At 71.9% G+C, this 56,332-nt stretch carries 55 protein-coding genes (2 of these 55 running past the window's edge); 33 read left to right on the top strand and 22 right to left on the bottom strand.

Features of this window, described 5'->3' with window-relative positions; all coding sequences use genetic code 11:
- The 7 genes in view from A4R25_RS17085 to A4R25_RS17055 are tightly spaced (at most 27 nt apart) and all read left to right on the top strand, a layout consistent with a single transcriptional unit that may run on beyond the window.
- Nucleotides 1-5,561, top strand: partial view of an SDR family NAD(P)-dependent oxidoreductase gene (locus tag A4R25_RS17085; protein WP_064447375.1) — the 3' portion only. The gene continues 211 nt to the left of window position 1, outside the view; 5,561 of the gene's 5,772 nt are visible here — the last part of the coding sequence; the start codon falls outside the window, past its left edge; it ends in the stop codon at nt 5,559-5,561.
- A 1-nt stretch (nt 5,562) separates the two neighbouring features.
- Nucleotides 5,563-6,012: a thioesterase family protein gene (locus A4R25_RS17080; RefSeq protein WP_030503316.1), complete on the top strand. Its 450-nt coding sequence runs from the start codon at nt 5,563-5,565 to the stop codon at nt 6,010-6,012.
- Nucleotides 6,005-6,568, top strand: a complete 564-nt coding sequence (locus A4R25_RS17075) for a flavin reductase family protein (RefSeq protein WP_231915558.1) — start codon at nt 6,005-6,007, stop codon at nt 6,566-6,568. Before A4R25_RS17080 ends, A4R25_RS17075 begins: the two co-directional genes overlap by 8 nt.
- Entirely contained in the window at nt 6,565-7,128 is a 564-nt protein-coding gene (locus tag A4R25_RS17070) for a hypothetical protein (RefSeq protein WP_051611104.1), read from the top strand. The genes A4R25_RS17075 and A4R25_RS17070 overlap by 4 nt, the downstream gene beginning before the upstream one ends.
- Nucleotides 7,125-7,820, top strand: a complete 696-nt coding sequence (locus A4R25_RS17065; RefSeq protein ID WP_064447373.1) for a copper resistance CopC family protein — start codon at nt 7,125-7,127, stop codon at nt 7,818-7,820. Before A4R25_RS17070 ends, A4R25_RS17065 begins: the two co-directional genes overlap by 4 nt.
- A 26-nt stretch (nt 7,821-7,846) precedes the next feature.
- On the top strand, nt 7,847-8,707 hold the full coding sequence (locus A4R25_RS17060; RefSeq protein WP_064447372.1) for a class I SAM-dependent methyltransferase: 861 nt from the start codon (nt 7,847-7,849) through the stop codon (nt 8,705-8,707).
- 27 nt (nt 8,708-8,734) lie between these two features.
- A complete protein-coding gene (locus A4R25_RS17055) occupies nt 8,735-9,277 on the top strand; it encodes an EF-hand domain-containing protein (RefSeq protein WP_030503321.1) in 543 nt (180 codons plus the stop codon).
- A gap of 55 nt (nt 9,278-9,332) precedes the next feature.
- On the opposite strand, the gene A4R25_RS17050 is transcribed toward A4R25_RS17055, so the two are convergent.
- The 3 genes from A4R25_RS17050 to A4R25_RS17040 form a co-directional block, all read right to left on the bottom strand.
- Nucleotides 9,333-10,676, bottom strand: coding sequence for a cytochrome P450 (locus tag A4R25_RS17050; protein WP_043325274.1), 1,344 nt, complete (start codon nt 10,674-10,676; stop codon nt 9,333-9,335).
- A gap of 86 nt (nt 10,677-10,762) precedes the next feature.
- Nucleotides 10,763-11,308, bottom strand: a complete 546-nt coding sequence (locus A4R25_RS17045; RefSeq protein WP_064447371.1) for a pyridoxamine 5'-phosphate oxidase family protein — start codon at nt 11,306-11,308, stop codon at nt 10,763-10,765.
- 73 nt (nt 11,309-11,381) lie between these two features.
- Nucleotides 11,382-12,491, bottom strand: a complete 1,110-nt coding sequence (locus tag A4R25_RS17040) for a DegT/DnrJ/EryC1/StrS aminotransferase family protein (RefSeq protein WP_064447370.1) — start codon at nt 12,489-12,491, stop codon at nt 11,382-11,384.
- A gap of 470 nt (nt 12,492-12,961) precedes the next feature.
- Here A4R25_RS17040 and A4R25_RS17035 point away from each other — a divergent pair, with 470 nt between their 5' ends.
- The gene (locus A4R25_RS17035; protein ID WP_197494921.1) at nt 12,962-14,716 is read left to right on the top strand and encodes a hypothetical protein; all 1,755 of its coding nucleotides are present in this window, start codon (nt 12,962-12,964) and stop codon (nt 14,714-14,716) included.
- Between the two features lie 43 nt (nt 14,717-14,759).
- Here the strand turns inward: A4R25_RS17035 and A4R25_RS17030 are convergent, their stop codons facing one another.
- The 5 genes from A4R25_RS17030 to A4R25_RS17010 all read right to left on the bottom strand — a co-directional run bounded on the left by A4R25_RS17030 (nt 14,760) and on the right by A4R25_RS17010 (nt 19,792).
- Entirely contained in the window at nt 14,760-15,875 is a 1,116-nt protein-coding gene (locus A4R25_RS17030) for a nucleotide disphospho-sugar-binding domain-containing protein (protein ID WP_064447369.1), read from the bottom strand.
- Nucleotides 15,876-15,970: 95 nt separating this feature from the next.
- Complete coding sequence (locus A4R25_RS17025) at nt 15,971-16,954, bottom strand: NAD(P)-dependent oxidoreductase (protein ID WP_064447368.1); 984 nt, start codon at nt 16,952-16,954, stop codon at nt 15,971-15,973.
- Nucleotides 16,951-17,703 (bottom strand): trans-aconitate 2-methyltransferase, encoded by a 753-nt coding sequence (locus A4R25_RS17020; protein ID WP_231915557.1) that lies wholly within the window; start codon nt 17,701-17,703, stop codon nt 16,951-16,953. Before A4R25_RS17020 ends, A4R25_RS17025 begins: the two co-directional genes overlap by 4 nt.
- Nucleotides 17,700-18,932, bottom strand: a complete 1,233-nt coding sequence (locus A4R25_RS17015; RefSeq protein ID WP_064447367.1) for a class I SAM-dependent methyltransferase — start codon at nt 18,930-18,932, stop codon at nt 17,700-17,702. Before A4R25_RS17015 ends, A4R25_RS17020 begins: the two co-directional genes overlap by 4 nt.
- A 35-nt stretch (nt 18,933-18,967) precedes the next feature.
- Complete coding sequence (locus A4R25_RS17010) at nt 18,968-19,792, bottom strand: cyclopropane-fatty-acyl-phospholipid synthase family protein (protein WP_064447366.1); 825 nt, start codon at nt 19,790-19,792, stop codon at nt 18,968-18,970.
- Nucleotides 19,793-19,956: 164 nt separating this feature from the next.
- Here A4R25_RS17010 and A4R25_RS17005 point away from each other — a divergent pair, with 164 nt between their 5' ends.
- The 3 genes from A4R25_RS17005 (at nt 19,957) to A4R25_RS16995 (ending at nt 22,315) form a co-directional block, all read left to right on the top strand.
- Entirely contained in the window at nt 19,957-20,961 is a 1,005-nt protein-coding gene (locus tag A4R25_RS17005; protein ID WP_064447365.1) for an ATP-binding cassette domain-containing protein, read from the top strand.
- A 5-nt stretch (nt 20,962-20,966) separates the two neighbouring features.
- Entirely contained in the window at nt 20,967-21,782 is an 816-nt protein-coding gene (locus A4R25_RS17000; protein ID WP_205798118.1) for an ABC transporter permease, read from the top strand.
- A gap of 101 nt (nt 21,783-21,883) precedes the next feature.
- Nucleotides 21,884-22,315, top strand: coding sequence for an SRPBCC family protein (locus A4R25_RS16995; RefSeq protein ID WP_176722772.1), 432 nt, complete (start codon nt 21,884-21,886; stop codon nt 22,313-22,315).
- A 44-nt stretch (nt 22,316-22,359) separates the two neighbouring features.
- Here A4R25_RS16995 and A4R25_RS16990 read toward each other — a convergent pair whose 3' ends face one another.
- Nucleotides 22,360-23,763 carry an NDP-hexose 2,3-dehydratase family protein gene (locus A4R25_RS16990; RefSeq protein ID WP_064447364.1) on the bottom strand — a complete coding sequence of 468 codons (1,404 nt, stop codon included), beginning with the start codon at nt 23,761-23,763 and terminating at the stop codon, nt 22,360-22,362.
- A 94-nt stretch (nt 23,764-23,857) separates the two neighbouring features.
- Here A4R25_RS16990 and A4R25_RS16985 point away from each other — a divergent pair, with 94 nt between their 5' ends.
- The gene (locus tag A4R25_RS16985; protein ID WP_064447363.1) at nt 23,858-24,583 is read left to right on the top strand and encodes a DUF899 family protein; all 726 of its coding nucleotides are present in this window, start codon (nt 23,858-23,860) and stop codon (nt 24,581-24,583) included.
- A 17-nt stretch (nt 24,584-24,600) separates the two neighbouring features.
- Nucleotides 24,601-26,409 carry a hypothetical protein gene (locus tag A4R25_RS16980; protein WP_064447362.1) on the top strand — a complete coding sequence of 603 codons (1,809 nt, stop codon included), beginning with the start codon at nt 24,601-24,603 and terminating at the stop codon, nt 26,407-26,409.
- Between the two features lie 12 nt (nt 26,410-26,421).
- Here the strand turns inward: A4R25_RS16980 and A4R25_RS16975 are convergent, their stop codons facing one another.
- Nucleotides 26,422-27,012: a hypothetical protein gene (locus tag A4R25_RS16975; RefSeq protein WP_223201166.1), complete on the bottom strand. Its 591-nt coding sequence runs from the start codon at nt 27,010-27,012 to the stop codon at nt 26,422-26,424.
- Between the two features lie 171 nt (nt 27,013-27,183).
- Between A4R25_RS16975 and A4R25_RS16970 the strand changes: the two genes are divergently transcribed.
- Together A4R25_RS16970 and A4R25_RS16965 are read left to right on the top strand one after the other, a co-directional pair.
- Nucleotides 27,184-27,522 (top strand): hypothetical protein, encoded by a 339-nt coding sequence (locus A4R25_RS16970; protein ID WP_064447361.1) that lies wholly within the window; start codon nt 27,184-27,186, stop codon nt 27,520-27,522.
- A 98-nt stretch (nt 27,523-27,620) separates the two neighbouring features.
- A complete protein-coding gene (locus A4R25_RS16965; RefSeq protein ID WP_064447360.1) occupies nt 27,621-28,025 on the top strand; it encodes a DoxX family protein in 405 nt (134 codons plus the stop codon).
- Nucleotides 28,026-28,061: 36 nt separating this feature from the next.
- Here the strand turns inward: A4R25_RS16965 and A4R25_RS16960 are convergent, their stop codons facing one another.
- Nucleotides 28,062-29,186 (bottom strand): glycosyl hydrolase 53 family protein, encoded by a 1,125-nt coding sequence (locus A4R25_RS16960; RefSeq protein ID WP_064447359.1) that lies wholly within the window; start codon nt 29,184-29,186, stop codon nt 28,062-28,064.
- Nucleotides 29,187-29,197: 11 nt separating this feature from the next.
- Entirely contained in the window at nt 29,198-30,373 is a 1,176-nt protein-coding gene (locus tag A4R25_RS16955) for a cellulose binding domain-containing protein (protein ID WP_064447358.1), read from the bottom strand.
- A gap of 203 nt (nt 30,374-30,576) precedes the next feature.
- Here A4R25_RS16955 and A4R25_RS16950 point away from each other — a divergent pair, with 203 nt between their 5' ends.
- From A4R25_RS16950 to A4R25_RS16935, 4 genes are all read left to right on the top strand, one after another.
- The gene (locus A4R25_RS16950) at nt 30,577-30,855 is read left to right on the top strand and encodes a zinc ribbon domain-containing protein (RefSeq protein WP_043325298.1); all 279 of its coding nucleotides are present in this window, start codon (nt 30,577-30,579) and stop codon (nt 30,853-30,855) included.
- 21 nt (nt 30,856-30,876) lie between these two features.
- Nucleotides 30,877-32,130 (top strand): formamidase, encoded by a 1,254-nt coding sequence (gene fmdA, locus A4R25_RS16945; protein ID WP_064447357.1) that lies wholly within the window; start codon nt 30,877-30,879, stop codon nt 32,128-32,130.
- 13 nt (nt 32,131-32,143) lie between these two features.
- A complete protein-coding gene (locus A4R25_RS16940) occupies nt 32,144-32,473 on the top strand; it encodes a cupin domain-containing protein (RefSeq protein ID WP_064447525.1) in 330 nt (109 codons plus the stop codon).
- Between the two features lie 75 nt (nt 32,474-32,548).
- Nucleotides 32,549-32,962, top strand: a complete 414-nt coding sequence (locus tag A4R25_RS16935; protein WP_064447356.1) for a nuclear transport factor 2 family protein — start codon at nt 32,549-32,551, stop codon at nt 32,960-32,962.
- Nucleotides 32,963-32,970: 8 nt separating this feature from the next.
- Here A4R25_RS16935 and A4R25_RS16930 read toward each other — a convergent pair whose 3' ends face one another.
- Complete coding sequence (locus A4R25_RS16930) at nt 32,971-33,948, bottom strand: phosphotransferase family protein (protein ID WP_064447355.1); 978 nt, start codon at nt 33,946-33,948, stop codon at nt 32,971-32,973.
- Here A4R25_RS16930 and A4R25_RS31495 point away from each other — a divergent pair.
- The 3 genes from A4R25_RS31495 to A4R25_RS31170 all read left to right on the top strand — a co-directional run bounded on the left by A4R25_RS31495 (nt 33,947) and on the right by A4R25_RS31170 (nt 36,908).
- Nucleotides 33,947-34,177, top strand: a complete 231-nt coding sequence (locus tag A4R25_RS31495) for a hypothetical protein (protein ID WP_197494920.1) — start codon at nt 33,947-33,949, stop codon at nt 34,175-34,177. The two genes, A4R25_RS16930 and A4R25_RS31495, sit on opposite strands and share 2 nt — an antisense overlap.
- 143 nt (nt 34,178-34,320) lie before the next feature.
- On the top strand, nt 34,321-35,409 hold the full coding sequence (locus tag A4R25_RS16925) for an epoxide hydrolase family protein (protein ID WP_064447354.1): 1,089 nt from the start codon (nt 34,321-34,323) through the stop codon (nt 35,407-35,409).
- Between the two features lie 551 nt (nt 35,410-35,960).
- Nucleotides 35,961-36,908: a matrixin family metalloprotease gene (locus tag A4R25_RS31170; RefSeq protein WP_157539110.1), complete on the top strand. Its 948-nt coding sequence runs from the start codon at nt 35,961-35,963 to the stop codon at nt 36,906-36,908.
- A gap of 167 nt (nt 36,909-37,075) precedes the next feature.
- Here A4R25_RS31170 and A4R25_RS16915 read toward each other — a convergent pair whose 3' ends face one another.
- The gene (locus tag A4R25_RS16915; RefSeq protein ID WP_064447352.1) at nt 37,076-37,972 is read right to left on the bottom strand and encodes a hypothetical protein; all 897 of its coding nucleotides are present in this window, start codon (nt 37,970-37,972) and stop codon (nt 37,076-37,078) included.
- Nucleotides 37,969-38,352, bottom strand: a complete 384-nt coding sequence (locus A4R25_RS16910; RefSeq protein WP_043325311.1) for a PadR family transcriptional regulator — start codon at nt 38,350-38,352, stop codon at nt 37,969-37,971. The genes A4R25_RS16915 and A4R25_RS16910 overlap by 4 nt, the downstream gene beginning before the upstream one ends.
- A 91-nt stretch (nt 38,353-38,443) precedes the next feature.
- Between A4R25_RS16910 and A4R25_RS16905 the strand changes: the two genes are divergently transcribed.
- Nucleotides 38,444-39,691 carry an NAD(P)/FAD-dependent oxidoreductase gene (locus tag A4R25_RS16905; protein WP_064447351.1) on the top strand — a complete coding sequence of 416 codons (1,248 nt, stop codon included), beginning with the start codon at nt 38,444-38,446 and terminating at the stop codon, nt 39,689-39,691.
- Nucleotides 39,692-39,699: 8 nt separating this feature from the next.
- Nucleotides 39,700-40,176: a MarR family transcriptional regulator gene (locus A4R25_RS16900; RefSeq protein WP_231915556.1), complete on the top strand. Its 477-nt coding sequence runs from the start codon at nt 39,700-39,702 to the stop codon at nt 40,174-40,176.
- 78 nt (nt 40,177-40,254) lie between these two features.
- On the opposite strand, the gene A4R25_RS16895 is transcribed toward A4R25_RS16900, so the two are convergent.
- The 7 genes from A4R25_RS16895 to A4R25_RS16865 form a co-directional block, all read right to left on the bottom strand.
- Complete coding sequence (locus tag A4R25_RS16895) at nt 40,255-40,533, bottom strand: phosphopantetheine-binding protein (protein ID WP_158559989.1); 279 nt, start codon at nt 40,531-40,533, stop codon at nt 40,255-40,257.
- 49 nt (nt 40,534-40,582) lie between these two features.
- Nucleotides 40,583-41,317 carry an SDR family NAD(P)-dependent oxidoreductase gene (locus A4R25_RS16890; protein WP_064447349.1) on the bottom strand — a complete coding sequence of 245 codons (735 nt, stop codon included), beginning with the start codon at nt 41,315-41,317 and terminating at the stop codon, nt 40,583-40,585.
- Nucleotides 41,314-42,651: an AMP-binding protein gene (locus tag A4R25_RS16885; protein ID WP_082931051.1), complete on the bottom strand. Its 1,338-nt coding sequence runs from the start codon at nt 42,649-42,651 to the stop codon at nt 41,314-41,316. The genes A4R25_RS16890 and A4R25_RS16885 overlap by 4 nt, the downstream gene beginning before the upstream one ends.
- A complete protein-coding gene (locus A4R25_RS16880) occupies nt 42,648-43,532 on the bottom strand; it encodes a hypothetical protein (protein WP_104114715.1) in 885 nt (294 codons plus the stop codon). Before A4R25_RS16880 ends, A4R25_RS16885 begins: the two co-directional genes overlap by 4 nt.
- 112 nt (nt 43,533-43,644) lie before the next feature.
- The gene (locus tag A4R25_RS16875; RefSeq protein ID WP_064447346.1) at nt 43,645-44,448 is read right to left on the bottom strand and encodes an ABC transporter permease; all 804 of its coding nucleotides are present in this window, start codon (nt 44,446-44,448) and stop codon (nt 43,645-43,647) included.
- Nucleotides 44,438-45,280, bottom strand: a complete 843-nt coding sequence (locus A4R25_RS16870; RefSeq protein WP_082931050.1) for an ABC-2 family transporter protein — start codon at nt 45,278-45,280, stop codon at nt 44,438-44,440. The genes A4R25_RS16875 and A4R25_RS16870 overlap by 11 nt, the downstream gene beginning before the upstream one ends.
- Nucleotides 45,277-46,365, bottom strand: a complete 1,089-nt coding sequence (locus tag A4R25_RS16865; protein ID WP_231915555.1) for an ATP-binding cassette domain-containing protein — start codon at nt 46,363-46,365, stop codon at nt 45,277-45,279. The genes A4R25_RS16870 and A4R25_RS16865 overlap by 4 nt, the downstream gene beginning before the upstream one ends.
- A gap of 75 nt (nt 46,366-46,440) precedes the next feature.
- Here A4R25_RS16865 and A4R25_RS16860 point away from each other — a divergent pair, with 75 nt between their 5' ends.
- The 9 genes from A4R25_RS16860 to A4R25_RS16825 all read left to right on the top strand — a co-directional run.
- Nucleotides 46,441-48,093, top strand: a complete 1,653-nt coding sequence (locus A4R25_RS16860; protein WP_157539108.1) for a condensation domain-containing protein — start codon at nt 46,441-46,443, stop codon at nt 48,091-48,093.
- A 525-nt stretch (nt 48,094-48,618) separates the two neighbouring features.
- Nucleotides 48,619-49,590, top strand: coding sequence for a ParB/RepB/Spo0J family partition protein (locus A4R25_RS16855; RefSeq protein WP_082931048.1), 972 nt, complete (start codon nt 48,619-48,621; stop codon nt 49,588-49,590).
- A gap of 215 nt (nt 49,591-49,805) precedes the next feature.
- Nucleotides 49,806-49,976: a hypothetical protein gene (locus A4R25_RS31165; RefSeq protein ID WP_157539106.1), complete on the top strand. Its 171-nt coding sequence runs from the start codon at nt 49,806-49,808 to the stop codon at nt 49,974-49,976.
- A 155-nt stretch (nt 49,977-50,131) separates the two neighbouring features.
- The gene (locus A4R25_RS16850) at nt 50,132-51,286 is read left to right on the top strand and encodes a nitroreductase family protein (RefSeq protein WP_124778785.1); all 1,155 of its coding nucleotides are present in this window, start codon (nt 50,132-50,134) and stop codon (nt 51,284-51,286) included.
- Nucleotides 51,286-52,215 (top strand): nitroreductase family protein, encoded by a 930-nt coding sequence (locus A4R25_RS16845; protein ID WP_064447342.1) that lies wholly within the window; start codon nt 51,286-51,288, stop codon nt 52,213-52,215. The genes A4R25_RS16850 and A4R25_RS16845 overlap by 1 nt, the downstream gene beginning before the upstream one ends.
- Before the next feature lie 10 nt (nt 52,216-52,225).
- The gene (locus tag A4R25_RS16840; RefSeq protein WP_064447341.1) at nt 52,226-53,404 is read left to right on the top strand and encodes a YcaO-like family protein; all 1,179 of its coding nucleotides are present in this window, start codon (nt 52,226-52,228) and stop codon (nt 53,402-53,404) included.
- The gene (locus A4R25_RS16835; RefSeq protein ID WP_157539104.1) at nt 53,385-54,215 is read left to right on the top strand and encodes a hypothetical protein; all 831 of its coding nucleotides are present in this window, start codon (nt 53,385-53,387) and stop codon (nt 54,213-54,215) included. The genes A4R25_RS16840 and A4R25_RS16835 overlap by 20 nt, the downstream gene beginning before the upstream one ends.
- A 37-nt stretch (nt 54,216-54,252) precedes the next feature.
- Entirely contained in the window at nt 54,253-55,137 is an 885-nt protein-coding gene (locus A4R25_RS16830) for a hypothetical protein (RefSeq protein WP_157539098.1), read from the top strand.
- Nucleotides 55,134-56,332, top strand: the 5' portion of a protein-coding gene (locus A4R25_RS16825; RefSeq protein ID WP_064447338.1) for a class I adenylate-forming enzyme family protein. Its footprint extends 373 nt past the window's final position; only the first 1,199 of its 1,572 coding nucleotides appear in the window; its start codon is at nt 55,134-55,136; the stop codon falls past the right edge of the window. Before A4R25_RS16830 ends, A4R25_RS16825 begins: the two co-directional genes overlap by 4 nt.

Below are 56,332 nucleotides of genomic sequence, written 5' to 3'. Positions count from 1 at the left end.
ACCGGATCCGGCACCGGATCGCCGGCAGCACCTACCGCTCCACCGACCTCACCCACTGGCTGGCGCTGGACGTGGCCGGCGAGGCGCTCGCCGACGCCGGCTGGCCGGACGGCGCCGGGCTGCCCCGGGACCGTACCGCCGTGGTGGTCGGCAACACCCTCACCGGCGAGTTCTCCCGCGCCAACGTGCTGCGGCTGCGCTGGCCGTACGTGCGCCGGGTGCTGGCCGCCGGGCTGCAGGAGCAGGGGTGGCCCGACCGGCGGATCGCGGAGTTCCTGGCGGTGACCGAGGAGCGGTACAAGAGCCCGTTCCCGCCGATCGACGAGGACACGCTCGCCGGTGGTCTCTCCAACACCATCGCCGGGCGGATCTGCAACCACTTCGACCTCGGTGGCGGCGGCTGGACGGTGGACGCCGCCTGCGCCTCCAGCCTGCTGTCCGTGGTCACCGCCGCGCGCGCCCTGGCCGACGGCGAGGTCGACGTGGCGGTGGCGGGCGGGGTGGACCTGTCCATCGACCCGTTCGAGATGGTCGGCTTCGCCAAGGCCGGCGCGCTGGCCCGCGACGAGATGCGGGTGTACGACGAGCGGTCGCAGGGCTTCTGGCCGGGCGAGGGCTGCGGCATGGTCGTGCTGATGCGTCACGACGACGCGGTGGCGCAGGGGCGCGTCGTGCACGCGACGATCGCCGGCTGGGGTGTCTCCTCCGACGGGCGCGGCGGGATGACCCGGCCCGAGGCGCACGGCTACCGGCTGGCGCTGGACCGGGCGTACCAGCGGGCCGGCTTCGGCATCGGCACGGTCCCGCTCTTCGAGGGGCACGGCACCGGCACCGCCGTCGGCGACGCCACCGAGCTGCGTGCCCTCTCCGCCGCCCGGCGCGACGCCGGGGCCACCGATCCGGCCGCCATCGGCTCCATCAAGGCGCTCATCGGGCACACCAAGGCCGCCGCCGGGGTGGCCGGGCTGATCAAGGCGACCATGGCGTTGCGGCACGCCATCGTCCCGCCCACCGCCGGGTGCGCCCGTCCCCGCGCGGAGCTGACCGCCGCGGACCGTACGCTGCGCGCCGCGCCGGTGGCCGAGCCGTGGCCGGACGGGGCGCCGCTGCGCGCCGGGGTCACCGCGATGGGCTTCGGCGGGATCAACACCCACCTGGTGCTGGAGGCCGGCCCGTCCGCCGTGCCGGAACGTGTCCGGCGGCAGCAGCTGCGGCTGGCCCGGCACACCCAGGACGCCGAGCTGCTGCTGCTCGACGCGGCCGACCCGGTGGCGCTGCGGGAACGGGTGGCCGCGCTGCTGGATCCGCTGGCCCGGCTGTCGTACGGCGAGCTGACCGACCTGGCCGGCGCTCTGGCCGGCGAGGTACGCGGCCGGCCGATGCGGCTGGCGGTGGTCGCCGCCTCCCCCGCCGAGGCGGTGGACCGGTTCGAGCGTGTCCTGGCGGCGCTCGACCGGGGCGAGGAGGAGCTGTTCGCCGACGGGCTGGCGTTGCGGCGCACGCTGCGCCCGGCCCGGCTCGGGTTCCTCTTCCCCGGCCAGGGCTCCGGCCGCGGCGTCGACGGAGGCGCGCTGGCCCGGCGTTTCCCGGCCGCCGGCGAGGTGCACCGCCTGGCGGCGCTGCCGGCCGACGCGGACCCGGTGGCCACCGAGGTGGCCCAGCCGCGTATCGCCGCGGGTTCCCTGGCCGGCCTGCGGGTGCTCACCGAACTGGGCGTCGAGGCGCGGGTGGCGGTCGGGCACAGCCTCGGCGAGATCACCGCGCTGCACTGGGCCGGCACCGTCGACGCGGAGGCGCTGCTGCGGATCGCCGCGGCGCGCGGCGCGGTCATGGCCGGCTGCCGGGAACCGGGCACGATGGCCGGCATCGCCGCCGACGACACCGTCACCGCCCGGCTGATCGGCGCCGAACCGGTGGTGGTGGCCGGCTACAACGGGCCGCGGCAGACGGTGGTCGCCGGCCCGTCCGACGCGGTCCGGCGGGTGTGCGAGCGGGCCACCGACGCCGGTGTGCACTGGGCGGACCTGGCCGTCTCGCACGCGTTCCACTCCCCGCTGATGGCGTCGGCCGCCCGCGAGTTCGGCGACTGGCTGGAAGGGGTCCGCCTGACCCCGCCGCGCCGGCCGGTGGTCTCCACAGTCACCGGCGCGGAGCTGACCTCCGGCACCGACCTGGCGGCGCTGCTGCGCCGGCAGATCACCGAGCCGGTGCGCTTCGCCGCGGCGGTCACCGAGGCCGGCCGGCGGGTGGACGCGCTGGTCGAGGTCGGTCCCGGCCAGGTGCTCGCGCGGATGGCCCGGGAGCTGGTCGACGTGCCGGTGTTCGCCACCGGCACGGACGCGCCGACGCTCGCCGGGTTCCTCGGCACTGTCGGCGCGCTCTGGACGCTGGGCGCGCCCGTGGACCACGCCGCGCTGGTCAGCGACCGTCCGATCCGTCCGCTCGACCTGGCCGCGCGGCGGCGCTTCTTCGCCAACCCGTGCGAGGCCGCGCCCGCCGTGGCCGTGGCGGCGGCGTCCCCGACCGGGGCCACCCCGCAGGCCGCGGGCGGGCCGGTGACCGTCGACGAGACGGCCCCGGCCGGAGGCGGACCGGCGGCCGACCCGCTGGCGGTGCTGCGCCGGCTGGCCGCGTCCCGCGCGGAGCTGCCGCCCGAGAGCGTCGGCGCGGACACCCGGCTCCTCGACGGTCTGCACCTCAGCTCGATCGCCGTGGGACAGCTGGTGAACGAGGCCGCCCGGGAACTGGGCCTGCCCGCGGTGCAGGCGCCGACGAACTTCGCCACCGCCACGCTGCGGGAGATCGCCGACGCGCTGCGGGAACTGGACCCGGCCGCCCCGCCCGCCGACCGGCGGGTGGACGGCGTCGCCCCGTGGGTGCGCGGTTTCACAGTCGAGCTGGTCGAGGAACCGGTGGAGCCGGCCGGCGCCGGCCCCGGCGGCCCGGGTGCCTGGCAGTGGTACGCGCCGGCCGGGCACCCGTACGCGGAGGCGCTGCGCGACGCGCTCGCCGGTGCGGGCGTCGGCGGCGGCGTGCTGCTCTGCCCGGGCGAGGAGGTGGACCTGGACCTCGCGTTGCGCGCCGTCCAGGCGGCGGTGGCCCAGCCTCCGGGTGCCCGCCTGGTGGTCGTCCAGCACGGCCGGGGCGTCGCCGGGCTGGCCCGTACCGCCCGGCTGGAGGGCTCGGGTCTGCACGTGACGCTGGTCGAGGCGGCCCCGGCCGACGACCTGGTGGGCCGGGTGGTGCGCGAGGTGGCGGCCACCGACGGGTACGCCGAGTCGCACCTCGGCCCGGACGGCCGGCGGCGGGTCCCCCTGCTGCGGCCGCTGCCGCCGCCCGGCCCGGCACGCCCGGGTCCGGCCGGTCCGCCGCTGCGGCCGGACGACGTCCTGCTGGTGACCGGCGGCGGGAAGGGCATCACCGCCGAGTGCGCGCTCGCCCTGGCCCGGGACACCGGGGCGCGGCTGGCCCTGCTCGGCCGGGCCGACCCGGCCGCGGACCCGGAGCTGGCCGCGAACCTGACCCGGATGCGGGAGGCGGGGGTGCGCCTGCGGTACGTGCGCGCCGACGTCACCGACCCGGAGGCGGTACGCGCCGCGGTGGCGCAGGTACGCGCGCACCTGGGCCCGGTCGCCGGGGTCCTGCACGGCGCCGGGGTCAACCGGCCGGCCGCCCTCGGCGCGCTGGACCCGGACACCCTGCGCGCCACGCTGGCGCCGAAGGTGGACGGCCTGGCGCATGTCCTCACCGCGGTCGAGCCGGACGAGCTGCGGCTGCTGGTGACGTTCGGCAGCGTGATCGGGCGCGGCGGCCTGCCCGGGGAGGCGCACTACGCGCTGGCCAACGACTGGCTGGCCCGGCTGACCGCCGAGGCCGGCCGGCGCTTCACCGGATGCCGCGCGGTCTGTCTGGAATGGTCGGTCTGGTCCGGCGTCGGCATGGGTGAACGGCTCTCCGCCGTCGAGTCGCTGCTGCGCGCCGGCATCACCCCCATCCCGCCGGACGAGGGTGTCCGGCTGCTGCGCCAGGTGCTGGCGCTGCCCCGGCTGCCCGCCTCGGTGGTGGTCACCGGCCGCACCGACGGGCTGGACACGCTGCGCCACGAGCGGCGGGAGCTGCCGCTGCTGCGCTTCCTGGAACGTCCGCTGGTGCAGTACGACGGCGTGGAGCTGGTGGTCGAGGCGGACCTGTCGGCCGAGAGCGACCCGTACCTCGCCGAGCACGACCTGGACGGCAACCTCCTGCTGCCCGCGGTGCTCGGCATGGAGGCGATGGCGCAGGTGGCCACCGCGCTCGCCGGCGCCACCGGCGTGCCCGTGCTGACCGGCGTCAGCTTCCCCCGGCCCGTGGTGGTGGCCCGCGGCGGGCGCGTCACCGTCCGGATCGCCGCGGTGCAGGCCGAGGCGGGCGTGGTGGAGGTGGCGATCCGCAGCGACGAGACGGGCTTCGCGGCCGACCACTTCCGGGGCACCGTCCGCTTCGAGCCGGACGAGGGCGACCGGGAGGCGCCGGGCGTGACCGGCGGGCTGCCGCCGGTGCCGCTGGAGCCGGGCCGGGACCTCTACGGTGACCTGCTCTTCCAGGGCGACCGGTTCCGCCGGCTGGTGCGCTACCACCGGGTCGCGTCCCGGCGGGCCGAAGCGGACGTCGCCACCACCGAGGACATGCGCTGGTTCCACGCGTTCCTGCCGCAGCGGCTGCTGCTCGGCGACGCGGGCGCGCGGGACGCCTTCCTGCACGGCATCCAGGTCTGCGTGCCGGACGCGACGCTGCTGCCGATCGCCGTGGACCGGGTGGAGCCGGCCGGGCCGAAGCTCGCCGCCACCGAGCAGGTCCGCTTCGTGGCGGTGGAGCGGGAGCACCGCGACGACACCTACCGGTACGACGTGACGGTCCTCGGCGCGGCCGGGACGGTGGTGGAACGCTGGCTCGGTCTGCGCCTGCGCGCGGTGCGCCACCGCCCGGCCGCCCTGCCGTGGCCGCCGGCGCTGCTCGGACCGGCGCTGGAGCGGCGGCTGGGCCGGCTGCTCGACGCCGACCTGGCGGTGGTGGTGGAACCGCGTCCGGACCGGACCGGCGGAGCACGACGGGAGGTCACCGCCGTCGCCGTCGGACGGGCCGTGGGACGGCCGGTGCGGCTGCGGTACCGGCCGGACGGGCGGCCCGAGGAGGTCAACGGCCGGCACGTCTCCGCCGCCCACAGCGAGGTCGCCAGCCTGCTGGTGGCCGGCGCCGGGCCGCTTGCCTGCGACCTGGAGGTGGTCCGGCCCCGGCCCGCCGAGGTGTGGGCCGACCTGCTCGGCCGGCACGCCGGGCTGGCCGGGCAGATCGCCGCCGACCTCGGCGAGGACGCCGACGTCGCCACCACCCGGGTCTGGTGCGCCAAGGAGTGCCTGGTCAAGGCGGGGTTGCCGGTGGACGCCCCGCTGACGGTGGCCGGCGGCGACGGCGAGTGGGTGCTGGTGCGCAGCGGCCGGGTCACGGTGGCCACCGGCCCGGTCCGTCTGACCGGCGAGCCACAGCCGGTGGTCGTCGCCGTCCTCACCGCGACGGGGGTGTGACATGTCCGCCTGGTACGAGTACCGCCACGTGGTCGGGTTCGAGGAGACGAACCTCGTCGGCAACGTCTACTACGTCAACTACCTGCGCTGGCAGGGCCGCTGCCGGGAGATGTTCCTGCGCGAGCACGCCCCGGCGGTGGTCGACGACCTGCGCGCCGGGCTGAAGCTGTTCACGCTGCGGGTGGACTGCGAGTACCTCGCCGAGCTCGACGCGTTCGACGAGCTGCGCATCCGGATGAGCCTGACCGAGCTGACCCAGACGCAGCTCGGCCTGGCCTTCGACTACCTGCGCGACGGCCCGGGCGGGCTGGTCCCGGTGGCCCGGGGGCACCAGCGGATCGCCTGCATGCGGGAGGTCGCCGGGCAGGTGGTGCCGACCCGCGTGCCGACGCCGCTGGTGCGGGCGCTGGCGCCGTACCGGGCGGCCGAGGGGGTGGCCGGCCGTGCCTGAGCGCGCCGTGGACGCGCCGCCGGCCACCGCCGCGCTGCGTACGGTGCTCGGCGAGTTCGTCACCGGCGTGACGGTGCTGACGGTCGGTGGTCCGCTGCCGCACGGGATGACGGCGAACTCGTTCACCTCGGTCTCGCTGGACCCGCCGCTGGTGCTGCTCTGCGTGAGCCGGGACAGCCTGATGTCCGCCTGTCTGTCCGACGCGGACGGGTTCGGCATCTCCGTCCTGGCCGGGGGGCAGGAGCGCCTGGCCCGGCACTTCGCCGACCGGCGCCGGCGGCCCGGGCGCGCGCAGTTCGCCGCTGTCGGCTGGTCGCCGGGCGAGCGGACCGGCGCGCCGCTGCTGCACGGGGCGCTGGCCTGGCTGGAGTGCCGGCCGTGGCGCTGCCACGACGGCGGCGACCACGTGATCGTGGTGGGCCGGCTGGTGGCCGCGCGCACGGCTGCCGACAGCGACGCCCTGATCTTCCGGCGAGGCCGGTTCGACAGGTACGGGAACTCCCACCCGGCCGCCGGCCGCCGGCACGTCCAACCGCTCCTGAAGGAGGCGCAGTGACCCTGTCGGACAAGCGCGACGCCGGCGCTTCGGGGCTCGATCTGAACGGCAGCCGGCACCGGGCGGCCCTGCAGATCTTCCTCGTCGTCGTCATCGCCCACTGGGCCGAGCACCTGGTGCAGGCCGCGCAGATCTGGGTGTTCGGCTGGTCCCGGCCGGAGGCCCGGGGCGTACTCGGCATGCCGTTCCCGTGGCTGGTGGAGAGCGAGTGGCTGCACTACGGGTACGCGCTGGTCATGCTCGCCGGTTTCTGGCTGCTGCGCGGCGGCTTCGTCGGCCGCGCCCGGACCTGGTGGATGGCGGCGCTGCTGATCCAGGTGTGGCACCACCTGGAGCACCTGCTGCTGCTGGTGCAGTCGCTGACCGGCAGCAACCTGGCCGGGCAGCCGGTGCCGACGAGCCTGCTGCAACTGGTGGCGCCCCGGGTGGAGCTGCACCTGTTCTACAACGCGGTGGTGTTCCTGCCGATGGTGGTGGCGATGTACCTGCACCGCACGCCGCTCGCCGACGAACTGGCCCGGATGCGGTGCAGTTGCCGCCGGGTGGCCGAAGTCCGGTGAGGCGCGGGCCGGGGCTGAGGTGGCTGGCGGCGGGTCTGCTCACGCTGCTCGCGCTCGGCCTGGCCGGGCTGACCCTGGCGGCGCAGCTGCGGCCGGCGCGGTTGGTGACCACCGACCCGCCGGCCGGCGCCCGGCTGACCACGGCGCCGGCGGCGGTGACGCTCACCTTCAACGGCCCGCTCGACGCCGAGCGGACCCATGTCTGGTTGATCGGCCCGGGCGGCGCGTTCGGCGCGACGGGCGCGCCGCGCTACCGCGACAACGGCGTCGAGGTGCCGGTGACGGTCGTGGGTGACGGGCGCTACCGGGTCGGTTACCACGCCCAGCTCGCCACCGGGCAGACCGCCACCGGCGTGGTCCCGTTCACCGTCGCCGCCGGGCTCGGCGCGCCGCCGCGGGCCGCTCCGGCCGCGTCCCCGCCGGCCACCGCGCCGCCGGACGGGTCCGCCGGGGGCGGCCACCACGGGGGTACGGGCGGAGCGGCCGGCCTGGCCCTGCTGCTGGCGCCGGTGGTCACCGGAGCGGTCCTGCTCGTGCTCATGGCGCGGGGACGGCGTGACCGGCCCGCCGGCGGCACGCCCTCGTCGGCCGGTCCGGGGCCGGGCGGGCGACGGCGGGCCTGGGTGCTGCGGGAGCCGGAGGACGCCGGCGACCGGCCTGCCGACCGCGAACCGGCCCGGCCGGGCGGGTGACCTGACGGACCACAGGAGGGAAAGCGATGTCCGTATCGACAGATGCCGCCGCGGTGAAGGCCGAACAGCGGCGGACCTGGGACGCCGTCAGCGACGGCTGGACCCGCGAGTGGGAGACCTTCGAGCGGGGCGGCGCGGCGCTCACCGCGCGGCTGCTGGCCCTGGGTGGCGTACGGCCGGGGCACCGCGTCCTGGACGTCGCGACCGGTCCGGGGGAGCCGGCGCTCAGCGCCGCCGACATCGTCGGCCCGGCCGGCACGGTCACCGGCGTCGACCTCTCCCCCGCCATGCTCGCCGTGGCCCGCCGCCGGGCCGAGGGCCGGCGCAACGTCAACTTCCTCGTCGCCGACCTGGAGACGGTGGAGCTGCCGCCGCACGCGTTCGACGTGGTGCTCAGCCGGCTCGGCCTGATGTTCGCCGTCGACCCCGGCGCCGCGTTCGGCCGGATCGCCCGGCTGCTCGTCCCGGGCGGCGTGCTCGCCGCGGCGGTGTGGGCGCCACCGCCGCGGGTGCCGCTGATGTCGCTCGGGTACGGCGTGCTCGCGCGCCGGCTGGACCTGCCGTCCGGGCCACCGGACGCCCCCGGCCCGTACCGCCTGTGCGATCCGGAGGCGCTGGCGGCCGGGCTGACCGACGCCGGCCTGCGGGACGTGACAGTCGAGGAGTACCCGGTCCCGTTCCGGTTCCACGACCCGGCCGAGTACGCGCGGTTCACCCGGGCGGTGGCGCCGCCACCGGTACGCCGCCGGGTCGAGGCGCTCGATCCGGCCGGGCGGGACGCGCTCTGGGCCGAGGTGGCCGCCGCCGCCGAGGGACGCGCCGGCCCGGACGGACTGGTCGACCTGACCTCGACCGCGCTCACCGTCCGCGCGGTCGCCCCGCACTGACAGATTCCACGCGAAGAAGGGACCGAGATGACCACCGAACTGCAACGCCGCAAGCTGGAGAAGGTCTTCGCCTCGTACGACGCCGACGGGGACGGCGTCATCGACGGGCTGGACATCACCGCGATGGCCCAGATCTGGTGCGACACGTACGGCGTGGCGCCGTACTCGCCGGGCTGGCGGCGGATCCACGGCGCGGCGGCCCGGATGTGGCGCGGGATGCGCGGCAGCGACGGGCCCGACGGCGAGAAGCGGGTGACGGTCGCCGAGTGGGTGGCGTGGGCCGACAAGCCGGAGTTCCCGGAGTTCGTGACGAACGCGGCGGTGCCGTTCAGCCTGGCCGTGTTCGACGTGGCCGACGCGGACCGGGACGGGCGCATCAACCACGCGGAGATGTTCGCGGCACAGAGCAAGAGCGGCATGCGCTCCGAGGACACGCAACGGATCTTCGACCGGCTCGACACCGACCGGGACGGCTACCTCACCAGCGAGGAGTACGGTCGGGCGGCGCACGAGTTCTACCTCAGCGCCGACCCGGACGCGCCGGGCAACGTGATCGCCGGGGAGCTCTGAGCGGCCGGACGCCCGGCCGCCGGTCCGTGTGGGCCGGTGGCCGGGCGTCGGTCGTTCAGCGGGTACGGCGGCGCGCGGTCATCGGCAGCGCGTCGACGGGCATGGTCATGGCCGGCACGGGCTTCGGCTCGTGGCCGGGCACCGGCTCCAGCCGCCAGCGGGCGGCGATGCTGGCCAGCGAGACGATCATCTCGGTCCAGGCGAACTGGTCGCCGATGCAGCCGTGCACGCCGGTGGCGAACGGCATGAACGCGCCGCGGGGCAGCGTCCGGGCCCGTTCCGGCAGCCACCGGTCCGGGTCGAAGAGCTCGGGCTCGGGGTAGATGCGCGGGTTGTGGTGCACGGCGTGGAAGCTGTAGAGCACGTCCGAGCCGGCCGGGATCAGGTAGCCGCCCAGTTCGGCGTCGCGGGCGGTGACCCGGTTGTTGAACAGGCCCTGGGTGCGCAGCCGTAGCGTCTCGGAGAGCACCTGGCGGGTGTACTCCAGCGCCGGCACGTCGGCGTAGCCGGCGGCCCGTCCGTCGAGCACCCGGTCGACCTCGGCGTGCAGCCGCCGCTGCACCTCGGGGTCCGCGCCGACGTGGTGCAGCGCCCAGCAGAGCGTGTTGGCGATGGTGTTGCTGCCGGCGATGAAGAACGTCATCACCTCGTCGTGGACCTGCTCGTCGCTCATCGCGGGCCGGCCGTCCTCGTCGCGGGCGAAGAGCATCATCGACAGCAGGTCGCCGTGGTCGGTGCCGGCCGCGCGGTACTCGGCGATGACCCGGCGGATGGTCGCCCGCAGGTATTCGGCCGCGGTGTCGTAGTCGCGGTTGGCCTGGGTGGGCAGGCGGGTCAGCACGCCCGTCACGTCGGTGATCCGGCGGAACAGTCCGCCCAGGACGGTGGTGGTCGCGGCCATGAACCGGGCTCGGTCCAGGCTTCGGTCACCGGCGAAGACGACCTCGACGACGTTGGTGAGGGCCAGCTCGTCCATCTCCTTCTCGACCGCGAGGCGCTGGCCGTCGCGCCAGGAGTCGAGCTTGCCGGCGACCGTCCGGCTCATCAGCTCGGTGTAGTGGATGACCTTGTTGCGGTGGAAGGCGGGCTGGATCAGCGCCCGCTGCCGGCGGTGGAACTCGCCCTCGGAGATGCCCAGGCCGTTGCCGAACATGGACCGGAAGCGCTCGGTCATCGGGCCGCCCCGGACGAAGGTGTCGCCGTCGCGCAGCAGCTCCCGCATCAGGGTCGGGTCGTTCACCACGTACGCCGGGCGCTTGCCGAGCGCGATGGTGACGACCGGCTCGCCGGACTGGAGTTCGAGCAGGAACTCGGCGGGTCGTCGTTTCATCTGCAGGCCGTGCCCGAGCACGGGCAGGCGGCCGGGCGCCGACGCGGGTGTGCGCAGGGTGGTGGTCATGGTGCGTTCCCTCGGTGTCGGGCCGCGCGGCTCGCCGCGTCGGCGGTGACGGGCCGGTCCGTCGTGCGGCGGCGGCCCGGTCGGGATCAGCGGGAGAGCAGCGCGCCGGTGGACGCGGGCCGCCCGGCGGCGTGCCAGACCCGCGACGAGCCGATGGTCTGGCCGTTGGCCAGGTCCTGAAGGGTGATCTGGACCCGCCAGGGGTCGAACTGGAGCACCTCGAAGCCGGCGTCGGCGGGGCCGTCGGGCCAGACCGCGTACGGGTCGAAGCCGCGCTGGGTCGCCTCGGCGGCGACGAGGTCCCAGACGTGGCGTTTGGTGTCGCCCGGCTCCAGCCAGGTGGCGTGGCAGTCGACGAAGACGGCGTCGTGCGCGGGTGTCCAGTAGCTGCACGAGACGTACGGGTTGCGGGCCAGGTGGGCGGTCTTGACCGGGGTGCGGGAGGTGCTGACCCAGCCGGTCGGGCCGGCGTCGCCGACCTCCCAGGAGACGTGCATGATCCGGCTGCGCGGCCGGTCGCGTCCGTCCACAGTGGCGACGGTGCACCAGCCGATCTCGGTGGTGAGCCGCAGGAAGTCGTCACGGAGGTCGGCGAAGTCGCCGACCGGGGTGCTGAACGTGGAAGGCTCCATGCCGAGATGGTAGATCCGCGCGAGCGCAGTTTGCTATATGATTCTCAATTCTTGCGGTGCCCGCTTCGGAGCGTCACCAGGCCCGCAGAATCGTGCGCAGCGCGTCGATCACCCGGGCCTGCGCGCCCTCGTCCAGCGACGGGTACATCGGCAGCGAGAAGATCTCCCCGGCCAGCCGCTCGGTCACCGGCAGTGACCCCTCGGTGTAGCCGAGGTGGGCGAAGCCGCGCATGGTGTGCACCGGCCAGCGGTAGCTGACGTTCAGCTCGATGCCGTGGCGACGCAGCGCCGCCAGGATCTCGTCGCGCCGCGGGTGCCGCACCACGTAGAGGTAGTAGACGTGCTCGTTGCCGGGCGCGGTGACGGGCAGGCCCAGGCCGGTGCCGGCGAGCCCCTCGTCGTAGCGGCGGGCGATCGCGCGGCGGGCGGCGACGTAGCGGTCCAGCCGCCGCAGCTTGCGGCGCAGGATCTCCGCCTGCACCTCGTCCAGGCGGCTGTTGCGGCCGGGCGTCTCCTCGACGTAGTAGCGGTCCTCCATCCCGTAGTACCGCAGCCGGCGCAGGCGCCGCTCCACGTCCGGGTCGGCGGTGATCGTCGCGCCGCCGTCGCCGTACGCGCCGAGCACCTTGGTCGGATAGAAGGAGAAGGCGGCGGCGTCACCGAGCGACCCGGCCACGCGGCCGTGGTGGCGCGCGCCGTGCGCCTGCGCGCAGTCCTCCAGCACCGCGAGGCCGTGCGCGGCGGCGAGCGCCCGCAGCGGCGCCATCTCGACGCACTGCCCGTAGAGGTGCACCGGGAGCAGCACCCGGGTACGCGGCGTGATCACGTCGGCGACCCGGTCGACGCGCATCAGGCAGGTCGCCTCGTCCACGTCGACGAAGACCGGCACCGCGCCCACCGCGTCGATGGCGAGCACGGTCGGCGCGGCCGTGTTGGCGACGGTGACCACCTCGTCGCCGGGGCGTACGCCCAGCGCCCAGAGGGCCAGCGAGATGGCGTCGGTGCCGTTGGCCACCCCGACGCAGTGCGGCACGCCGTGGTAGGCGGCGAACTCCCGCTCGAAGCCGCGCACGCTCTCACCGAGCACCAGCCGGCCGGAGGAGAAGACCTGGTCCACCGCGCCGAGGACGTCCTCCCGCTCGCTCTCGTACTCGGCCAGGTAGTTCCAGACTCCGATGGTCATGGCGGCGGACCTCCCCGGGAGCGTCGTCGCCGCGGCGCCTCACCCCGGCATCACCACCCCGCATCCTAGTCGCCGCCCCATCGGCTAGCTACACGTTCGTCAACCGACGTCGGTACAGGCGGCTCCCGGCCACTGGCCCGAACGGACGGAATCACCCGGGCCGCGACGCCGTCGCCGCGGACTTGGCACCAACCCTGCGGGGCGCGCGAACAGCCTTTCCCGGCAAGCCCTCAGGACCGAGCTGACCTGCCCCGACATCGGCCACTGTCGACCATCGCGGCACCTCCGGCAATCGATGGAAATTGCGCGCAGTGGATCTCCCTGCAGTCGACTTCCCGTCAATTGACAGTTGCAATTCGGATAGTAGGCTCGCTGCCGCGGGCGCCGCTCCCTGGCACTTCTCCGTCCCCCTCGACCGCGACGCCTGGCATGTTCCGGCCTCAATCCCGCACGTGACCAGGAGGACGTCCATGCCCCGTCCACAACTGCGCGGTCCGCTCCGGCGGGCCGCCCACATCGGAGTGATCGCGCTCGTCGCCGTCAGCAGCGGCCTGGTGCCACCCCCGGCCGCGGCCGGGGCGTCCGTGCGGCGGGTCACCTCGACGGTGACCGGCAGCGACGGCCAGCCGTACCGGATCACCAACCACCTCACCCGCACGGCTCAGGCCGCCGAACGTCCGGGCGCGCCCGCCCGCCAGTGGCTGCTGGTCTGGACCGGTGACGCCGCGCCCGGCCCCGACGGCAGGCCCGACCCCGACTTCCTCGCCGTCGTGGACGCCACCCCCGGCTCCCCCGACTACGGCCGGGTGGCGAACACCGTCACCGTCGACTCGGTCTTCGGCAACGAGCCGCACCACATGCAGTACACCTGGCGCAAGGGCGACAAGGTGTACGCGGGCGGCCTGCTCAGCGACACCGTCTACGTCTTCGACGTCAGCCGGCTGCCCCGGGTCTCGCTCAGCGGCGTGACGCTGCCGCACGACACCCCGTGCGGCTCGGTGCCGGACGCGTTCACCGTCCTGCGCGACGGCACCGCGTACGGGTCGTACATGGGCGGGCCCGACGTCGCCGGGCCCTGCACCTACTCCGACGGGCAGACCCGCGTGGGCAACGGCTTCGCCGGCTCCCCCGGCGAGGTGGTCCGGCTCGGCGCCGACGGCCGGGTGCTGGCCGAGATGCCGGCGGCGAAGAAGACCGCCGAGGACCCGGTCTCCTGCCCCAACCAGCCCGCGCTGCCGGTGCCGACCTGCGCCAACCCGCACGGCATCGCGCTGCGCGAGGACCTGAACCGGCTGGTCACCAGCGACTTCGTCGAGGTGCGGCACGTCGTCGCCGGCCTGGTGACCGACCCCAACCTGCAGCGCCGCACGGTCCGCACGTACGACATCAGCGACCGGAACCGGCCCCGCCTGCTCTCCCTGTCCTACCTGCCCGACGGGCCCCGGGTCGACGACGAGTACAGCCGCGAGGGTCTGCTGGCCATGGAGCCCGCGGTGACGCACCAGCCCCGGCACAAGGGAGCGTTCGTGGCCACCGGGATGGGCGCGGTCTACTACACGCCGGACATCACCAAGCGGGAGCTGACCTGGCGGCAGGTGTTCGACGACGCGACCGCCTTCCGCCGGATCTACCCGCGCGACACCCCGACCAGCGCGGCCGACGGCGGCAGCTGGCTCATGGTGAGCCCGGACGACCGTTTCCTGTTCCACACGGTGATGTTCGGCGGCAACAACTCACCGGCCGTCAACGCCGAGTCCGGCATGGTGTACGTGCTGGACATCCGCCGGCTCCTCGCCGCCGGCAGCCGGACCTCGTGCCGGATCGACACGATCGCGGAGACCGTACGCGGCGGTGCCGAGCCGGACTGTCCCGCTCTGGTCAGCGCGCTGCCCATCGTGGACACCACACTCGGTGGGCCGCACTGGGGCGCGATGGACACGTTCCGGCCGGTGGCGGGCGGGAAGCACTTCCGCCAGACCGACCAGGTCTCCCGGGTGGTCACCTCGAACTACTTCGTGGCGCCCACCGGACTCGACGGTGACGCCCGGATCTGCATGGCGCTGGTCGACCCGGCGGGCCGGCTCACCGAGGACCGCGCGTTCCGCGACGAGCACACCGGCCGGCGCTGCGTGAGCTTCGACCGGACGAGCTGGCCGCACGGCGACACCGGCAAGGCGAATCCGCACGGGCTGCTCTTCGCGGTGGCCGACGCGCAACTGCGCTGACCGCAACCGGCGGCGGGCGGCGACGAGCCGCCCGCCGCCGGGCTCACACCGCCGCGGTCAGCCGGGGCACCACCTCGGCCGGGGACGGCAGCGCCGCGATCTCGGCCCGCACCTCGCCGGTCACCCGGCCCAGCTCCGCGTCGGTGAGCAGCCGGCCGATCGCGGCGGCGTCCAGCTCGTCCACCGAGCCCAGCACGTGCGCCAGCCCCCGGGCGCGCAGCAGCTCGCCGGTGACCAGCTCGTCCGGCGAGCCGGGCAGCACCAGCTGGCGGACGCCGAGCGCGGCGCAGGTCAGCGTCGTGCCGTCGCCGCCGTGGTGGATCGCGGCGGCGCAGCCGCGCAGCAACTGGTTCAGCGGCACCCAGCCGGTGGTCCGCACGTTCGGCGGCAGGTCGGGCGGAGCGGCCGACTCCCCGATCGCCAGCACGAACTCGGCGTCCAGCCCGGGCGCGGCGGCGAGCACCCGCGCGATGCCGGCGGCGAACCGGTCCGGCCCGCCGAGCGTGCCGAACGTGACGGCGATCCGGGGCCGCGCGACCGGCTCCCGCAGCCACTCGGGCAGCACCCCGCCGCCGTTGTACGGCACGTAGCGCATGGAGATGTCGGCCGGCCCGCCCTCGACCAGGCTGGGCGGGGCGATGTCGACGGTCCGGATGCCCTCGGGCAGCGTCACCCCGTGCCGGCGCATCGCCACCGCGCCGGGCAGCTCGCGCAGCAGGTCGGGGGTGAACCGGGCCAGCCCGAGGCTGTGCGCGACCGCCGGCACCTTCAGCCGGGCGGCGACGACCGGGCCGACCGCGAAGATCGGGTCGTACACCACCAGGTCCGGCTGGACCCACTCGCCGAGCGCGACGTGGGCGTCGACGAACGGATCCCAGGCCGAGACGATGTACGGCTTGCGTTCCTCCATCTCCGCGATCGGGTCGGCGCCGATCGGCTCGAAGAGGCGCGGCACGTCGCGGATGAACTGCGCCTGCATGTCCGAGGTGGTGCGTCCGGGCACGGCGTCCAGGACCGGCAGCCCGGCCCGGGCCACCGCCAGCGCGTCACCGGCGGTGACGAAGACGACCTCGTGCCCGGCGGCGCGGAACGCCCACCCGAGCGGTACCAGCGGGAACGCGTGGCCGATGGCCGGACCCGGCATGAACAGTACGCGCATGACTCCTGCCCTCCCTGTCGTCGCGGCGGCACGGCCGACGCCGTACCGCCGAGCCGGTGACGCCGGTCGCGCCACCTGTCGATTCCCCGCCGGCGCTACGGCGCCCGCTGACGCGGCGGCCCCGCCGCCGCCGGCTCCCCGTCGCCGGAGTAGCGACGCAGCTCGTCGTGCCAGAAGTCGGTGACCGCCCGGCGCAGGTCGCGGCGCGGCCGCCAGCCGAGGGCCGCCGCGGCGGGCGCCGGGTCGACGCACGACCACCGGGTCCCGGCCCGCCAGCCGGCCGGGCCGGCACGCTCCACCACTGTCGCCTGCACCCCGCTGACCTGCACCAGGAGCCGGACCAGCGTCCGCACCGGCACCGCCTCGCCGCGGCCGATGTCGAGGACGCGGCCGGTCACCGGGCGCCCGGCGGCGGCCAGCACGGCCTCGGCGGCGTCCCGGACGTCGACGAAGTCACGCCGGGCCTCCAGCGGGGCGAGCGTCACCCGCGCGGCGACGCCGGCCCGCGCGGCCGGCGCCAGCGCGGCGGCGACCCGGCCCAGCAGGCTGGTCGCGGGCAGCCCCGGGCCGAGCGCGTTCACCAGCCGCAGCACCACCGCGTCGACCTCACCGGCGTCGGCTGCCGCCAGTACGGCCCGGGTCGCGGCCAGTTTCGCCCGGCCGTACGCGGTGTCCGGCGCGGGCGTACGGCGCGGATCGGCCGGCGCGACCGGCTGCCCGTACTCCAGCACCGAGCCGAGATGGACCAGCCGGGGGCGGCAGGCGGCGCGGCGCAGCGCGTCGAGCAGCAGCGCGCTGAGCCGGGTGCAGCGCTCCGCCATCCGGCCGGGGTCCAGTCCCCAGCTGCTGCCGGTGGAGTCGACCACGGCGACCGGGTCCTCGGCGTCCAGCAGCCGCGCCAGCGTCCCCGGACCGGTGCCGCCGAGGTCGAGCGCGGTGAACCGGTGCCGGTCGCCGGCCGGGGCGCGGCGGGCCACCGTGAGCACGTCGTGGCCGGCGTCGGCGAAGGCGTCCGCGACATGGGCGCCGACGAACCCGGTGCCGCCGAGCACGACCGCGCGTGGCCGGTCGCCGGTCACCGCGCACCTGCGGGCCGGGCGATCCACAGGCCCCACCGGAACGGCGGCGCCGTGACGTGCGCGGCGGCGAGCCCGGCCCGGGCGAACGCGGCGGCGAAGTGCTGCGGCCGGAACAGCGTCAGATCGGTCGTCGCGGTGTCGTGCCGGATGCCGGCCTCCGGGTCGGCGTACGCCTGGTGCACTGTCATCCGGATCCGGTCGCGCGCGTCGTCGAGCCACGTCGAGTGGGACAGCCGGACCACCACCCGGTCCTGCTCCTGCACCATGTCGCGGGCCACGTAGCCGGGGACGAACGTCTCCGGCGTGTACCAGGGCTCGACCGCCAGCACGCCGCCCGGCGTCAGGTGGGCGGCCAGCCGCGCGACGGTCCGGTCCAGTTCGGCGGCGCCGCGCAGGTGCGGCACCGCGAAGAGGCAGACCACCACGTCGAAGGTGTCGGCCAGATCCAGGTCGCGCATGTCGCCCTCGTGCAGGGCCACGTCCGGCACCCGGGCGCCGGCTCGGGCCAGCATCTCCCCGGACAGGTCCACGCCGGTCACCGGGGCGAAGTGGGTCCGCAGGTGCTCCAGGTGCAGCCCGGTACCGCAGGCCACGTCGAGCAGCGAGGCGGCGGCCGGGTTCCGGCGCCGGACCGTCCGGGCGAGCGTGGCGGCCTCGGCGATGTGGTCGCGGCCCCGGTGCCGCATCACCAGGTCGTAGATCTCCGGGTATCCGGCGCGGTAGAAGCCGCGCGCCACCGATGCCGTCACCGTACGCGCACGGTGGGCACGTAGTGGATCCACCGGCCGCCGGCGGCCCGGAAGCCGGTCTCCTTCGCCATGATCTCCTCGGCGTGGTTCCAGGCGAAGAGCACCGCGTAGTCCGGGTAGGGGTCGGCGAATGCCTCGGGCGGGCGGACCGGGATGTGCGCGCCCGGGGTCAGCCGGCCCTGCTTGGCCGGGGTGGTGTCGCAGACGTACGAGATCAGCTCCGGCCCGAGCCCGCAGTAGTTGGTGACGGTGGCGCTCTTCGCGGTGGCCCCGTAGGCCGCGACGGTGCGGCCCTCCTCTCTCAGCGAGCGCAGCAGCGCGACCAGCTCGGACCGGGTACGCGCGACGGCGGCGGCGAACCGGCGCAGCGCCGCCTCCCCGGTCACTCCCTGCTCCCGTTCCTGGCGCAGCAGGTCGGCGACGGCCGGGGACGGGGTACGCGCCCCGGCGCGGGCGAGCGTGTAGCGCACCTCGCCGCCGTGCACCGGGAGCCGCCGCACGTCCACGAGCTCCAGCCCGAAGCGGGCCGCGGCGGCCCGTACCGAGTGGGCGGTGAAGTAGTAGAAGTGCTCGTCGTAGATCTGGTCGAAGGCGGTCCGGGCGAGGATGTCGCCGAGGTACGGGTCCTCGAAGACGAGGACGCCGCCGGGGGCGAGCAGCAGCCGCGCGCCGCGCAGCACCGAGTCCAGGTAGGGCAGGTGGCAGATCGTGTTGGCGGCGTAGATGACGTCGGCCGGCCCGTCGGTGGCGAGCACGTCGGCGGCGGTCTCCTCCTCGAAGAAGTCGGTACGCACCCGTACGCCCTGCCCACGGGCCAGCTCGGCCACCCCGGCGGACGGCTCGAAGCCGAGGTGGCGTACGCCGGCCGCGGCCACGGTCCGCAGCATCACCCCGTCGTTGCAGCCCAGCTCGACGCAGAACGCGCCGGGCCGGGTCAGCTCGGTGGCGAGCAGTTCCCGGCCGGTGCCGGTGAAGTGCGCGCGCATCACCGACGACAGCGACGAGCGGTACGGGTAGTCGTGGTGGAACATCCGCTCGCGCGGCACCTCCTCGACGAGCTGGACCATCGTGCAGTCGGCGCACCGGCCCACCGCGAGGCGGTAGAAGAACTCGCCGTCGAGGTCGGCCGGGAGGGGGAACGCGTCGGAGAGGGGCTGGCGGCCGAGGTCGAGCATCTCGGTCACCGGGCCGCCGCAGATCCGGCAGCCGGTGACGGCGGGGGCGGTCATCTGCCTGCTCCTTCCGGTCACCGGTGCCGGGCGGGTCAGCGCGGCTTGTGGGCGGCGATGACGACGCAGCCGACCTTGGTGCGCAGGACGTCGAGCACGGCCGGCATCTCGGCGAGGAAGGCATCGATCTTCTCGGCGCCGTGCGCGGCGGCGAGCGTGTCGCGCCGCTGCTGCACCCGCTCGTGGTACGCGGGGAACGAACGGCTGATCTTGTCGCCGCAGCTGAGGAACTCGTCCACCACGAATCCGGCGTCGCGGACCAGGTCGAACGCGGCCATCGGCGGGCCGGGCGGGGCGAGGGTGAAGTCGGTGAGGATCTGCCGGTCCCGCTCGGTGAGCGGGGCGTCCTCGGCGAGGTCGGTGAGCACGAGCCGGCCGCCGGGCTTGAGTACGCGGCGGATCTCGGCGAGCCACTGCCGGCGGTCCTGCGCGTGCACCAGGGACTCGAAGGCGAGCACCTTGTCGAAGGAGGCGTCCGGGTAGCTCAGCGCGGCGGCGTCGCCGAGCTCGAAGCGGACCTGGCCGCGCAGCCCGGACTCGTTGACCCGTTCCCGGGCCCGCTTGAGGTGCTCGGCGCTGTTGGTGATGCCGGTGATGTCGGCGTCGCTGCGCTGGCCGAGCCGGATGGCCGGCTCGCCGGCGCCGCAGCCGACGTCCAGCAGCCGATCGCCGGGGCGCAGGCCGAGGCGGTCGCCGACGATGTCGGTGAACCGGTTGATGGCCTCCAGGAAGGGCGTGCGGTCGTCGTCGTCCTCCCACCATCCGAAGTGGATGTTTCCGCCGAGCACCTCGACGGCCCAGGCGCCGTCGTCGTAGATCTCCGCTACCTCGTCGACTTCGGTCAGCTCGCGTGTGGACACGTCCGCTCCTCCACTCTCGGCGGCAAGTTGCTGCTTGAGAATGTTATAGCTATCGACCGACGGGTGTCCATGCGACGATCACGTGGTGGCGGAACGCGCGCGACGCGCGGATCAAGAGGCGTGACCGGAGCGAAACGTCCTGCTACTATATGTTTGTGAACACAATGTCGCGTACGGCTGGGTTGTCCGCACAGCAGACCGACACTCCCGCCATCGAGATCACACGATTGCGCAAATCCTACGGCGAGGTGCGCGCGCTCGACGGGATCGATCTGCGCGTGTCGGCCGGAAGCGTGTTCGGCGTGCTCGGCCCCAACGGCGCCGGGAAGACGACGATCGTCCGCACCCTCGCCACGCTCGTCCCGCCCGACAGCGGCGAGGTCCGCGTGCTCGGCCACGACGTGGTGCGCGAGGCCGGGGCGATCCGCGACCGGATCGGGCTGACCGGGCAATACTCGTCGGTCGACGAGGAACTGTCCGGCCGGGACAATCTCGTCCTGCTCTCCCGGCTACGCGGCTTCTCCTGGAGCGCGGCCCGCCGCCGCGCCGAGGAACTGCTCGCCACGTTCGGCCTGAAGGAGGCCGCCGCCCGGCTGGTGCGGACCTACTCCGGCGGCATGCGCCGTCGGCTCGACATCGCCAGCAGCATGATCGTGACACCCGACCTGATGTTCCTCGACGAGCCGACCACCGGGCTGGACCCGCACAGCCGCAACCAGGTGTGGGAACTCGTCCGGGGCATGGTCGGCGAGGGCGCCACCGTCCTGCTCACCACGCAGTATCTCGACGAGGCCGACCAGCTCGCCGACCGGATCGCGGTCGTCGACCACGGCCGGGTCATCGCCGAGGGCACGCCGGTGGAGCTGAAGCGGTCGATCGGTGCGAGCGTGCTGCGGGTGCGGTTGCGCGACGCCGGGCAGCGGGAGACGGCCGAGCGGATGCTGGCGGAGGCGCTGGGCACGGCGGTGCACGCCGGCGCCGACCGGATGGAGCTGACCGCGCAGGTCGCGGCCGAGGAGGAGGCCACCCGGGCGCTCGCCGCCCTCACCGGGGCCGGCGTCGGCCTGGCCGAGTACGCCTTCGGCCACGCCACCCTGGACCAGGTGTTCCTCGCCCTCACCGGGCACCGGGCGGACGGCTCGCGGACCGAGACCGAGGAGGCGGCGTGAGCAGCATGGTGGAGACCGGCACCGGCCGTGGCGCCTCGGCGCCGTCCGCGGCGCGGCCGGCACGTCCCGGCGCGCTGTCGTCCACGCTGACCTTCGCGTGGCGGGCGGTGCAGAAGGTACGCCGCGACCCGACGCAGATCCTCGAGGCGCTCGGCGTGCCGGTCATGTTCACGCTCGTCTTCGGCTTCCTGTTCGGCGGCGCGCTGGCCGGTTCGACGTCGAGCTACATGCAGTTCTACATCCCGGGCATCGTGGTGTTCACCGGGATCATGATCAGCATGCGGATCGGCGCGGTGGTCAACCTGGACAACTCCCGGGAGGTGACCGACCGCTTCCGCGCGCTGGCCATCTGGCGGCCCGCCGCGATCGTCGGCACCCTGCTCGGCAACAACGTGCTCTACGTCGTCGGCTGCGCGGTCGCCGTGGCGGTCGGGCTCGCGGTCGGCTTCCGGCCCGACGGTGGCGTGCTCGGCGTCCTCGCCACGATCCTGATCACCCTGGTCTTCGTCTTCTCCTTCTCCTGGGTGTACGTGGTCTTCGGGCTCGCCCTGAAGTCACCGACCGCCGCGCTGAGCGCCTGCCAGGCGATCGTCTTCCCGGTGTCGTTCGTCAGCAACTTCTTCGTGCCGCAGGAGACGCTTCCCGGCTGGCTGCAGGCCGTGGTCGGCCTGAACCCGTTCGCGTTGACGGTCACCGCCGCGCGCGGCCTGGCCCACGGCACGGCGACCGCCGGTGAGGTAGGCGCGGCGCTGGTCGGCTGCGCGGCGCTGGTGGCCGTCTTCGCCCCGCTCTCCATGTTCCTGTACCGCCGGCGGGCCTGACCCCGCCACCGTTTGTACGCAGTGCCGATGACACGAGAAGGGAACACGGCTACCCCGTGGACAGCGACCGTTTGACTCAACCGCCTGCCGTCACCGCGCAGATGCTCATCCGCAGGCCCGCCGCCGAGGTCTTCGAGGCGTTCGCGGACCCGGCGGTGACCACCAAGTTCTGGTTCACCAAGAGCAGCGGCCGGCTCGAACCCGGCGCCACCGTCACCTGGGACTGGGAGATGTACGGCGTCTCCACCGTCGTCACGGTCAAGGACGTCGAGAAGAACAGCCGCATCCTGGCCGAGTGGGACCCGGAGTCCCCCACCCAGCTCGAATGGCGGTTCCTGCCGGGCGAGGGTGACACGACGCTGGTCCGGGTCACCGAGACCGGCTTCGCCGGCAGCGCCGACCAGGCCGTGGCGAAGGCGATCGACTCGATGGGCGGGTTCACCATGGTGCTCTGCGCCTGCAAGGCGCTGCTGGAGCAGGGTGTGCTGCTCAACGCGGTCGGCGACGCCCACCCGACCGGCTTCGGCGACTGACCGCCGTCGCGGCGGGCGGACCGGGCGTGACCCGGTCCGCCCGCTCAGCCGGCGTCCAGCAGCCCGCGCAGGCAGGCGATCAGGCTGCGGGCCGAGACGTTCACGTAGTTGCTGTGCCGCAGCAGTTCCGAGAGCTGGTGCAGCGTCACCCAGCGGTACTGGTCGCTCTCCAGGTCGACGTCGTCGGTCTCCACCACCAGATAGCTGCTACGGGCCCGGTAGAGCCGGCCGCCCTCCTCGGAGAGGAGCGCGCGGAACCGGACCCGCTCCGGCGGCGCGCCGAGCACCTGGTCCAGGAAGGGCGGACGCGCGGCGGCGGGCAGGTAGTCGAGCGTGGCGGGCGTGCACTGGACCGTCGGCGCCAGTTCCACCACGTCGACGAAGCCCGGTTCGACCCGGGCGTGCGCCAGCACGTGCAGCACACCGTCGAGACGGGTGGCCAGGAACGCCACCACCCCCTGGCCGCAGGGCCGCAGCATCGGCTGCGACCAGCTCGCCACCTCGCGCCCCTCGGCGTCCACGTCCACGCCGATGACCTCGAAGAACAGCCCACTGTCGTGTCGCAGGGAGACCTCGCCGAGATGCCACGCCGCCTGTCCGCGCAGCGCCGTCCGGTCGGCGTCCACCTCCGTCCGGCTGCGGACGTCGGTGATCCAGTGCAGCAGCTCGCCGGTGTGGTGCCGGCTGCCCGGCCCGGGCCGGCAGGAGCGGCGCAGCGCGGCCGTGAAGGCGTCCCCGGCCGGGCCGGCCGCCCGGGCCGTCAGCTCCGCCGGCAGGCACGAGAGCACGGTACGGATGTCCATGTTGACCAGGTCGTCGTGGCGCAGGAGCCGGTGCAGCTGGGCGAGGCTGAGCCAGCGGAACCCGGGCGGCGGCACGATGTCCTCGTCGGTGAGGACCACCATGTTGCGGTTGCGTTTGCGCAGGAACCAGGACCCGTGCTCGGACTGGCGGACGTCCACGAGCACCCGGCGCGGGTCCGGGTCGCGGAAGTGATGCAGGAACGGCACCGGGCGGCCGCCGTGGACGCCGGTCCAGTTGCTCCGGGTGGCCTGGACGGTGGGCGCGAGCTGGTGGCCGTCCTGGTTGCCGGGCTCCGCCTTGGCCTGCACCAGCACCCGCAGCGTGTCGCCGTCGCGGCGGGCGAGCAGCCCGAGGATGCCCACCTCCGGCTGGTGCAGCACCGGCTGGTCCCAGCGGGGCACGGCCGCGCCCGGCACCTCGACGGAGAGCCCTTCCACCCGGAAGAACCGGCCGCTGCGGTGGGCCAGGACTCCGGTGTCGGCGTCCTGGCGCCAGCCGCGCAGGCCGGCCAGGGGCACGACGTCCACACGCATCGGGGCCTGGCGGCGCCAGTCGGCGAGCCACTCGTGGATGTCGGCGTCGGGGTCGGCGGTGGCGAACCGGCCGTGCTGCGGCAGCCCTGGTGGCGCGGTCGTCTCCGTCACGCGCGTACCCCCTTTGTCGACACCTACCCGTTGATCACTTCTATATTCTATAGCGAACGGCCGGCGTTAGCGCGGGTCGAGGAAGGACGAGAGGATGACTGAGGACGCGAGCGCGCCGGCGCTGCCGATGTGGCCGGACGGCGCCGACGCCGGATACGTGGCCGCGCGGCTGCGCCTCGCCGAGGTCGAACGCCGCCTGTGTGACCAGATCGAACAGGTCGCCGCCGCCCGGCGGGAGCTGCCGCTCGGCGCGCCGGTGGCCGACGTCGCGCTCACCGAGGGACCGGCCGACCTGACCGCGCCCGGCCCGTTGCGCCCCGTCCGGCTGTCCGCGCTCTTCGGCGCGCACCGCACGCTCCTCGTCTACCACCTGATGTTCCACCCGGACGCCGACGCCGCCTGCCCGATGTGCTCGATGTGGGTGGACGGGTTCCACGGCGTCGCCCACCACCTCCGGCAGCACACCGCGTTCGTGGTGGTCGGCAAGGCCCCGGCGGAGAAGCTGCGCGCCTGGGGCGCCCGGCGCGGCTGGGCCGGCCTGCGGCTGCTCTCCAGCCACGGCACCGACTTCAACGCCGACCTGCGCGCCGAGCACCCGAACGGCGACCAGCGCCCGATGGTCAGCGTGCTGGTCCGCGACGGCGACGGCGTCCGGCACTTCTACAGCCAGCCGGCCAACTTCGTCGACGGCACCGAGCGCGGCATCGACCTGCTCTCCCCGGTGTGGAACGTGCTCGACCTGCTGCCGCGGGGCCGCGGCGACTGGTACGCCGCCAACACGTATCCCCCGGTTGCCGACCCGGCCGATCGACCCGTGTGACAGCCGAGGAGACACGAGTGCCCGACCGCACCGCGACACCGCGTACCGCCGACGGTCGCCGGGGCGTACCCCGATCGGCCGGACGGCTCACCGGCGCGGCCCTCGCCGCAGTGGCGGCCACGCTGCTGGCGGCGGGGCCGGCCCACGCCGCGGACGGCGGCGGTGTCGCGCCGGCCGCCACCGGGTTCGCCGCGCTGCTCGCCCTCGCCGCGACGGCCACCACGGCCGGGCTTGTGCTGCTGCGACCGCTCGCCGCCCCGGCGCCCCGCCGCCTCACCGCCACGGCGGTGACCGCCGCCGTCGCGCACCTGCTCACCCTCGGCCTGGGCGGGGACGCCCCCGCCGCCGGAACGCTCGTGCTCGCGGCGGCCTGCCTCGCCCTGCCCGGGTGCGCCGGGCGGCGCGCGGTCGGCGTACCCCTGGCTCTGCTCGTGTCCGCCGGGGCCGGCCTGCTGGCGCTGCCCACCGCGACAGTCGCGGAGGCGACGGCCGCCGCCGGGCACGGGCTCGCCGCCGCGGTGCTGCTGGGCGGCGTCGCCACAGTGCTCGGCGCGGACTCGGCCCGGCGGCGCGTCGCCCACCGGGCGGCGCCCTGGATGCTCGCCGCCGTCACCGCCGAGGCGGCGGCCGGCGCGGTGCGGCTCGGTACCGACCACGCCGCCCTCGGCCCGGAAGGCCCCGGATGGGCCGGCCCGGCACGCTGGGTCTGCCTTGCGGTCGCCGTGGCCGGAGCCGTGGGCCTGGGCGCCGGCCTGCGACGCCGACGGCAGCCGGACCGGGCGTTGCTGCGGGGACAGGCGGTCGTGCTGCCCGCGGTCGTCATCGTCGCCGCCACCGCGACCGCCGTGGCGCTGCCCGCGCCGCCCGGCCGCCCCGGCGCGCCGCTGCTGGTCGCAGTGGACAACGGCGGCCGGGGCCTCCCGCTGGTGGTGGCACCGCAGCGGCCCGGCTGGAACCTCGTGCACGTCGGCGCGGAGGGAGTCTCGGTCGGGACGCGGGCGGACCGCCTCTCCCCCGCCGTCCGGCTGCCCGGTGCCACCAACGGCTGGGCCCTCGTACACCTTCCGCCCGGCCCGAGCCGGCTGCACGTCGCGTACGGCGGACGCCAGGCCGTGATTCGGCTGGACGCCGGGGCGGCCGACGCGCCCGGTCCCGACCTGCGCGGTCCGGACGGGCCGGAGTGCGTCAGCGCGGCCCTCGGCGTGCTCCTGCGGGACGACCCGCAGCCGCTGTCGCGCTGCCCCGCGGACGCCCTCACCTCCGGTGACCGCGAGGACCTCGACGCCACAGTCGCCTTCCTCGCGCCCCGGGCCGAGGGCGCCCTCGGCGTCGTGGGCGACTCCTCGGCCCGCTCCGTCGCGGCGGTCGCCGCCGTCACCGACGCCGCGCGCCGCGCCGGACTGCGTGTCGTACCCCCGGGGTCCGGACGGCATCCGACGCTCGTGGTCACCGGCTGGGCCGGGGCGGAGGCGGCGCTGCGCGACGCCGCGCGGGGGCCGGGCGCGGCGGCCGGCACCTATCTGGCGCCCTGGCTGCTCACCGCCGCGGTGCTGCGCCCCGCGACCGGGCAGATGCTCGCGCTCCGGTTCGACCCGCGCGCGGAGCCGGTGTCCCGGTACGTCGCGGAGCTGGCCCGCCGTTTCCCCGGCGAACCCGCCACCGTCTCCGGCTACCTGGCCTGGCAGGGCGGCGCGCCCGCCGGGCCGGCCCGGATGTACGCGGCGGCCGCGGTCTCGCTGCCCGGCCCGGTGGCGCACGGCGGGCACGGCCGGTCCGGCTTCCTGCCCGGCGGCACGGTCACCGCGGTGACCGGCCCGCTCGGCTGAGCCGCGACCGCGCTACCGCCCGGGCGGACTCCCGATGATCTTCGGACCGTCCTCGGCGGGCCGCCGCACGTCCTGGTGGTAGTACGCCCGCAGTCCGGCCCGGGCGGCCGCCGGAGCCCCGAGCCAGCGGAGCAGGTTGCGGCCGTCACTGCGGGGCGAACTCCCCGGAACGAGATTGCCCAGGCCGAGCAGCGCTCCGACGAACGCGGCGCTGAACAGCGCCAGGCGCGTCGACACCGTTGCCGTGTGCGTCGCCACGACGACGAGCGCCGCGGCGGCGCCCAGGTTCGCCACCGGGCCGCCGAGATGGAACAGCGCCATCCGCAGCGGCAACGCCGGCATCGACGCCGACGGCCGGACCGACACCTCGTTGCGCCATCCGGTGAAGGGCGCGATGTGGACCGCGACGACCGGCAGGCGCAGCAGCTTCGCCGCGACGAGGTGGCCGCCCTCGTGCAGGGCGAGGTGCAGCCACAACGACAGGCAGGTGAGGCCGGCGGCGGCGATCGCACCCGTCAGGGACTCGGTGACGAGCAGCGCGAGCGCCATCGTCTCCACCGCCAGCAGCAGAGACGCGGCGACGAGCCGGCGGCGCAGCTTCACCGGGCGATGGTACGGCCTGATCGACCCATTGGGCGGCCCCGGAAATCGGATGCCTGGCCCGATCCATGATCAGCAGAATGAGGGCGTCCACCGGCGACGGGAGGTGACCGGCATGCCAGAGAGGCGTTAGTCCCGCGCATGGTGCGCGGGCGGCCGAAGGGCGGTCGTCACATGGCCCGTACCGACATCCACCGACCCGAGCGTGTGCAGCAGCGGGATCCGTACCTGCGCCGCTGGTTCACCGACATCCACCGACACCACCTGGGCGCCTGCGATCTGGCCGAGTTCCTCGCCTCGCCCAGGTGGATCCGCACCCGCTGCCACCGCGAGGTGTCGGCGCAGGCGCCCAACCTCTGCGGCTGCCGGCTCTGCACGTTCCAGGCCTGCCGCAGGCTCGGCCGCCGCCAGGAGCGCGTCGCCTGGCGTTCGATCCGCCGCCGACTGCTCGCCGAGCACCGGGGCGGCGAGCACGATCTCGACGTGCCCCCGATCCGCGGCAAGGCCTGGTAGCGGTCCGCCGGATCACCGATGAGTTCACATGTCCCGGCCGGTCTCAGCTGGTGCATCCGTTCGGATGCACCAGCTGATTCTTCAGGAGGACGAGAGCCATGAGCGTTGTCGACACCACTCCCCCGCCCGTCACCCGTGGGCTGCACCGCACGCTGTGGGTGCTCCAGGGCTTCCTCGGCGTCTTCTTCATCGTCGCCTCGGCCGGCCCCAAGCTGTTCGGCGAGACGAACACCGTCCAGTCCTTCGAGGACATGGGCGCAGCGCCCTGGTTCCGCTACTTCATCGGCCTGGTGGAGCTGGCCGGTGGCATCGGGCTGCTGGTGCCGCGGCTCGCCGGCCTGGCCGCCGTCGGGCTGGCGCTGCTCATGGTCGGCGCCGCCATCACCCAGGCGTTCATCCTGGACGGCGGCGCGCTGGTCATCACCCCGGTGGTGCTGTTCTTCCTGTTCGTGTTCATCGCCTGGGGCCGGCGCGACTCGATAGGCCGCCTCTTCAGGCGATGAGCAGGCGGGTGCACCCGGGGTGCGGCCGGCGGCCGGTCACGGCGTCCAGCGCACCCCCGGGTTCACCCGCCCGGACCAATCGAAGACGGCCATGTTGTCCCAGCCGTTCCCGGTGCCGTTGATGTTCGCCGGGTCCCAGCCGTTGCCAGGGACGGCGTACCAGGTCGGCTCCCAGTAGAAGACCCCGATGGCGCCGGCGTTGCGGGCGGTGTTCTGGACCCAGTCGAACTGCTGGGCCTGCCCGGCCCAGGTCGCGCTGATCCCGTCGCAGGTGACGTCGCCGATGACGTTCGGCTGGCCGTCCGCGTCGTCCCGGGTGAACGGGTACGCGGTCTCCACGATCACCACCGGCTTCCCGTAGCGGTTCCGCAGGTCGACGATGTTGTTGTAGAGGTTCGCCAGGCTGCCGTGCCACATGCAGTAGTACGACAGCGCGGTCATGTCCCACTGCACGCCCTGGGCGCGGATGCCGTCGTAGAACCAGCGGGCGTTGGCGTTGCTGTCGGCGTTGGCGGTGTGGATCATGACCGGGATGCCGCCGCCGCAGGCCTTCACCGCGTTGTAGCCCTGCTTCAGCAGGCCGGCCAGCGGGGCGAAGTCGTTGTTGACGACCTTCCCCTCGTTCCACAGCATCCCGACGTTGATCTCGTTGCCGATCTGCACGCTGTCCGGCAGCGTGCCCTGCCCGCGCAGGGCGGCGCAGACGTCGTACGTGAAGGCGTACACGTCGTTGCGCAGCTGGTTCAGGCTGTGGCCGGCCCAGGCGGCCGGCTTGTACTGCTTGCCGGGGTCGGCCCAGGTGTCGGAGTAGTGGAAGTCGATGAGGACCTTGAGGCCCTTCGCCTTGGCCGCTCTCGCCTGGACCAGCACCTTGCTCTTGTTGTTGTAGCCGCTGGCCGGGTTGTTCCAGACGCGCAGCCGGACGTAGTTGACGCCGGCGGACCTGAGGATGTCCAGCGGGTCACGGGCGACCCCGCCCGCGTCGTAGTACTTCGCCCCCAGGTCCAGGCTGCGCTGCAACGACGAGACGTCCGCGCCCCGCATGCTGAGCGTGTTCGCGGCGGCGGCGGGCGCCGGCGTACCCCCGATCGTGGTGGTGAGGGCGAGGACGACGGCCGTGACGGCCCCGGCCAGGGCGCGGCGGCGGTGGCGTGTGGTCACAGGACTTCCTCTCAGCCGACTGTGCAGGGGGCGCCGTTGAGCGAGAAGCCGGTCGGCGGCGCGTCGCTGGCGCCCCACCGTCCCTGGAAGCCGAAGGTCGCGGATCCGTCCGGGGCGATGACGCGGTTCCAGTCGACGTTGCGGGCGGTCACCGTGGCGCCGGCCTGCCCGACCGTGGCGTTCCACGCGTTGGTGATCTGCTGGTCGCCGGGGAAGCCGAACGTGACGATCCAGCCGTCGACCGCCGCCGTCCCGGTGTTCTGGACCGTCACCGTGGCCACGAAGCCGCCGGCCCACTCGGACTGGTTCCGGTAGGTCACCCGGCAGGTCGAGGGCGGCGGTGGTGGCGGAGTGGTCGTCGTGGGCACGGTGACCGTGTTGGAGGCGATCGACACGTTGCCGGCGGCGTCCCGGGCCCGCACGTAGTACAGGGTGCGCAGCGGCGTCGACGGGGGCAGCGGCCCGGTGTACGTGGTCCCCGGCACGGTGGCGACGAGCGTCGAGGTGAACCAGCCGTCGAACCGGTAGACGTTGTACCCGAGCACGCCGACGTTGTCGGTCGACGGTGCCCAGGACAGCGTGGCGGTGGAGCCGGTCACCTCGCCGACTGTGAGGTTCTGCGGCGCGCTCGGCGGGGTGGTGTCCGGGCCGGTGTCGGTCACCGGGGTGACCACAGTCAGCGCGTCGGTGGCGGCCGAGCGGCGGCCGTCGCCGTCGCGGGCCGACACCCGGAACGAGTACTGCCGGCCCGGCTGGATGTAGTTGGTGATCGTGGTGGTGGTGACGTCGCCGAGGCTGAGGCTGTAGATCACGTCGTCGAACGCCTGGTAGTAGGTGATGTCGTACCCGACGACGGGGCAGCAGCCGCGCGTGGCGGCCGTCCAGGTGAGGGTGACCGAGGTGGTCCGCACCTGGGTGGCGGTCAGGTTCGTGGGCGGGCTCGGCGGGAACGGCGTGGTGCTGGGCGTGCTGGGCGTCGACGTGGGCGGCGAGACGGTCCCGGTCGGGTCCGCGACGGGCGCCGCGGCCCCGCCGGGCGCCGGTGCGACAGCGGGGTACGCGGCGCCGGCGCCCGCCGGCGGCACCGCGGTCAGGGCGGCGCCGAGCACCGCCGTGGACACCACGACGGCCGCCGGCAGACCCGGCCGCAGACGGCGCAGAAGTGAGGACGAGGAGACGGCAGCCATACGCCGACGATGCCGCCAACGCATCGATGATCGCCAACGTATCCCACACCTCGGTCGGGGCGGCAACCCGGCGACCAAGGCACCACCTTTGCCTGATTCGTCGTTTCGCGCCGCCTATCTGAGCAATCAGCCACAATCGGAGAGACAGGGTGAGCCGCTGCGGAACGGCCACCGCACACACGAAGGCTGGACGGGAATCGGCGATGGCCACCTTCGAGTACCGCTGCCCGCAGGACGGCAGCTTCGACGTCGTGATGCCCGTCGGCACCGCGGGCCCGTCGACGAGCTGCCCCCGATGTGACGGCCCGGCGACCCGGGTGTTCTCCGCGCCCCGGCTCACCCGCACGCCGGCGGCGCTGCGCGAGGCCATCGACCGGACCGAACGCAGCGCGGAACAGCCGGCGGTGGTCGGGCAGGTGCCCGGCCGTCGCCCGGCGCGCCGCTCGACGAACCCGGCCCACGCCCGCCTGCCCCGATGGTGACCACGAGAAGGGCTCAAGACCGTGCCTGAACTGCTGTTCCCCCTCGACTCCACGAAGAGGTTCACCGACCAGGAGAAGGTCGGGCACAACCGCTGGCATCCCGACATCCCGCCCGTGGCGACGGTACGGCCCGGACAGTCGTTCCGCGTCCACTGCCGCGAGTGGTTCGACGGCGCGATCCACAACGACGACTCCGCCGAGGACATCCGGGACGCTCCGCTGACCCGGGTCCACGCGCTCAGCGGCCCGTTCGCCGTCGAGGGCGCCGAGCCGGGCGACCTGCTCATGGTCGACATCCTCGACATGGGCCCGATCCCGCAGGAGTCCGGTCCGCTGGCCGGTCAGGGCTGGGGTTACACGGGCATCTTCCCCACCGGCAACGGCGGCGGCTTCCTCACCGAACAGTTCCCCGACGCGTACAAGGCGGTCTGGGACTTCACCGGCCGCAAGGCCACCTCCCGGCACATCCCCGGGGTCTCGTTCACCGGGATCGCCCACCCGGGACTGATGGGCACCGCCCCGTCCGCGTCGCTGCTCGCGACCTGGAACCAGCGGGAGGGGGCGCTGATCGCCACCGCACCCGACCGGGTGCCGCCCCTGGCCCTGCCCCCCGAGCCGCAGGACGCGATCCTCGGCAGCCTCACCGGCGCCGACTTCGACCGGGTGGCCGCGGAGGCGGCGCGAACCGCGCCGCCTCGGGAGAACGGCGGGAACCAGGACATCAAGAACTTCACCGTCGGCAGCCGGGTCTTCTACCCCGTGTACGTGCCGGGAGCCAACCTGTCCCTCGGCGACCTGCACTTCTCCCAGGGCGACGGAGAGATCACCTTCTGCGGCGCCATCGAGATGGGCGGCTTCGTCGACCTGCACGTCGACCTGATCAAGAACGGCATGCAGACGTACGGCGTCGCCGAGAACACGATCTTCATGCCGGGTGACACGCCGCCGCAGTACTCCCAGTGGCTGGCCTTCTCCGGGCTCTCGGTCACCCTCGACGGCGAACAGCGGTACCTCGACTCGCAGCTCGCCTACCAGCGCGCGTGCCTGCACGCCATCGACTACCTGACCCGCTTCGGCTACCAGCCGGAACAGGCGTACCTGCTGCTCGGCGCCGCACCGATCGAGGGCCGGCTCTCCGGCGTGGTGGACATCCCCAACTCCTGCGCGACCGTCTACCTGCCCACCGAGATCTTCGACTTCGACATCCGACCCTCGGCGGCCGGTCCGACCCGGATCGACCCGGGCAAGGGCGCCCCGAAAGCCACCCTGCCGTGAGCAGGTGACCCTCGTGCAGAAGTCATCCCTGACCGCACTGGCCCGCGAACAGCTCAAGCTCGCGCACGCCTCCTCCAGCGGCCGCAGCAGCTCCACCGTCTACGGCGGCCACGAGCACAGGCTCCGCCAGACGGTGATCGCGCTGACCGCCGGCCAGGCGCTCGGCGAGCACGAGAACCCCGGCGAGGCCACCGTCCACGTGCTGCACGGCCGGGTCCGGCTCGGCGCCGGCGAGACGTCCTGGGACGGCGCACCCGGCGATCTGCTGATCGTGCCGGACCGACGGCACACGCTGGAGGCACTGGAGGACGCCGCGGTGCTGCTCACCGTCGCCAAGCGCTGACCGGCGAACCCGCCGTCCCCGCTGACCAGTACAGGCGGTCAGCGCTCCCGGATAATCGCTGTTACGTTGTCGTCAATGGACACCGATGATCACCCCACGGGGAACGGCGGCGCGGATCTCCCCGGCGTCGAAGCTCTACGCGCCGCCGAACGGCGTCTTCAACGTGCCCAACTGTCCTCCGACGTCGCGGCGCTGGATCGGTTGATCGATGACCGGCTCGTGTTCACCGGGCCGGACGGCCGCCTCTACTCCAAGCAGGACGACCTGCACGTGCACCGATCCGGGCAGCAGACGATGACCCGGGTGGACGAGGAGGACCTGGCGGTCCTCGTGGCCGGCGGCACCGGTGTGACGTGGTTCCTCGGCACCGTGGAGGGCACCCTCGCCGGCGAGCCGTTTCTCGCCCGGGTCCGCTACACGCGCACATGGATCCTCGACGAGGACGAGGGGTGGCGCCTGCTCGCGGCACACGTCGGTCCGGCCGACTGAGGCTGCCGTCAGGTCGCGGCGAGCGCCTTGGTGATGTTCCACTCGGCCAGGTCCAGCATCCACTTCCGGTCCGGGAAGTCGGTGTCCGCGATCCGTAGTGCCCCTTCGATCAAGGACAACGTCTGCGCGTATCGGTAGAGCTCCAGCCGGTGGGGATCGAGATCGACCGGGCGCAGCGCCGGGTACGACTCGCCGAAGCGCATCTGCAGCCAGGCATGATCCCATTCGACATCGAAGTACGTCAGCCCCTCGAAATCGATCATGACGGCCTCGCCGGCCGGCGTGACGAGCACGTGATCCGGGCCGAGTTCACCGTGCACCAGCCCGTACTCCACGCGCGGGGTGACCGCGCTCCTGAGGTGGCGTACGTGGGCGGCGATCCGGTGATGGGCGTCGGCCAGCCGGGCGTCGCGGGCCGCTGCCGCGTCGAGGTGGCCGAGCGCCCGGTCGACGACAACGTCCTCCGCGCGCCGCGTCTGGGACGCCTCACCTCGCGCGACGGCCGCGACCTTGCCGTAGTGCGGTCCGAAGGCGGTGTGCATGCGGCGCAGGGCATCGCCGAGCGCGGACAGCGGCCTGGCGGCGGTGGCCGGATCGTGTTCCAGCACCGCCTCCAGCCGTCGCGCGCCGGCGTCCTCGACGAGCGCGACGTCGGCGTCGAGGTGACGGCCGTCCCGGTCGATCATCATCAGATGCGGGACACGCACACCTGCCGCGGTGAGCGCCGCGTGGCTGGCGGCGAAGAGATCCGCGCCCGACGCATCGGTGAACGGGTCGTCCGGGATGGTCGGTGACGGGGGCCAGTAGTTCTCGTCCGCGGCCCACACGTACAGCATCACTGTTGTCCGGTCGTCCAGCCGGAGCCGGTAGACGCCCTTCTTGGTGCCGCCCGTCAGCCGGTCCAGGGCAGCGAGCCGCCGGTCGGAGCCGAACTGGTCCGACACGAGGTCGTGCAGATCGTCCGGCTGCAGGAAGGTCCGCGTCATGGCCGCCTCTCGTCAGATCGAGGCAGCCAGGCTGCCAGGCCGAGCAGCGGCACACAACCGAGTTGACGCAGCGGACTTCGCGGACCGGCCCGCCCCGGCGCTGACCGTGTTCGCGCTGCTGATGCAGGTCGGCTTCATCGATGGTGCCACCGAGCAGCCGGCGCTTGCTCAGATGTTGGAGCCGTCCGGCGGCAGGCCAGGCGGTGGACAGGACATGCCCAGGGTGTAGGCCGTCATGGACAACGAGCCGTAGGCGTAGCCGTCGACGAGGACCTCGGTGTCGGGGATGTCTCGCCCGGATCGGAGATCGAGTCTGCAGCCTGCCCATTCGGGCGGCTGCCGAGTGACTCCTTGCGATGGAATCATGATCAGGTGACGCCCTTCCACATCGATGTGCCCGAAGCCGTCCTGGACGACCTGCGGGCTCGGCTCTCGCGGACAAGGCTCGCGCCGGCCGCCCCAGGAGAGCCGTGGGGCGCCGGCACCGACCCTGCGTACCTGGCAGATCTGGTGCGGTACTGGCTCGACGGATTCGACTGGCGTGCGGTCGAGCGTGCCCTCAATCGGCACCCTCAGTTCGTCACCACGGTCCGAGGCGCGCCGGTCCACTTCGTTCATGTCCGCTCGGCATCGCCCGACGCCACGGCGCTGATCCTGACCCATGGCTGGCCCAGCACGTACACGGAGATGCTGCCCCTGGTGTCCCGGCTCGCAGACTTCGACCTCGTCATACCGAGCCTGCCGGGCTTCGTCTTCTCCGGACCACTCGCCGAGGGCCCGACGACCGAGGCGGCTGTCGCGGACGTGTGGGCTGAGCTGATGACCCGTCTGGGCTACGACCGCTTCGGCGCCTACGGTGGCGACATCGGGTCCGGCGTGTCGACGTGGCTCGGCGCCCGCCACGCAGATCGGGTCATCGGGGTCTTCTCGCAGCACATCAAGTTCCCGCCGGCGGACCGCAGGGGCGACCTCAGCCCAGCCGAGGAGGCGTTCGTCGCCATGCTCGACGCGAAGGCCCAGGATGACTGGGGCTACGGAATCATCCAGGAGACACGGCCCGACACCCTTGCGGCCGCGCTGAGCGACTCGCCGTCCGGACTGGCCGCATGGATCATCGAGAAGTACCAGCGCTGGAGCGACTGCGGCGGCGACATCTCCCGCCGGTTCGGCTTCGACGAACTGCTGACCACCGTGATGCTGTACTGGGTCACCAACTGCATCGGCACGTCCTTCCGGCCCTACCGTGACGACCGCCTGGCCCCACCACTGCCGATCGTCGCCGTGCCTGCCGGTATCACGGTCAGCGTGGAGGACGCCGGCCTGCCCCGGTCGTTCGCCGAACGCACCTACGCCAACCTCACCCACTGGCGCGAGCCCACCGTCGGCGGCCACTTCTTCGCCCAGGAAGAGCCCGACCTGCTCGCTGCCGACCTGCGCGCCTTCTTCAGCGCGCTGCGGTGATCCAGTAGCTCAACCGGCGGCACCGCCGACCCGGACCGGTACCTGGTGGTGCCAGCTGGCGCGCCGCAGGAGCCGGGTGGCCGCGATCGTCGCCGCCCACGTCGACCAGCTACGCGCCCGCCGCTCGGAGATGGCGCGCGGGGCATGCTGCGGCAGCCGGCGCGGAAACGACCAAAGAGGCCGCCGCCTCCGTCCGCCCGAAGGCAGGTGGAGGCGGCGGCCTCATCGCGTACGGGGTTATCAGGAGCGTCACGCTGAACAGCCCTCTGTCGCTCGTGCCGCCGAAGTTCCTGCGTGGACACATGATCGACCAGACGCAATTTCCGCACTGAGGAGCTTCCTGCTGCCTCGTCCTGTCCAGTTGTCGCGCACGGGCAAAGGACCTGAATCTTGACTAAGGGAACCTGGCCTCGTACAGTGTCCAGACATCCAAAAATTTAAGACTATGTCTCTCAACGGGGGTTGGGTGTTCCATGGCTCGAAAAGAAGGCCGTAGTAGGTCAGTCGGCACCGTAATCGCATTAACCGCTTTGATGCCTGCGGTCGCTTTGATGCCGACGACGCCGTCGTTCGCTGCCGAGATTCCATGCAGCTCAACCTTGTCACCAAGCGAGATCAAGTCGGTCGGCACTTCTTGCCAATTGGCTTCGGACACCGTCGTCCGAGTCGCCGAGGGTCTCGAGGTTGCAGTTCCGGAGCCAGGCATGGTCGCCATCGTGCAGGTTCTCCGGACGCCCGGCTCGACGGGCCCGAGCGCTGCTTCTGTCTATCGGGCGACCGACGGTCAACTGGCGTTGCAGATCGACGAGACGCCCGCGCTTGGATCCACTGCCACAGCGGGCGCCCTCAAGCGCATCCTCGCCAAACGTGCAGAACCAGCCACCAAGCACCCAGAACCAGCCGGGGCAGCGAAGACTCAGTCATCTGGGCTCGCAGCTGTGCCTACGTACTGCGGAAGCTCCTACGAATACAACTTCAGCGGCGGCGTATGGCAGCAATCTGTGTTTCCGTGGACCTACAACAGCCGGTCGCAGCCGGCCTCGGACGCGCTTCAAGCCATCAAGTACGGCTTCCAATTCATAACTGACACTTCTTCCGCATGCGGCACGTACTACACGTTCGCCTTCCCCGACTATCGAGGGTCAACCACCCGCTACACGTGGGGAACGAGGGACAACGGAAATGTAGTCGGATGGGCCGGATTTGATCCGGACATCTTGGGAGCCACCTACTCGTGGGTCGACGGCTCCGGCCTCAGAGTAGAGGTCGACATAGCATTCAACAACCGGGTCACGAACTGGTTCACCGGCCTTTCCGGGACTGTCCCTGCGGGGCGTTTCGACCTCATCTCCGTTGCCACGCATGAGGCTGGGCACGGCTTTGGCTTGGCGCACTACACGGGCAGCTCTTATCCGGTGATGTTCCCGACGCTCGGCACGGGAGTGAATAAGCGAGTCAAGCGAAGCGGTGATCTTACCGGGATGGGCACCTTGTACTGACAGGCAAGCCGTAGTACTCCGGCGTCGCTCGGCTTCGGCGTTGGGTGTGGCGAGCCATGAGGACGGCCACCGCACGTTCATCGATGGTCTGAGGACCGCCGATGAACGTGCGGCGGCCGTGTGCCACAGTCGGCTACAGATCCCTGCCGGCCGCCGTTGTGGACCGGTCAGGCTCGGGTGCGCTGCCGCTGCCGGGTCGACACGACCGCGACGACAGCCATCAGGACCGCGACGACCAGGGACGGCAGGGCGTCCGGCCGGCGCAGCAACTCCCCCGTCAACCCGCTGTTGTCCAACTGGTGGAGCGTACCCAGCAGGAGGGTGGGGACGACGGCGATCAGCAGCCGCTGGTCGGCCGTGGCCACCCACAGGAAGGCGGCAATCCCGGCGACGACCATGACGGCGACGACGATCCGCGGACCGGCGTCGGCCATGCGGAGGCCGCCCGCGGGGATGAGATGCAGGGCGAGGATGCCGGCGGTGACCAGGACGGCGTTGGCCCGGGGCGCCGGCGGCACGTCCGCCGGGCGCCGCAGCCCCAGCACGATCAGCGGCGCGGCGACGACCGGCGCCCACCACTGCGGCAGGCCGTTGAGGAACAGGTACTGCGAGATCACGGTCGGCACCACCGCCGCGGTCACCGCCAGAACGGCGGCGGTACGGGCGCGGCCCGCGACGAGCGCCACCAGCGCGGCGATCAGCACGATCTCGTGGATGCCCTGATTCCGCAGGACGGTCAGAGGGTCCGAGAGTCCGCCGAACTGGAACGCCTCGACGATGTCGTCCAGGCCGATGAGGACACCCAGCGCCAGCACCGCGATGGCGCCCAGGTGGATGCCCTGCCAGAACAGCACGGCGGTGGGCCGGGGCGCGGCGCCGCCGCCGTACACCCGCAGGCCGCCCCGGATGAGCGATGCCGCCTGCCGGAGGCTGGGCCAGCGGCGGGTGGTGGGTTCGTCGCCGATCAGCGTGTCGATCAGCTCGTCGGCGCGTTCGCGGCGGTAGTCGGCGGGGTAGGCCCGCAGCAGCATCCGGTAGCGCTTCTCCAGGACATCGGAACTCATGCTGGTCTGATCCTCGCGGTAGAAGGGTGACGGGCACTTGCCTGCGATTGGACCCGGCGCGGCAGGCGGTCCATGACCACCCGGGCGGCCTGGGCGAGCCGGTCGGCCTCTTCGGTGAGTACGAGACAGCCCTCGTCGGTGAGCCGGTAGTAGCGACGGGCACGCCCGTTGACGATCTCCTCACCGTCGGCGGTGACGAGGCCCTCGCCGAGCAGCCGGTCGATCACGGAGTACAGCGATCCGGCGGCGAGGGTCACCCGCCCGTCGGACAGCTCTTTGACCCGCTTGATCACGGCATAGCCGTGGAGCGGCCCGCCGAGCAGAGCGGCGAGGACGAAGTACGACGGTTCCCGTAGCGCGGGACGCGAAGCCGATCCCATGAGCCGAATATACAACCAACTTGAGTATCCGTCCAAGGTGACTGTTCAAAGTGACCCTTGCTCAAATTGTCTTAATGATTAAGGTAATTGCATGGGCACATCGACGGACTTCTCGGTGGCGATCGCCGGCGCCGGCCTCTCCGGCCTCTGCCTCGCCCAGTACCTGACGCGCGCCGGCATCGACGTGCACGTCTACGAGCGGGACCCGGGCCCCTTCATCCGGCGGCAGGGTTACCGGATCATTCTCGACCGGTACGGGCTGGAGGCGCTTCGCGAGAGCCTGCCCCGCTCGCTCTACCACCTGGCGCTGGCCACCGGCGACGAGCCCGGCGGTCACCTGCGCTTCACCAACAGCCGGCTGCGGGACGCCTTCACCATCACGTTCAAGGACGAGCCGGGCGCGACCCGCCAGGTCGACCGGCTGACCCTGCGGTCGATCCTGCAGTCCGGGTTGAACGGGCGCATCCACTACGGCAAGGACGCCGTCGCGGTGGAGAGCGGCGGCCCGGCAGGGCTTCGACTGCGGTTCTCCGACGGCGAGGCCGCCGCGGCAACCGTCGTGGTGGGCGCGGACGGCGTCGGCTCGGCCCTGCGACCACAGCTCATGCCGGACGCGGACCCGGCGAACACCTCGATGGCGGGGATCTACGGCCGCTCTCCCCTGCTGCGCAACGGCGAGAGCGTCATCCCCGACGCACTGCGTACCAGCGGGGTCCTGGCCATCGCCGACCGGCCCGGCAGCGCCTTCTTCTTCACCTCCATGCGGTTCGGCGAGAGCCCGCAGGCGGCGTTCGCACGCCTGGCCCCGGGCAACTACGCGCCCAGCGGCGACGACTACGTCATGTGGGGCCTGCTGCTCCGGCAGGAGGAACTGCCGGCCGACGTCCGCGGGAACCTGCTGGCGCTGTGGAAACTGGCCGACCGATTGAGTACGGACTTCCATCCGCTCATCCGGCGCCTGGTCGACACCGCCGAGCTGGACGCCACGGTGCTCAACCTCTTCGCCACCGGCCGACGGCCGCACCGGTGGGCGGTGCCACGGGCCACGATGATGGGTGACGCCGTACACGTCATGCCACCGTTCGGCGCCCACGGCGGCAACACCGCGCTCCGCGACGCCGCCCTGCTCGGCCGCCGGCTGGTCGAGGCGCGGGCGGGCGCCACCTCGGCGGAGGAGGCGATCGCCGCCTACCAGGACGAGATGACGGACTACGCCTTCCGCGCCGTCGACACCGCCTCCGGGCTGATGCGCCGCCTCACCGGGGGCGCGGCCGCGCCACACTGGGTGCTGACCCGCGTGCTACCTCGGCTGCACCGGGTCACCGTGCCGGAGGCATGATTGCCCGCATGTCCCACGATCCGGCCCGCGCCTCCGCGATCACCGACCTCATGCGCGCCGGGCGGGAGACGTCGCGGCTGTCCATGGTGTTCCGGTACGCCATCGCGGAGCGGCTGGGCCTCGCCGTGAGCGACCTGGAGTGCCTGGACTACCTGGCGGACATCGGCTCCGCCACCGCGGGGCAGATCGCCGAGCGGACCAGCCTCACCACCGGTGCGGTCACCAGCATGCTCCGCCGGCTCCAGCAGGCCGGTTACGTGACGGCCGAGCGCGACCCGGCAGACCGGCGGCGTGTCGTCGTCACCATACGGCCGGAGCGGATCGCCGACCTGGAGCGGCCGTACGAGCGTTTCGCCGAGCGGGCGGAACGGCTCGTCGAGGGCTACAGCGCCGAGGAGGTCCGGCTGCTGGTCCGGCACCACGACCGCCTGCAGGCGATGTACCTCGCCGAGTTGGACCACCTCCGCGACGGCGACACCGAGTAGCCCGGCCGTCGCCCGTGACGACGGCGCGCCGATGGGCTCCCTTGGGAAGTCGTCCAACCTGCCGGGGAGCGGCAGTCATCACCTGTGAGGTGGGACGCTCTCCATTTGATTGCCGACGTAGACCTCCACCAACTCCCCCACCGTCCGGGGGAAGATCTCGTCCTCCAACGCGAGGAAGGGATCAAATCCCATCGACTGTTCGAGCCGCGTAACGAGGACGGCGAAGGCGAGACTGTCCAAGCCGCTGTCGGCCAGGCCGCTCTGCAGGCTGACGTCGCCGTCCTCGCCCCCTTCCTCTTTGATCAGCTTGACCACTTCACGAAGAACGATCTCCGCTACACGTTCCCGCTCGAGCACTGCGCCACCTTCCCTACGTGTTTGTCCGTCCACATTTCCGGTCCGGGCCTCATGCGGTGGAGCCGCCGTCCACGGTGATCAGCGTTCCGGTCACACCGGCGGCATCCGGGGAAAGAAGGTAGGTCACTGCGGCGGCCACTTCGTCGAGACGTGCGAACCGGCCGATCGGACTGCGCCCCTTGATGCGCGCCTGGCTCTCCGCCCCCAGGGCGCCGGTCATCTCGGTGTCAAGGAAGCCCGGCGCCACCGCATTGACCGTCACGCCGCGCCGCCCTACGTCGCGGGCCAGCGAACGGGTGAACCCCTCCAAACCCGCTTTCGCCGCCCCGTAGACGGACAGACCGCGGAATCCCGTCGAGGCAACGATCGAGGAGACGTTGACCACGCGTCCCCGGCCCGCTGAGATCATCGAGCGGACAAGATGCTTCGTCAGAACCATCGGCGACACAAGGTCGAGTTGCACTGTTTCCCAGATGGTTCTGTCCTTCACCAGCGGCAGGAGACCGTCGGTGCCGCGAGCGGCGTTGTTCACCAGCGCGTAGGGGGCGCCGTGCGCCTCCACGATTGCGCGTGCCAGGCCAGGCAAGGACTCCAGATCACTCAGGTCGGCACGGACGTGGACATAGCCCGGACCCACCTCCTCCGGCTCGACCTCGCGGCGGGCCAGGCCCACCACCCGGTATCCGTCGCTGCCGAGCCGCCGGGCCACCGCCCGCCCCAGGCCACTGCTGGTTCCGGTCACTACCGCGTACGGACAGTCGCCGCGGGGATCCGCCTCGTTCACGCTCTGCTGACCTTTCCGGTGGGCGACAAGAAGAACTCGGTTACCGCGGTGATCGAGGCGGGAGTATGCGACCGGGGCAGATGGTCGGCGACGAATGACCGCAGGGCCGACTGCAGTTCGTCGGGGTCGAGCCCACTGCCGAGAGGCGAAGGCACAACCCGGGCGGTCAGGATCCAGCCCGTGATCGGGCTGCGCCTGGGCGTCACCACGGCATCATGTACTGCGGGATGCCGCCGGATCAGCTCCTCGACCCGCTCCGGCGAGACCTTGTCCCCTCCGACGTTCACCGTCTGCGACTTCCGGCCGACGAAGTAGACCCGGTCACCGCGAGGCTCGACGAGGTCGCCCGTGCAGACGAATCCGTCCGGCTGCGCCGTGCTGCTTCCCGGCGCCCGGACGAACAGGACGCCGTCGCGGATCTCCAGTGCCACACGGCCGGGAGCCGGCTCGAGAAAATGCCGGGGGAAACCTTCCCTGCCGTCGCTCACCGAGAAGGCGGCACCGGCCTCGGTGGACGCGTAGACATGCGTGACGCGCGCATCGAACCGCCGCCGCAACGCATTGATCAGCGACTGTGTCGCGATCTCACCACCCAGCGTGATCTGTTGCAGCCGGAGGTCGTCACAGGCCCTGCTGCGCAGAATCATCCGCCACATCGTCGGAGTCGCGGACAGTGCGTCGATGCCGGCTCCGGCGAACAGCTGGAGGCGCTCGTCGAGCCCGGCGGCGTGGTGGGCGTCCACCAGGGTGTCGCCGTGGATCGCCTGGAGGACGACCTGGATGCCCGCCATCCGGGTAGGAGAGAACAGGAGACCCCACCGCCGCTGCTCGCGGTCGCCGGGATTCCGCGCCGGGCGTACCGGGCGAATTCGCCGCGTCAGCGAGTCGAGACTGTGGTCGGTCGGGGTGGGCGTCCCCGTCGTGCCTGAGGAGAAGACACGCCAGAGCGTACGCACGTCGGTGCTCGCGTCCCCGGCCGACAGTTCGCCGTGGGATGCGTAGGCGGCAGCTGGGGCATCAGCCCCGGCCTCGCGCAGGACCACCGCCTCCGCCGAGCCTACGGTCGGACTCAGGTCACCCACGAACTCGACCCGGGCGGCCCAGCCCTCGAGTGCGACGATGGCTGAGGCGACCAGGCGGGAACTCTGCCCCACCAGGGCCACGGTCGCGCCCCGGGGTACGCGACGTCGCAGGCCGAGAACGTCAGCGTGCAGGTCGTGCGAGGTGAGCGGCGGAGACCGGCCGTCGATGACGACCGGACGACCGACGGCAGCGGCCCCCGCTCCGCCGCGCGTCCCGTCATGGTCTGTGACTTCCACCTCAGGGCCGTTCATCCTGCTCCCTCACTGCACCGCGGGCCCGGCGCCCGACCGGGGCGGATCGACCGGAGCGTGAACTCGTAGAAGATCCTGCCGTCTTCGGTGACGCACGGATGAGCCGCGAACATGCCCTCGCGACTCGCGCGACGTAGCACCCGGTTACTGCCGGACCCGCAGCAGAACGCCTTGTACTCGGGCGTGAAGAAGAGGTCGGACAACAGGGCCATGGCCGGGTCGAGAATCTTGACCTCCCCGTCGGTGTCCACGAGCCGTACCCAGGAATGCAGGCCCAGGCGTGCGCCTCCGAAGATGTAGCCCGACTCCTGCTCGGCCGCCACACCACGGTCCAGCAGTTCAGACATCAGTACCTGACACAGCGAGTCGCAGTCGCCGACGCCCCGGTGCCTGGTGCCGGCGACATCGGAGGACAGGGTCATGGGTGTGAAGTGGAAGCGGTACCGCCGCAGCAGGTCGTCCCAGACCTCCCGCACCCTCGGGTCTCGCACCGTGGCGGTGTTCCCGGTCAGTTCGACCCTGCCGCGCCACTCCGCCCTGCCGGCCTGGATCTCTTCATGCTGCCACTGCACGTCCGGTAGGACAGGCGCGCTCCACTCGGACGACGGGCAGTGCTCCGCGCGGGGACACTGGGCCCAGCCGACGATCTCGTAGGCCCGCGCGGAGACCCAGTCCGCGCCGTACGACTTCAGCATCCTCGCGAAGAAGATCATGATCCGCTCCGGACTGCTGCGTCCGGTGCCGCTGAGCAGGCCAACGTTCCACACGTCGCAGTAGTCGTGTCGGCCGTCCTCCTCCACGAGGCCGGCGGCAACCAGTTGCGCCAGTTCCTCGGGCGTACACCGCAAGGTGTCCAGCGCCTCGGCCCTGCTGATCCACACCCGGTGCTCGGGTGGAGTCGGCACGACGTCCCGCAGCCCTCCGAGGAGACTCATCCGAGGGCTCCGAGAGACTGGACGACGGAATCGGCGTGGCGGCCGATGTGTTCGCACATCAGTGACCGGAGCTTTCATATCGTGAGAGCCCGTACCGGAAGACGGTCGTCCCGATCCACAGGCAGTAGATGGCGACGACCGGCGTCAGCAGCCCCAGCCAACGAGCCGGCCCGTGCGCGAGGACAGCCGCGGCGGGGAAGAAGCTCATGAACGCATAGGGCAGGACGACGGTAAGGGTGATCCGGACCCCAAGGCCGTAGATGGTGACCGGAAAACGAGCCAGTTCCCCGAAGCTGTGCATGGAGAACGCGAACATGGAGTACGGGGAACGCAACCAGAAGGCGGCGCAGTTCGTGAGGAGGTTGAGCCCGATCTTCACACCGGCCGCCGCAACCACGAGCAGCAGCCCGAGCGCGACGCGACCGACGTTCCAACTGACGTCGACGTGCCGCACCGCGGCGATCAGCAGACCGGTGCCGAGGACGAGATTGCCCAGTCCGTTCATTCCCACCGCGGAGCTGAGCACCTGGAGGACCGGTGGATAGGGCCGCAACAGCATCGCGTCCAGCTGTCCGAAGTTGACAGTCACCGCGAGGGTCCAGGCTCCCTGCGCGACCAGCACGCTCAGCCCTTCCGCGACGACCACCAGCGCGTAGATGAGCACGACTTCCCAGAACTGCCAGCCGTTGATCTCCGGGATGCTCCGGAAGATCGCCCACAGGAAGACCACGCCGACGGCCTGCACGAGAACTGCCGACAGGCTCATGATCCAGAAGTCGGCCTCGTACTGGAGAGTGGCGCGCACCTGGGCACCGAGCAGACGGCGGTAGAGCCACAGCGCTCGTCGTGCTTCAGCCACCATGGACCGTCAGCTTCCGAGCGGCGGCCGACCACATCAACCGCGCCAGCCACCACAGCGCGACCGCCCAGGCCGCCTGCACCAGCACGGCGGTCGTCGCGTCGCTGCCGTCCAGTGAGCCGGTGTAGAGCAGCGCCGGGGTCGACGCCATTCCGACAAACGGCAGGTACGTGGCGATGACCCGCATCCACTCGGGCAGGAAGGCCAGCGGTACGAGTGCCCCGGAGAACAGCGTGATCAGGGCGATCCGGGCGGCCTGCACACCCACGTAGTTCTGTGTCCAGAAGACGAGCAGACCGCTCAGGTACACGATTCCGAACCGCAGGGGCAGCACCAGCAAGGCGGACAGGATGAACAGCGGCAAGGTGTCCCGGTCCGGCGGCGACATGCCGCCGAAGATCGCGGCGGCTGCCAGGACGACCACGATCGCCGTGCCGGCTTCGTAGACGGCGAACCCGACGCTCTCGGCCAGGCGCGACCACTGGTAGTCGACCGGCCGAACCAGGTCCATGGCCACGTCGCCCTGCTGGATGCGGTTGGCCATTCGATAGTCGGTATAGCTGGACACCAGCGAACCGACGACGAACGCCACCAGCAGGTACGCCTTCATCTGCGGCCAGTCGAATCCTTGCCGAGGGCCGGCGGCGAGTGCCGAGCGCCACAGGTACAGCATGGACAGGACGCCGAACGCCGAGGCCAGCATGCCGAAGAGGAAGCTCGTCTGATAGGCGAGAAGGCTCTTCAGCGCCATCCGGGCCATGCTCCGATAGGCACGTATCCGGCGTGATCGGGTATCAGCCGGCAACGGCACCGCACCGGCGGTCACGAATGTCATGACACGGTCTCCCGATCGACCCCGCCGCCGGGCTCGGGCCGCAACTGCCCCGCGTACACCTTCCGGACGACCGTCTCGATGGCCGGCTCGTCGATGTGCATGTCGACGATCTCCGCCTCGGCGAGCACTGCCGCCAGCACCTCTCGCGCGCCGAGCGTCATCCGGTCGAAGGTGACCGTGAGCTCGCGGTCGTCCGACCCCGCGCGGACCTGAGCGCCCGGCAGTCGCGCGGCGATCCGATCGACGCCCGGCAAGCCGGCGGCCAGCTCGAAGGACATCGACCGCTCGCGGACATGGGTGTCCTTCACCGACTGCAGGTCACCGTCGTACACCACACGTCCCGCGTCGATGATCACGATGCGCCGGCAGATGTCCTCGATGTCGGCGAGGTCGTGGGTGGTGAGCATGACCGTCGTCCCGTCCGCCACCAGCCGACGCACGAAGGAACGCACCCGGTCCTTCACCGCGATGTCCAAGCCGATCGTCGGCTCGTCCAGGTAGACGATCCGCGGTTCGTGGAGCAGCGCCGCGGCGAGGTCGGCCCGCATGCGTTGCCCCAGCGACAACTTACGGGCGACCACCGGGAGAAGGTCGGCCAAGCCGAGGACGTCGTCGAGGCGGGCCAGTGTCTCCCGGTACCGCGCGGCGCCCAGACCGTGCATGTCCCGCAGCAGTTCGAGCGAGTCACGTACGGGCAGGTCCCACCACAGCTGCGTTCGCTGCCCGAAGACGACGCCGACGCGTCGCGCGTTCTCCACCCTCGCCCGGTACGGCACCAAGCCGTCGACGAGGACCTGTCCAGCGGTCGGGACCAGGATCCCGGAAAGCATCTTCACCGTGGTGGACTTGCCGGCGCCGTTCGGACCGACGTAGGCCACTGCCTCGCCCTGTGCCACAGACAGATCGATGCCGTCCACAGCGACGTGCTCGGAGAATCTACGCTGGAGCAGGTGCCGGAGGGAACCGCGTAGCCCCGGCGCCTTCTCCGGCTTGCGGAAGACCTTACGCAGTCCTGCGACTTGGATCAATGTCACCGGACGAGCATGCACCATTTCCATCGCCGCGCCAACCACCTTGCCCCGCACGGATGCCAGCGATAGCCTTCGACGCAAGCCTCTCTCTGAATCGAATTGTTTTCGGTGTCCTGTTCAACGGAGAAGATGTCACTGCGGGACGGAGAAAAATTGGAAATTCGTTTTCGTGCGCCGTCCGGGCGAACCGCCGATCTGACCTGGGGACAGCAGAGGATGGCGCAACTGATGGCGGATCTCCAGCCGAACAACGCCTCACTCAACCTCAAGTTCGCTCACCGGATCAAGCCGGGTCTGAAAGCCGACGAGGTCGCGTCCGCCATCAGAGGAATGGTCGAGGCCTGCGAGTCCGCGCGAACCCTGTTCGAGCCGGACGCGCCCTCCGCACAGCAAAGGGTCACAACCGAGGGAGTCCTGCACGTCGCGGTGATCACCGCCGTGACAGCCACCTTCACATCGGCTCTCGAATCGGCAGCCGAGCTGGCGGGCACCCCGTTCGGGGCCGACGACCTCCCCGTTCGCGTGGGCATCCTGACCGATCGGAGTGGCCCGGCCTTCGTCCTGCTGGCCATCAACCATCTCGCGTCGGACTACCTCGGCGCTCACTGGATGACCTGGCACCTCCGCCACGTCCTCCAGGCTGACTTCTCCGACGGCGAGCCGTCGGCGATCCACCCCGTCGATGTCAGCCACTGGGAGAGCAGTGAGGCCGGCCGGCGGGAAGGGGCCCGTGCGCTGCTCCGGCACGAACGGAGCCTTGCACGCATGCCTCAGAGCATGCTGCCCCGGCTCCCGGTCGAGCCGTTGCATCCCCGCTATCGGTACGTGGTGATGCAGACGTCAGCCGGCGCGTGGTGCCTGAGTCACCTGGCCAAGCGGCACGGGGTCAGCGAGACGGCGGTCGGCCACGCGGCCCTCTCCCTCGTGCTGGCCCACGTCAGCGGGCTGAGCCGGGCTCACCTCCAGGTGTGCGTCAGCAACCGGGCCGGTCGGGACACGGCTGCCGTGGTGGGTTGCCTCACCCAGGACGTTCCCACCTGCGTGGCGATCGACGACGCCGACTTCGACGCACTGCTGCGGCGATCCGCCGGCGCCATCCACCACGCGACACTGACCGGGCGCTTCCCGCACCGAGGCCTGATGGAGGTGCGCGAGCGCGTCGAGAAGCGACGCGGCTTCCCGCTGGATCTCTCCTACTGGCTCAACAGCCGACTGTTCGTGCCGCTCCCCGCGGAGGCACCGAACGCCGCGCGGATACGGGAGGAAGCGGCCAGGACCTCCGTCCGGTGGCTGGGCGGCGACCAGTGCAGCACGAGCACCCTCTTCTGCTACCTGGACCGCCGCGACGACATACTCGAAGTGCTGATGCTCGTCGACACCGCCTATGTCGCTCCCGCCGAGGCGGAGCAGTGGTTGCGTGCGTTCGAGTCGATTCTCGTCACCGCGGTCCTGCGACCGGAGCTCAGCGCGGACGCTCTCGTCGCGGAGACCGGCGTCGTGTCGTTCCGCGCGACGGACGACTGGGTCAAGATCGACCACAGCTGGATCCACCTACCCACCACGGCGGCACGCCTGCATGCGGCGCTTCCGGGCATGACCCTACGACTTGCGATTGAGACTCCCGGTGGTGAGGCTTCCCTGGTGGCGATGGTGGCCAGTCCTCGGAGCGGCCGCGAGACCAGCGCTCCTTCCGACACCGTTGTCGTCGAGGCGCTTCGTGGCTGCCGGGTCGGCATGCGCCCGCACCGGTTCGTCTCGAGGGCAGGGGATGTACAGGACTGATCGGCGACGTGGACCGCCTCGCGGCCCGGGTGCCCGGGCACGCGAGGACAGCAGGCCGCAGTCGCTCTCGAACCGGTCGGCGGCGCCCAGGTCGCCATGGCCCTCTCACTCCCGGAAGTTACGGAAAGGCACCGAGAATCCCGGCGCGGCAGTGATGCGGTTCCGCAGCTGCGCACGCGACACCGGGTCGCACGGCATGCCACCCGCGACCGCGTAGGTGACCCCCTGCCCTACACCACAGCGAGACCGACCGCCAAGCAGGGAAAAGAGCGTCGACGCATTGAATCCGAGAAATTTCCGGGTGCCGCGGGGCACCTGTGCAAGCGGTCAGAAGCTACAGTTGCACATGCCGCGGGCCGCCAGAGTACTCAGGATCGGCCCACTACCAGCGGCATCACCGGAGCCCGAAATTTCCGACAAGTTGTTCTCTGATTTATCGGACCGGTTCCACTCACGAGAGGCGACGACTGAGCCCAAGAAGAGCCGGTCAGCGAGGCATCAGCAGCTGTTCACGGGGAGGACAGGTTGATCGACGCCAACGATCCGCTGCAGGTTGTGGAGAGCTGGACCGAAGGAAGCCAGCAGGAGGCCGTATCGGTACCGATCCGGTCGCTCCTGCCCGGTCAGGGCCCCCGCCGGCACGGGGTCGACGAGACGCACGTACAGCTGTTGGCCCAGTCCGAACTCCAGCACCCGCCGATCCTGGTGCAGCGCAGCACCATGCGCGTCATCGACGGGATGCATCGTCTGCAGGCGGCACTGCTCCGTGGTGCGGACTCGATTCACGCGCTGATGCTCGACGACGACGACCAGATGGCCTTCCTGCGCAGCGTCACGAGCAACATCAAGCACGGCCTGCCGCTGACCCTGGCCGACCGCCGGGCGGCGGCCGAACGTCTGCTGGAGATGTTCGCGCATTGGTCGGACCGGTCACTCGGCCGCGCCACCGGGCTGTCGGCCAAGACGATCAGCACATTGAGGCAACGCAGCGGCCAGCCGATGCCGGCCGAGCGGACCGGCCGGGACGGACGGGTCCGGCCGACAGACGCCGACGCCGGCCGGAAAGCTGTCGTCGCGCTCCTGGCCGAACGACCTGATGCTTCGCTGCGGGAAATCGCCCGGTTGGCCGGCGTCTCACCGAACACGGTCCGCACCATACGCCGCAAACAGAACGACGGTGCGGCGGGTTCACCGTCGCCGGCACGGGCACTGTCCGCGGTCAAGGAGCCGCCCGGCGCGCCCGAGCCGAGCCGGGACGTCACCGCGTTGGCGCTGGAGAACCTCGCCAAGGATCCGTCCGTGCGCTACACCGAGGCCGGGCGCACCCTGCTGCGCATGCTGCATCAACAACTCAGCCTGGTCTCCGACCACGACATCATCAACGCTCTTCCACCGCACTGCCTCCCGCTGGTGGCCCGCCTCAGTCGCGGACTGTCGCAGCAGTGGGAGCAACTCTCCGCGCGAGCGGCGATCCGCGTCCAGACCGAGGTGGGTTGAGCGGCCAAACCCGCCGACCGTCCACACGCCGCGATCGTCCGCCCCACCGCACCTCAGCCTTGGCACTTCTTCGGCCACCGCCCGGCGCCGGGCGGTGGCCGGACGCTCGCTCGTCGCGTCGACGTCGAGGCGCAAATATGTCCGGAAGAGCCAGGACTGCGCCCGCCGCAGCTGCACTCATTGACATAGCTAAATAGCCCTGTAATGCTTTTTGCATGATGACAACCACCGCGCAGGAAATGTCCGCGCAAAACGCAGAGGTCTCCCTCAACGAGACCGCCGAGGAATCGTCCATCGACAACATCGAGGGTCTCTTCGAGGAGGTCGACCTCTTCTCGACGGCCCTCATCCAGGGCGGCTGCACCGGCGGCTTCACGTCCCTGTGATCCAACTGTCGCGTGCTAACCGGCCGTCTTTCGGCCGGTTAGCACGCGCTTTCCTGTCATCGGGCAGCCGTATCCGCGAACGCCGACAGGATGTCAATCATTCAGGTTGTCCAGAAAGTCAACCGGTCGGAGCGTACAAGAGATAGGACCCTGCTTTGGAGACGCTAGCTGAGGCTGCCGCAGAAAACGGCACCGACGCCCGTTCCGCAACGTATCGCGCGCACCCTCTTGTGCGCATCGAGCCGGCGGCCAGTGACCTGTGGCTCATCAGCCGAGACGACAGGTTGAACGGACACAAGGTTCCCGCGTCGGCTGCGGGTCTGCTCGTTGCCGCCTTCGCTCCGGGAACCATCTATTCCCTGTCGGAGCCGATCATGGCGGCGATCGGCTCCGTGCGCAGGGCCGAGCTGATCGCCGAGTGGCTGGTCGCCCACGAGTACCTGGTGCGCGATGACGACGCCGAGGCGATCAAGACGCGGCGGTGGCTGGAATCGTGGGCCGAGAATGGATGGCGGGCCGCCTCCCGCTATCACGCGCGTACTTACGGATACCCCTTCGAGTTCTACGAGGCTGACGGCAACTCCGCGGAGGACGTACGCCGGATGGTCGCGTACAACGCGCAGCAGCCCGACGTCGATCGGGCCCGGCCCCGGCTGCACGACCAGGAGAAGGTGTACGCACTGCCGGACCCCGCCCCGGAGTTGTTCCCCGCGACCGCTTCGGCGGCGACGAACCTTGCGGTAGCGGCGCAGCCGCTGGACTACGACCGCCTTGCGTCGCTGCTCTCCCTGCTGACCCGACCGATTCGTCAGGCCAGGATGCCGTTCGCGGAATCGGCCAACCTGCTGCGGAAGACGAGCCCTTCCGGCGGTAGTCGTCATCCGACGGAGTTCTCCGTCGTCACGCATGCCGTCGACGGGATCGACGACGGTGTCTACCAAGTCGCGACCGTCGACGGCGCGCTGGACCGCATGGATCACCTCGACGCCTCGTCACGCGACCTGGCGGACCTGTCGGGTATCGCCGACGACAACCGCCCCTACGCACTCATATTCTTCAACTCCTATTTCGCCCGGAACCGCTACCGCTACCGGGAACCAAGGACCTTCCGGACGGTGCACATGGATGTGGGCCACCTCATGGGTACTGCCGAGTACCTGAGCCGCGCGAACGGTTGGGCGGTCCGGCATGCCCAGCACCTCGACGGCAAAAAGGTCGCGGACGCGCTCGGCACCGACCACCGCGTCGAGGCGACAATCGCAGCGACTCTCGTACACGCAGCCGATCAGCCTGCAGAAAGCCGGGATTGATGTCCACGACATGGTCGCCACTCCTCGTCATCCGACCCGACCGTGACGCCGCCGTTCTCGAAGACTCCCAGTCGGCGCAGTCGGTCCGCTTCGACGCCGCCGAACTCGCCCGGAAACTCGTGTCGGACGCCCCCGAGGTCGGGGCCCGCGAACTGTCTCCGTCGGACGACCTCGATTCGATCTCGACCGATTGGGTCACGAACGGGTGGCGTCCGAGCCTCGACTACTTCAACTGGTCCGAGCAGATCTCGGAGAGCAGGCGGGAGGCCCGGTATCCGGCACGCGGCAGTCAGGCTCAGCCGACGCGTCCAGCGACGTCGACGCCGCAGTGGAACTGGGCAGAAGAAGGCACTACGGCCGGCACCGGCGGGGTCAGCGTCGGTGAACTGCTGGTACGACGACGCACGGCCCGCCAGTTCGAGCCGGAGCCCTTGTCGCGGGAGACCGTCGCCGCCATCTTCCGCTGCTTCTCCGCGCTCATGGCACCCTTCGAGCCGTCCGGCTCGCTGGCAGGCGTGCGTATGGCCGCCGTCGTGTACGCGATCAACGGCGTCGATTCGGGCATCTGGGCTCTCGACCTCGCCGGCGAGCGAGCCGATCAGCTGACCTCCGGCAGCTTCCGCCAGGAGATGGCCGATCTGATGTGCGGCATGCAGGCACCCATGACGGCAAGCGCCACGATCGTGCTGATCGTCGACTTCCCCCGCCGCCAGGAAATGTTCCCCTACGAGAGGGCCTTGCGCGAACTGTACGTCGAGGTAGGTCGAGTCGCGCAGAAATTCATCATCGCGGCGGAGTCGTACGACTGCGGCGCGCTGATCACCCCGGCGACAAATGACAACGTGCTGGCGGAGTTGCTCGGGCTCTCGGATGACGAGGCACCGGTCTACACCATCACCTTCGGTCGGAAGACCAGCAGGAAAGGCTGACCCACAAAAAATGGCACTCACCGCTGCGGTCGTCCGCGATGATTGGAAATGCGTCCGATTCACGAGTCCTTTCGACGGGCTCTTCGGCTCTGTCGTCGAGGCGGACGACGACGTGCTCGGCGTCGCGTGGGATCTTGACCCCGCACGGGCGGACGAGAGAGCACTGGGTGAGGCTGTCGAGCGCGCCGCGCTGCACGAGCCAGCCCTCGCACCTGTGCGTGCGTCCGCGAACGAGCTCGGCTCGAAGGCCATCCGTCTCGACGACCGGGCGACCTTCAGCCCGGAACAGTGCTCGCAAGAGCCGCTGCTCCGCCCGTTCGCATGGAACGCGCACTCCCAGAACACCTGGGTGACGATGCAGTCTCCGCACGGCGAGGTGTTCGTACCCGCCGACGTCGAGCGGATGCGGGTCCACGACTCGGATCCGACCCGCGTCAAACCGATGACCTCGATCGGCGCCGCCTGCGGGGTCGACTGGGACACGGCCCTCACCCGCGCGCTCACTGAGGTCGTGGAACGGCACGCCGTTGCGGCGGCCGTCTACTCCGGGCGCCGCGCGGCCCGAGTCCGTCCCGGCGACGACCGGTACTCCGTTCACGACATCGCGGAAATTCTCGGCGGTGCGGCTGACGTGGTCGTCGGGCTGCTGCCCGGCAGCCATTTCGGATTGCAGGTCGCGCTGGCCGCCATCGTCGGCACCCGCGACGGACTGCCGGAGGTGGCCTTCGGGTCGGCCGCCCATGCGGACGCGGCGGATGCGATCCGCTCAGCGGCGATCGAAGCGGTGCACATCTTTCACCTCGGCTGGCGTCTGCTCCGCCGGGGAGACCCCGAGGAGCGGCCGGTGGGCATCAACACCCGGGCGCTGTGGTGGGCGAGGCACGGGCGCGCCCACCTGGGCGACTACTTCGTCGACCAGGTGGCTGAAGCCCAGGGCCCGACCTCGGGCGGACGTACCTGGACCGAGATCGGCGATGCCATCTCCGCAGAGGGGTTCCGCTGGGCGTACAGCGACATCACCCCGGCATGGGCCGCCGGCGCCGTGGTCGCTCGCGCGGTGGTCCCTGCCCTGCTCCATCTCCAGATCAATCCGTTCCCGCTGCTTTACGCTCCGCGCTTCCCGTCCGAGGTAGAGGCGTTCCTCCGTCGCTCGGGTGGCGGGGTGAACAATGACCATCCGTTTGTCTAGTCCAGGAACTCCGGCGGAACCGGTGCCCGCGGTCGTCGAGGAGCGCCAGATCGCCGACGCGCCGTTCACCGGCGGCGGGGTGCCTGGCGCGTCGCGGCATGGCGGAGGCCGGCCGGTGCTGCCGACCGATCAGGCCGTCGTCGTCTTCGAGTCGGGTGGGTGGCGGTCATATCCCACGTCCGGCAGTGATCGGGCACCGTGGCAGCAGCACGGATGGGGCGCCGCCTTCGACCTCGTCAGCGACGCGATGAGGAACGGCTCGTCGCCGCGCACGCTGTCGATGCCCGAGGTGCTTCCCGACCCGTCGAACATGGGAGCGGTGGTCGAGCACTACCCGCCTGTCGTGAGCGGGGCACGTCTGTCGCCCGCAGAACTCTTCGGTGCGGTGGGTCGGTGCCGCCGGCGGTATGCGGCGAAGGGGGTCGGGTTCCACGTCGCGGTTGTCGACGCCGGCGAACTGGGTCCCGGGTGGTACAGCCCGGACGGGACCCTGCTGATCCCGAGAAGCCGGCACGACCTCGGCGAGGAGTTGTCCTCCCTCCTTCCGGTCGCGTACGGCCGGGCGGAGTTCGACGTCGGCGCATCGGTAGTCGTATCAGTGTCCGTCGACGCCGAGCGGGACGCTGCCGACGAGTACATGGAGCAACTCTGGATCGGAGGACTCGCGATAGGCGAGCTCGAAGGGTACGGCTCGGACCTGGGATGGGCGACACGCGGCAACTATGCGGTGCTCGCCGGGTTCCATGACGTCGTCGGGCTGGACTCCGGCAGACAGTTGGCTGTCGGTGCTGTCTGCTGGGCAGGGCTGTGACATGGGAGCCGCGTACACGTGGGCTGCGGGAACGACCATGGAGAACGAGGGCTCCGACACCATCCGGATCAGCGCACCGGCGCTGGGCCGGTCGTGGCGCCTGGACGCGGGCCGCGTCGAGCGGCTTCTGCACCAGGTCGTCGCCGAGGAGTTCGAGGACCCGGCCGTACAGCAGTTGATCCGCCTCGGTCTCCTGGTCGAACGCGAAGGTGCCGACGGCACGTCGTGGGGGCCGGTGCGCCGCTACCACGCCTGGAGCGGAATCGATCATTTTCGCGACGGAGCGGATTCGACTGGTGGCCTCCGGGCATCGGCGCTGCGGCTGTTCTCGCAAGACGACCTCGATGCCCTGCGCGAGCCGGCTGTCCCCCAGGGTCGCCGGGAGCAGATTCCCGAACCGTGGGCGGCGGTGGTCTGGACCGCTCTCACCCGGGTGCGCGCCAATCGCCGGCGGTTGCGCGAGGCGGTGCACCCGGCCGAGCTGCTCTACAGCTACGGAGCGGCCCACGGGCTACTGATCGTGTCACGCGTGGACGGTCGCGTCCTGGTCACTGTGGCCGACCCCGCCTCGTACGGTTCAGGAGTCCGCCTGGCGTCCATGGACGCCGCGGCGGATCCGCGACTTGACGTCCTGGCTCCCCTCGCCATCGGGGTCTTCGGCGATCTCGCCGCCTACCGGAGACGCTATCGCCACGAAAAGGCGTTCCGCGGCTTCCTCGTCGACGGCGGACGGCTGAGCGCGGAGGTCGCTCGCGCTCTTCGGGCGAAGGGCGTCAGCTCGACCACCCGCACGGGCTTCACCGACCCCGCTCTTCTGTCAGCGCTCGGCCTCCAGCCGTTCGTCCATCACCTCGCGGCCGCCTACGTCGCGGACGAGGAGGGCGCCGGCCACCGATACGTCGCGACCCGGGTGGCACCGTGACGACGAGAGGGGCAGGTGGCGCGACGGACCGTTGCACGGGGACGTTCGGGCTGCTCGAGCGCGTAGCCGGGGAGGTTCCCGACCGCCTCGCGCTGGTCGAACCGTTCGTGCGTGGTCTCACCTTCGCGGAGTGGTTGCACGACTCGGTGGCGCTGGCCGCGCGCCTTTCCGAGGCAGGGATCACCAGTGGCATGCGTGTCGGTCTGCTGTTCGACCGCAGGCACTGGATCGATCTGTGCGTCGCCTACTTCGCGGTGCAACGGCTGGGCGCGGTCACTGTCACCGTCTCGGCGGGAGCTCCGGTGTCCGTCCGCGACTTCATCACCCAGGACGCCGGCATCTCCGCATGGATCGCTGCGGACTCGTCGCCGGTGGGGAACGGCCCGGGCGGCGATCCGTATCAGGTTCTTCCGGTCGAGCCTCCGCGCTGTGGGGACCGGGTTCCCCCGCCGGCGACGACCCGCCCCGAGCAGACGGCCGACATTCTCTACACGTCCGGCACGACCGGCCTGCCCAAGGCGGTCGTGACGCCGCACGCGCTCTTCACGGAGGTCTACGCCCGCCCGCCGTCCGCTCACGGCGGCATCGGCCCACCGATCCTGCACGCCTTCCCGATCGGTACGGCGGCCGCGCTCATGATGTTGTACGCCCCGTTCCAGGGCATCGACGGGCCCGGGCTCACGCATCCCATCACCAGGGCGGTCGCGGCGCTGCCGGAGTTCAACACCAATGACGTGTGCAAGGCGGTCGCCGACTGTCAGGTCACCCTGTTGTTCCTGACGCCTGCCATGCTGGCACATCTCACGACGCTCACCTCGTCGCAACGTGAGATGCTCGCGTCTCTGGAGGTAATCCACTGCGGTTCGGCGCCGCTGAATCCGGCTCATGTGGAACGAATCCGCCGGATGCTGCCGTCCGTTCGGGTGGTCAACGCGTACGGAACCACCGAGGCTTGGCCCGCGATGGTGGAGATGCCGTCAGCGGGCGCGGATCCCGATGTCGTCGGGAGACCGGCACGAGGCACCCGGATCCGCATCAGGAGCCTGGAGACGGGGCTCGTCGTCGGCCCGGGCGTCCACGGCCGCGTGGAGATGTCCTGTCCGCGGTTCCGCGGACGCCGCTCCTACCTGCACGACTCAGTGCCCTCGAAAACCTTCCTTCCGGACGGCTGGACGGCGACCGGAGACATCGGTCA

Origin of the sequence: Micromonospora sp. NBRC 110037 (genome assembly GCF_001652995.1) — a bacterium.
Lineage (GTDB): Bacteria > Actinomycetota > Actinomycetes > Mycobacteriales > Micromonosporaceae > Micromonospora > Micromonospora chalcea.
This window is presented reverse-complemented; position numbering and strand designations above follow the sequence as displayed.

Excerpts from the sequence above, each read along its gene's own strand:
- A4R25_RS31165 (WP_157539106.1), top strand. The coding sequence starts at position 49,806 with ATGATGACAACCACCGCGCAGGAAATGTCCGCGCAAAACGCAGAGGTC.
- A4R25_RS16870 (WP_082931050.1), bottom strand. The coding sequence starts at position 45,280 with ATGACATTCGTGACCGCCGGTGCGGTGCCGTTGCCGGCTGATACCCGA.
- A4R25_RS16905 (WP_064447351.1), top strand. The coding sequence starts at position 38,444 with ATGGGCACATCGACGGACTTCTCGGTGGCGATCGCCGGCGCCGGCCTC.
- A4R25_RS16910 (WP_043325311.1), bottom strand. The coding sequence starts at position 38,352 with ATGGGATCGGCTTCGCGTCCCGCGCTACGGGAACCGTCGTACTTCGTC.
- A4R25_RS17030 (WP_064447369.1), bottom strand. The coding sequence starts at position 15,875 with ATGCGCGTACTGTTCATGCCGGGTCCGGCCATCGGCCACGCGTTCCCG.
- A4R25_RS16875 (WP_064447346.1), bottom strand. The coding sequence starts at position 44,448 with ATGGTGGCTGAAGCACGACGAGCGCTGTGGCTCTACCGCCGTCTGCTC.
- A4R25_RS17080 (WP_030503316.1), top strand. The coding sequence starts at position 5,563 with ATGTCCGCCTGGTACGAGTACCGCCACGTGGTCGGGTTCGAGGAGACG.
- A4R25_RS16885 (WP_082931051.1), bottom strand. The coding sequence starts at position 42,651 with ATGAACGGCCCTGAGGTGGAAGTCACAGACCATGACGGGACGCGCGGC.
- A4R25_RS31170 (WP_157539110.1), top strand. The coding sequence starts at position 35,961 with ATGCCGACGACGCCGTCGTTCGCTGCCGAGATTCCATGCAGCTCAACC.
- A4R25_RS16965 (WP_064447360.1), top strand. The coding sequence starts at position 27,621 with ATGAGCGTTGTCGACACCACTCCCCCGCCCGTCACCCGTGGGCTGCAC.
- A4R25_RS17040 (WP_064447370.1), bottom strand. The coding sequence starts at position 12,491 with ATGACCATCGGAGTCTGGAACTACCTGGCCGAGTACGAGAGCGAGCGG.
- A4R25_RS16900 (WP_231915556.1), top strand. The coding sequence starts at position 39,700 with ATGTCCCACGATCCGGCCCGCGCCTCCGCGATCACCGACCTCATGCGC.
- A4R25_RS16935 (WP_064447356.1), top strand. The coding sequence starts at position 32,549 with ATGGACACCGATGATCACCCCACGGGGAACGGCGGCGCGGATCTCCCC.
- A4R25_RS16845 (WP_064447342.1), top strand. The coding sequence starts at position 51,286 with ATGTCCACGACATGGTCGCCACTCCTCGTCATCCGACCCGACCGTGAC.
- A4R25_RS16955 (WP_064447358.1), bottom strand. The coding sequence starts at position 30,373 with ATGGCTGCCGTCTCCTCGTCCTCACTTCTGCGCCGTCTGCGGCCGGGT.
- A4R25_RS16915 (WP_064447352.1), bottom strand. The coding sequence starts at position 37,972 with ATGAGTTCCGATGTCCTGGAGAAGCGCTACCGGATGCTGCTGCGGGCC.
- A4R25_RS16985 (WP_064447363.1), top strand. The coding sequence starts at position 23,858 with ATGACTGAGGACGCGAGCGCGCCGGCGCTGCCGATGTGGCCGGACGGC.
- A4R25_RS17015 (WP_064447367.1), bottom strand. The coding sequence starts at position 18,932 with ATGACCGCCCCCGCCGTCACCGGCTGCCGGATCTGCGGCGGCCCGGTG.
- A4R25_RS17045 (WP_064447371.1), bottom strand. The coding sequence starts at position 11,308 with ATGGAGCCTTCCACGTTCAGCACCCCGGTCGGCGACTTCGCCGACCTC.
- A4R25_RS16930 (WP_064447355.1), bottom strand. The coding sequence starts at position 33,948 with ATGACGCGGACCTTCCTGCAGCCGGACGATCTGCACGACCTCGTGTCG.
- A4R25_RS31495 (WP_197494920.1), top strand. The coding sequence starts at position 33,947 with ATGGCCGCCTCTCGTCAGATCGAGGCAGCCAGGCTGCCAGGCCGAGCA.
- A4R25_RS16970 (WP_064447361.1), top strand. The coding sequence starts at position 27,184 with ATGGCCCGTACCGACATCCACCGACCCGAGCGTGTGCAGCAGCGGGAT.
- A4R25_RS16835 (WP_157539104.1), top strand. The coding sequence starts at position 53,385 with ATGACCATCCGTTTGTCTAGTCCAGGAACTCCGGCGGAACCGGTGCCC.
- A4R25_RS17005 (WP_064447365.1), top strand. The coding sequence starts at position 19,957 with ATGTCGCGTACGGCTGGGTTGTCCGCACAGCAGACCGACACTCCCGCC.
- A4R25_RS16840 (WP_064447341.1), top strand. The coding sequence starts at position 52,226 with ATGGCACTCACCGCTGCGGTCGTCCGCGATGATTGGAAATGCGTCCGA.
- A4R25_RS16995 (WP_176722772.1), top strand. The coding sequence starts at position 21,884 with ATGCTCATCCGCAGGCCCGCCGCCGAGGTCTTCGAGGCGTTCGCGGAC.
- A4R25_RS17055 (WP_030503321.1), top strand. The coding sequence starts at position 8,735 with ATGACCACCGAACTGCAACGCCGCAAGCTGGAGAAGGTCTTCGCCTCG.
- A4R25_RS16830 (WP_157539098.1), top strand. The coding sequence starts at position 54,253 with ATGGAGAACGAGGGCTCCGACACCATCCGGATCAGCGCACCGGCGCTG.
- A4R25_RS17050 (WP_043325274.1), bottom strand. The coding sequence starts at position 10,676 with ATGACCACCACCCTGCGCACACCCGCGTCGGCGCCCGGCCGCCTGCCC.
- A4R25_RS17060 (WP_064447372.1), top strand. The coding sequence starts at position 7,847 with ATGTCCGTATCGACAGATGCCGCCGCGGTGAAGGCCGAACAGCGGCGG.
- A4R25_RS17035 (WP_197494921.1), top strand. The coding sequence starts at position 12,962 with ATGCCCCGTCCACAACTGCGCGGTCCGCTCCGGCGGGCCGCCCACATC.
- A4R25_RS16950 (WP_043325298.1), top strand. The coding sequence starts at position 30,577 with ATGGCCACCTTCGAGTACCGCTGCCCGCAGGACGGCAGCTTCGACGTC.
- A4R25_RS16860 (WP_157539108.1), top strand. The coding sequence starts at position 46,441 with ATGTCACTGCGGGACGGAGAAAAATTGGAAATTCGTTTTCGTGCGCCG.
- A4R25_RS17000 (WP_205798118.1), top strand. The coding sequence starts at position 20,967 with ATGGTGGAGACCGGCACCGGCCGTGGCGCCTCGGCGCCGTCCGCGGCG.